This window comes from Streptomyces liliiviolaceus (assembly GCF_018070025.1).
In the GTDB taxonomy this organism is placed as follows: Bacteria; Actinomycetota; Actinomycetes; order Streptomycetales; family Streptomycetaceae; genus Streptomyces; species Streptomyces liliiviolaceus.
In genome coordinates this window covers 2184691-2240593 of sequence record NZ_JAGPYQ010000002.1, presented here as the reverse complement: position 1 = coordinate 2240593, position 55903 = coordinate 2184691, and the positions used below count along the sequence as shown (strand labels likewise).

Annotated in this window: 53 protein-coding genes (2 of these 53 running past the window's edge); 29 read left to right on the top strand and 24 right to left on the bottom strand. The window is 71.5% G+C overall.

Translation table 11 applies throughout. The features are described 5' to 3' along the window. Positions 1–619 carry the 5' portion of a hypothetical protein gene (locus tag J8N05_RS45080; RefSeq protein ID WP_247706957.1) on the bottom strand. The gene continues 32 nt to the left of window position 1, outside the view, so only the first 619 of its 651 coding nucleotides appear in the window; the start codon lies at positions 617–619; the stop codon falls past the left edge of the window. A gap of 207 nt (positions 620–826) precedes the next feature. Here J8N05_RS45080 and J8N05_RS45075 point away from each other — a divergent pair, with 207 nt between their 5' ends. Together J8N05_RS45075 and J8N05_RS45070 are read left to right on the top strand one after the other, a co-directional pair. Beyond that, the gene (locus J8N05_RS45075; protein WP_210893656.1) at positions 827–2974 is read left to right on the top strand and encodes a PI-PLC domain-containing protein; all 2148 of its coding nucleotides are present in this window, start codon (positions 827–829) and stop codon (positions 2972–2974) included. Positions 2975–3226: 252 nt separating this feature from the next. Beyond that, positions 3227–4435 carry an acyl-CoA dehydrogenase family protein gene (locus J8N05_RS45070; RefSeq protein ID WP_210893655.1) on the top strand — a complete coding sequence of 403 codons (1209 nt, stop codon included), beginning with the start codon at positions 3227–3229 and terminating at the stop codon, positions 4433–4435. A gap of 12 nt (positions 4436–4447) precedes the next feature. Here J8N05_RS45070 and J8N05_RS45065 read toward each other — a convergent pair whose 3' ends face one another. Beyond that, on the bottom strand, positions 4448–5545 hold the full coding sequence (locus tag J8N05_RS45065) for a baeRF3 domain-containing protein (protein ID WP_210893653.1): 1098 nt from the start codon (positions 5543–5545) through the stop codon (positions 4448–4450). Positions 5546–5671: 126 nt separating this feature from the next. On the opposite strand from J8N05_RS45065, the gene J8N05_RS45060 reads away from it, so the two are divergent. Both J8N05_RS45060 and J8N05_RS45055 read left to right on the top strand, forming a co-directional pair. Then, entirely contained in the window at positions 5672–7141 is a 1470-nt protein-coding gene (locus J8N05_RS45060; protein WP_210893651.1) for a basic amino acid/polyamine antiporter, read from the top strand. Between the two features lie 37 nt (positions 7142–7178). Beyond that, positions 7179–8441: an arginine deiminase gene (locus J8N05_RS45055; protein WP_210893649.1), complete on the top strand. Its 1263-nt coding sequence runs from the start codon at positions 7179–7181 to the stop codon at positions 8439–8441. 35 nt (positions 8442–8476) lie between these two features. On the opposite strand, the gene J8N05_RS45050 is transcribed toward J8N05_RS45055, so the two are convergent. Next, complete coding sequence (locus tag J8N05_RS45050; RefSeq protein ID WP_210893647.1) at positions 8477–10093, bottom strand: alpha/beta hydrolase; 1617 nt, start codon at positions 10091–10093, stop codon at positions 8477–8479. Between the two features lie 324 nt (positions 10094–10417). Between J8N05_RS45050 and J8N05_RS45045 the strand changes: the two genes are divergently transcribed. Together J8N05_RS45045 and J8N05_RS45040 are read left to right on the top strand one after the other, a co-directional pair. Continuing rightward, positions 10418–11134 carry a chaplin gene (locus J8N05_RS45045; protein WP_210893645.1) on the top strand — a complete coding sequence of 239 codons (717 nt, stop codon included), beginning with the start codon at positions 10418–10420 and terminating at the stop codon, positions 11132–11134. Between the two features lie 269 nt (positions 11135–11403). Further along, a complete protein-coding gene (locus tag J8N05_RS45040) occupies positions 11404–12303 on the top strand; it encodes a GNAT family N-acetyltransferase (protein ID WP_210893643.1) in 900 nt (299 codons plus the stop codon). Here J8N05_RS45040 and J8N05_RS45035 read toward each other — a convergent pair. Together J8N05_RS45035 and J8N05_RS45030 are read right to left on the bottom strand one after the other, a co-directional pair. Then, entirely contained in the window at positions 12300–13427 is a 1128-nt protein-coding gene (locus J8N05_RS45035; RefSeq protein ID WP_247706956.1) for an acyltransferase family protein, read from the bottom strand. The genes J8N05_RS45040 and J8N05_RS45035 overlap by 4 nt on opposite strands. Positions 13428–13488: 61 nt before the next feature. After that, on the bottom strand, positions 13489–14721 hold the full coding sequence (locus J8N05_RS45030; RefSeq protein ID WP_210893641.1) for an MFS transporter: 1233 nt from the start codon (positions 14719–14721) through the stop codon (positions 13489–13491). 159 nt (positions 14722–14880) lie between these two features. Here J8N05_RS45030 and J8N05_RS45025 point away from each other — a divergent pair, with 159 nt between their 5' ends. Next, positions 14881–15660 carry a GNAT family N-acetyltransferase gene (locus J8N05_RS45025; protein ID WP_210893639.1) on the top strand — a complete coding sequence of 260 codons (780 nt, stop codon included), beginning with the start codon at positions 14881–14883 and terminating at the stop codon, positions 15658–15660. A gap of 85 nt (positions 15661–15745) precedes the next feature. Here J8N05_RS45025 and J8N05_RS45020 read toward each other — a convergent pair whose 3' ends face one another. The 3 genes from J8N05_RS45020 to J8N05_RS45010 form a co-directional block, all read right to left on the bottom strand. Next, complete coding sequence (locus J8N05_RS45020; RefSeq protein WP_210893637.1) at positions 15746–16012, bottom strand: GlsB/YeaQ/YmgE family stress response membrane protein; 267 nt, start codon at positions 16010–16012, stop codon at positions 15746–15748. A 169-nt stretch (positions 16013–16181) separates the two neighbouring features. Continuing rightward, a complete protein-coding gene (locus tag J8N05_RS45015; RefSeq protein WP_210893635.1) occupies positions 16182–16739 on the bottom strand; it encodes a GNAT family N-acetyltransferase in 558 nt (185 codons plus the stop codon). A 47-nt stretch (positions 16740–16786) separates the two neighbouring features. Beyond that, positions 16787–18028 (bottom strand): aminoglycoside phosphotransferase family protein, encoded by a 1242-nt coding sequence (locus tag J8N05_RS45010; protein WP_247706955.1) that lies wholly within the window; start codon positions 18026–18028, stop codon positions 16787–16789. Between the two features lie 185 nt (positions 18029–18213). Between J8N05_RS45010 and J8N05_RS45005 the strand changes: the two genes are divergently transcribed. Further along, positions 18214–18984: an ArsR/SmtB family transcription factor gene (locus tag J8N05_RS45005; RefSeq protein WP_210894368.1), complete on the top strand. Its 771-nt coding sequence runs from the start codon at positions 18214–18216 to the stop codon at positions 18982–18984. A gap of 125 nt (positions 18985–19109) precedes the next feature. On the opposite strand, the gene J8N05_RS45000 is transcribed toward J8N05_RS45005, so the two are convergent. Next, the gene (locus tag J8N05_RS45000) at positions 19110–19550 is read right to left on the bottom strand and encodes an SPW repeat protein (RefSeq protein WP_210893633.1); all 441 of its coding nucleotides are present in this window, start codon (positions 19548–19550) and stop codon (positions 19110–19112) included. A 271-nt stretch (positions 19551–19821) separates the two neighbouring features. On the opposite strand from J8N05_RS45000, the gene J8N05_RS44995 reads away from it, so the two are divergent. The 5 genes from J8N05_RS44995 (at position 19822) to J8N05_RS44975 (ending at position 25313) form a co-directional block, all read left to right on the top strand. Then, on the top strand, positions 19822–21129 hold the full coding sequence (locus J8N05_RS44995; protein WP_210894366.1) for an NAD(P)/FAD-dependent oxidoreductase: 1308 nt from the start codon (positions 19822–19824) through the stop codon (positions 21127–21129). 146 nt (positions 21130–21275) lie between these two features. Continuing rightward, entirely contained in the window at positions 21276–21938 is a 663-nt protein-coding gene (locus J8N05_RS44990; protein WP_247707025.1) for a DUF1365 domain-containing protein, read from the top strand. Next, the gene (locus tag J8N05_RS44985) at positions 21935–23203 is read left to right on the top strand and encodes an SAM-dependent methyltransferase (RefSeq protein ID WP_210893629.1); all 1269 of its coding nucleotides are present in this window, start codon (positions 21935–21937) and stop codon (positions 23201–23203) included. Before J8N05_RS44990 ends, J8N05_RS44985 begins: the two co-directional genes overlap by 4 nt. After that, the gene (locus J8N05_RS44980) at positions 23200–24510 is read left to right on the top strand and encodes an SAM-dependent methyltransferase (RefSeq protein WP_210893627.1); all 1311 of its coding nucleotides are present in this window, start codon (positions 23200–23202) and stop codon (positions 24508–24510) included. Before J8N05_RS44985 ends, J8N05_RS44980 begins: the two co-directional genes overlap by 4 nt. After that, positions 24507–25313 (top strand): DUF1295 domain-containing protein, encoded by an 807-nt coding sequence (locus J8N05_RS44975; RefSeq protein ID WP_210893625.1) that lies wholly within the window; start codon positions 24507–24509, stop codon positions 25311–25313. The genes J8N05_RS44980 and J8N05_RS44975 overlap by 4 nt, the downstream gene beginning before the upstream one ends. Positions 25314–25394: 81 nt before the next feature. Here J8N05_RS44975 and J8N05_RS44970 read toward each other — a convergent pair whose 3' ends face one another. From J8N05_RS44970 to J8N05_RS44960, 3 genes are all read right to left on the bottom strand, one after another. After that, positions 25395–26147: an anti-sigma factor gene (locus J8N05_RS44970; protein ID WP_210893623.1), complete on the bottom strand. Its 753-nt coding sequence runs from the start codon at positions 26145–26147 to the stop codon at positions 25395–25397. After that, entirely contained in the window at positions 26144–26728 is a 585-nt protein-coding gene (locus tag J8N05_RS44965) for a sigma-70 family RNA polymerase sigma factor (RefSeq protein WP_210893622.1), read from the bottom strand. The genes J8N05_RS44970 and J8N05_RS44965 overlap by 4 nt, the downstream gene beginning before the upstream one ends. A 507-nt stretch (positions 26729–27235) precedes the next feature. Further along, positions 27236–27841: a sigma-70 family RNA polymerase sigma factor gene (locus J8N05_RS44960; RefSeq protein ID WP_384279379.1), complete on the bottom strand. Its 606-nt coding sequence runs from the start codon at positions 27839–27841 to the stop codon at positions 27236–27238. A gap of 124 nt (positions 27842–27965) precedes the next feature. On the opposite strand from J8N05_RS44960, the gene J8N05_RS44955 reads away from it, so the two are divergent. After that, positions 27966–29069 (top strand): MerR family transcriptional regulator, encoded by a 1104-nt coding sequence (locus J8N05_RS44955; protein WP_210893620.1) that lies wholly within the window; start codon positions 27966–27968, stop codon positions 29067–29069. Positions 29070–29109: 40 nt separating this feature from the next. On the opposite strand, the gene J8N05_RS44950 is transcribed toward J8N05_RS44955, so the two are convergent. Then, positions 29110–30483 (bottom strand): cryptochrome/photolyase family protein, encoded by a 1374-nt coding sequence (locus tag J8N05_RS44950; protein ID WP_210893618.1) that lies wholly within the window; start codon positions 30481–30483, stop codon positions 29110–29112. 193 nt (positions 30484–30676) lie between these two features. Then, positions 30677–32209, bottom strand: coding sequence for an SDR family oxidoreductase (locus J8N05_RS44945; RefSeq protein ID WP_210893616.1), 1533 nt, complete (start codon positions 32207–32209; stop codon positions 30677–30679). A 188-nt stretch (positions 32210–32397) separates the two neighbouring features. Here J8N05_RS44945 and J8N05_RS44940 point away from each other — a divergent pair, with 188 nt between their 5' ends. Then, positions 32398–32565 (top strand): hypothetical protein, encoded by a 168-nt coding sequence (locus J8N05_RS44940; protein WP_199854848.1) that lies wholly within the window; start codon positions 32398–32400, stop codon positions 32563–32565. Positions 32566–32590: 25 nt separating this feature from the next. Here J8N05_RS44940 and J8N05_RS44935 read toward each other — a convergent pair whose 3' ends face one another. Continuing rightward, the gene (locus tag J8N05_RS44935) at positions 32591–33511 is read right to left on the bottom strand and encodes a LysR family transcriptional regulator (RefSeq protein ID WP_210893615.1); all 921 of its coding nucleotides are present in this window, start codon (positions 33509–33511) and stop codon (positions 32591–32593) included. 137 nt (positions 33512–33648) lie between these two features. On the opposite strand from J8N05_RS44935, the gene J8N05_RS48255 reads away from it, so the two are divergent. The 6 genes from J8N05_RS48255 to J8N05_RS44910 all read left to right on the top strand — a co-directional run bounded on the left by J8N05_RS48255 (position 33649) and on the right by J8N05_RS44910 (position 39073). Beyond that, positions 33649–33732: a putative leader peptide gene (locus J8N05_RS48255; RefSeq protein WP_359948811.1), complete on the top strand. Its 84-nt coding sequence runs from the start codon at positions 33649–33651 to the stop codon at positions 33730–33732. A 210-nt stretch (positions 33733–33942) separates the two neighbouring features. Then, positions 33943–35079 carry a dimethylsulfone monooxygenase SfnG gene (gene sfnG / locus J8N05_RS44930; RefSeq protein ID WP_210893613.1) on the top strand — a complete coding sequence of 379 codons (1137 nt, stop codon included), beginning with the start codon at positions 33943–33945 and terminating at the stop codon, positions 35077–35079. Positions 35080–35147: 68 nt separating this feature from the next. Next, positions 35148–35702 carry an NADPH-dependent FMN reductase gene (gene ssuE, locus J8N05_RS44925; protein ID WP_210893612.1) on the top strand — a complete coding sequence of 185 codons (555 nt, stop codon included), beginning with the start codon at positions 35148–35150 and terminating at the stop codon, positions 35700–35702. Positions 35703–35704: 2 nt separating this feature from the next. Continuing rightward, positions 35705–36982 (top strand): SfnB family sulfur acquisition oxidoreductase, encoded by a 1278-nt coding sequence (locus tag J8N05_RS44920; protein ID WP_210893610.1) that lies wholly within the window; start codon positions 35705–35707, stop codon positions 36980–36982. Between the two features lie 85 nt (positions 36983–37067). Continuing rightward, positions 37068–38213: an LLM class flavin-dependent oxidoreductase gene (locus tag J8N05_RS44915; protein ID WP_210893608.1), complete on the top strand. Its 1146-nt coding sequence runs from the start codon at positions 37068–37070 to the stop codon at positions 38211–38213. 158 nt (positions 38214–38371) lie between these two features. After that, a complete protein-coding gene (locus tag J8N05_RS44910) occupies positions 38372–39073 on the top strand; it encodes a nucleotidyltransferase domain-containing protein (protein ID WP_247706954.1) in 702 nt (233 codons plus the stop codon). A gap of 42 nt (positions 39074–39115) precedes the next feature. Here J8N05_RS44910 and urtE read toward each other — a convergent pair whose 3' ends face one another. From urtE to J8N05_RS44880, 6 genes are all read right to left on the bottom strand, one after another. Then, entirely contained in the window at positions 39116–39811 is a 696-nt protein-coding gene (gene urtE / locus J8N05_RS44905; RefSeq protein ID WP_210893603.1) for an urea ABC transporter ATP-binding subunit UrtE, read from the bottom strand. After that, positions 39808–40590 carry an urea ABC transporter ATP-binding protein UrtD gene (gene urtD / locus J8N05_RS44900; RefSeq protein ID WP_210893601.1) on the bottom strand — a complete coding sequence of 261 codons (783 nt, stop codon included), beginning with the start codon at positions 40588–40590 and terminating at the stop codon, positions 39808–39810. Before urtD ends, urtE begins: the two co-directional genes overlap by 4 nt. Further along, on the bottom strand, positions 40587–41783 hold the full coding sequence (gene urtC, locus J8N05_RS44895; RefSeq protein WP_247706953.1) for an urea ABC transporter permease subunit UrtC: 1197 nt from the start codon (positions 41781–41783) through the stop codon (positions 40587–40589). Before urtC ends, urtD begins: the two co-directional genes overlap by 4 nt. Further along, positions 41780–42676, bottom strand: coding sequence for an urea ABC transporter permease subunit UrtB (gene urtB / locus J8N05_RS44890; protein WP_210893593.1), 897 nt, complete (start codon positions 42674–42676; stop codon positions 41780–41782). The genes urtC and urtB overlap by 4 nt, the downstream gene beginning before the upstream one ends. Positions 42677–42737: 61 nt before the next feature. Next, positions 42738–43964 (bottom strand): urea ABC transporter substrate-binding protein, encoded by a 1227-nt coding sequence (gene urtA, locus J8N05_RS44885; protein ID WP_383940782.1) that lies wholly within the window; start codon positions 43962–43964, stop codon positions 42738–42740. A gap of 335 nt (positions 43965–44299) precedes the next feature. Next, positions 44300–45442 carry a substrate-binding domain-containing protein gene (locus tag J8N05_RS44880; protein ID WP_210893592.1) on the bottom strand — a complete coding sequence of 381 codons (1143 nt, stop codon included), beginning with the start codon at positions 45440–45442 and terminating at the stop codon, positions 44300–44302. Between the two features lie 164 nt (positions 45443–45606). Between J8N05_RS44880 and J8N05_RS44875 the strand changes: the two genes are divergently transcribed. From J8N05_RS44875 to J8N05_RS44860, 4 genes are all read left to right on the top strand, one after another. Continuing rightward, positions 45607–46059, top strand: coding sequence for a MarR family winged helix-turn-helix transcriptional regulator (locus J8N05_RS44875; protein WP_210893590.1), 453 nt, complete (start codon positions 45607–45609; stop codon positions 46057–46059). Positions 46060–46217: 158 nt separating this feature from the next. Continuing rightward, a complete protein-coding gene (locus J8N05_RS44870; RefSeq protein ID WP_210893588.1) occupies positions 46218–47540 on the top strand; it encodes an aldehyde dehydrogenase family protein in 1323 nt (440 codons plus the stop codon). A 228-nt stretch (positions 47541–47768) separates the two neighbouring features. After that, positions 47769–48656: a glycoside hydrolase family 19 protein gene (locus tag J8N05_RS44865; protein ID WP_210893586.1), complete on the top strand. Its 888-nt coding sequence runs from the start codon at positions 47769–47771 to the stop codon at positions 48654–48656. Positions 48657–49097: 441 nt separating this feature from the next. After that, a complete protein-coding gene (locus tag J8N05_RS44860) occupies positions 49098–49490 on the top strand; it encodes a DUF3662 domain-containing protein (protein ID WP_210893584.1) in 393 nt (130 codons plus the stop codon). A 46-nt stretch (positions 49491–49536) separates the two neighbouring features. Here J8N05_RS44860 and J8N05_RS44855 read toward each other — a convergent pair whose 3' ends face one another. After that, positions 49537–50028 carry a DUF5709 domain-containing protein gene (locus J8N05_RS44855; RefSeq protein ID WP_210893582.1) on the bottom strand — a complete coding sequence of 164 codons (492 nt, stop codon included), beginning with the start codon at positions 50026–50028 and terminating at the stop codon, positions 49537–49539. Positions 50029–50213: 185 nt separating this feature from the next. Between J8N05_RS44855 and J8N05_RS44850 the strand changes: the two genes are divergently transcribed. Further along, positions 50214–51578, top strand: a complete 1365-nt coding sequence (locus J8N05_RS44850; protein ID WP_210893581.1) for an RICIN domain-containing protein — start codon at positions 50214–50216, stop codon at positions 51576–51578. A 96-nt stretch (positions 51579–51674) separates the two neighbouring features. On the opposite strand, the gene J8N05_RS44845 is transcribed toward J8N05_RS44850, so the two are convergent. After that, entirely contained in the window at positions 51675–52385 is a 711-nt protein-coding gene (locus J8N05_RS44845) for a dienelactone hydrolase family protein (protein ID WP_210893580.1), read from the bottom strand. Positions 52386–52564: 179 nt separating this feature from the next. Here J8N05_RS44845 and J8N05_RS44840 point away from each other — a divergent pair, with 179 nt between their 5' ends. The 3 genes from J8N05_RS44840 (at position 52565) to J8N05_RS44830 (ending at position 55715) form a co-directional block, all read left to right on the top strand. Continuing rightward, positions 52565–52975 carry a VOC family protein gene (locus tag J8N05_RS44840; protein ID WP_210893579.1) on the top strand — a complete coding sequence of 137 codons (411 nt, stop codon included), beginning with the start codon at positions 52565–52567 and terminating at the stop codon, positions 52973–52975. A gap of 49 nt (positions 52976–53024) precedes the next feature. Then, a complete protein-coding gene (locus J8N05_RS44835) occupies positions 53025–54134 on the top strand; it encodes an adenosine deaminase (protein ID WP_210893578.1) in 1110 nt (369 codons plus the stop codon). Positions 54135–54488: 354 nt separating this feature from the next. Next, positions 54489–55715 carry a cytochrome P450 gene (locus J8N05_RS44830; RefSeq protein WP_210893577.1) on the top strand — a complete coding sequence of 409 codons (1227 nt, stop codon included), beginning with the start codon at positions 54489–54491 and terminating at the stop codon, positions 55713–55715. A 169-nt stretch (positions 55716–55884) separates the two neighbouring features. Here J8N05_RS44830 and J8N05_RS44825 read toward each other — a convergent pair whose 3' ends face one another. Further along, a protein-coding gene (locus tag J8N05_RS44825) for a cytochrome P450 (RefSeq protein WP_210893576.1) crosses the window boundary here: on the bottom strand, positions 55885–55903 show its 3' end. The gene runs 1247 nt beyond the window's last position; 19 of the gene's 1266 nt are visible here — the last part of the coding sequence; its start codon lies beyond the right edge, outside the window; it ends in the stop codon at positions 55885–55887.

The following is a 55903-nucleotide window of genomic DNA, read 5'->3' as shown; positions in this document are numbered from 1 at the left end:
TCAGGGGTGGATCGGCCGGTTTGCGGCTGACGGCGAGCGGCTGGGCGCGTTCGCCGGGGGCGAGGTTCTCCGCGCCGACGTACCTTGTTTCCACCGTCTTGCCGGAGGAGTCGAGGAAATCGACCCGCGCGGCGTACGAGGCCTCGCTGTCGGTCTTGTTGGTGATGTTCACCATGACGACGAGCAGGCCGCCGGTCCCGGACCGGGGTTTGCCGGTCATGGAGACGTCGGACATCGCGTTTCCCTGGCCGTCGACGTCCTTGAGCGCCTTCTCCGCGGCCTTGTCGGCCCGTTCCGTCTCGGCCGACACGGACGCCTCGAAGGAGGAGGCCGCGGCCGAGGCGGAGGACGCCGCCGCGGAGGCCGCGGCGCGCGCGGACTCGACGACCGACTCCTTCATCGAGGGAGCCGTTCCCGAGAAGGACGCGGTGTCGGGAGGCGAGGGGCGTTCGCTGAAGGAGGGGGTGGAGGTGTCCGAGCCGCTGTCGGTGCTGCACGAGGTGACGGCGCCCACGACCGCGGCCAGGACCGCCACCGCGACGACGGTCGAACGCGTACGGCCCGGTCGGCGGGGCCCGCGGGGTCCGAGGGGCCGCTCCGGGGACGGTGGTGTGTTCATCGAGTGCTGTCCTCGCTGTCGCCGTGTCGCTGTCGCTGTTGTTGTCGATGAGCCGGGGAAATCGGGCGTCGGTCGAAATGCACTTTATGTCGGAAAATCCGCTCAGGCATGCCGTGTGGGTCCGCAGGCCGCGGGGCCGTCCGAAAACGCCTCACCCGTTCCGCCCCACGGCTCGCCACCGCGTGACCCTTGGCGCAGCATGAGGGCATGGTCGGGTCGACCCGGATACGAGCGCTGCGCTGCGGGGCCTGGATCTGCGCGGTCCTGTGCGTCGCGGTCGTCGCGCTGACGGCCACCGCGCGCAGCACCGTACTGAGCGCGGGCTTCCACCGTTCGGTGCTGGCCGACGAACACGCGTACGACCGGCTCTACAACCAGGTGCTGGTCGACCCGCGGATCACGCCCGTCACCCGCGACCTGCTGGGACGGCTGCCGGTGCCCGAGGCCGTGCTGACCTCCAACCTCAAGACGGTTCTCCCGCCCGAGACCCTGCGCGCGCTGACGGACGAACAGATCGGGCACCTCGTCGACTACCTGCGCGGAAACAGGGACGACCTGCGGCTCTCCGTCGACCTGCGGCCGGTCATCGCCAACGTCACCGGCCTGACCAGGGCGTACTTCGGCGACATGGTCTCCTCGCTCCAGGAGCAGCGGGAACCGGACTTTCCGGCCTTCCTCGCCGACCTGAAGGACGCGGTGGGTCAGGTCGGTGCCGGAGAGCCCCCGGAAGGCCTGCCGTCGCTGGCCCTGACGAAGACCCAGGCGGCCACCGCCGCCGACGCCCTGCTGCGGGCCGCCCCCGAGGACGTACGCGGCACGCTGCGCCCGGAGGTCACGGTCGCCCTGCAGAACGGCGACGTGGCCACCGCCCTCGCCGCCGTCGGACCGGCGGCCTTCTCGGAGCGCACCCGCGCCGCCGCCGCCCGGCTGCGCACGGCCGCGGACGGCGGGACCTGGGACATCGCCGCCGACCTCGAACTCGACGAGGTACGTCGGGTCCGCGCGGCCACCCACCTCACCCTCGACGTCGTCGAACCCCTGGCCGCCGCCCTCGGCATCGCGGCCCTCGCCGCACTCTGGTTCACCGGCCCCGACTCCCGGCCCCGGCGGCTGAGGCACCTCGGCTGGGCGCTCGCGGCCGGCGGACTGTGCACGGCGCTCGTCGCGCTCGTGATCCTGTGGACCGTGGGCCGCGATCCGGTGGAGATCTCCGCGGCCTGGCCGGAGTCGGCGGTCCGGCTGCTCGACGACCTGCAGACCACCGCGGTCGACCGCTTCCTCGCGGGAATGCTGACCGCGGCCCTCGTGCCGGTGGTGGCCGGCGCCCTCCTGGTCGGCCTGGCCTGGGCGGGGGAGCGGCGCAAGATGCCCGCACGCGCGTGGCGGCCGGGGCTGTGGCCCGCGGCCGGCGCGACGGCCCTCGCCCTCGCGGGCGTCGCACTCGTGCCGATCGCCTTCTCCGACGACGCCCCACGCAGCTGCCAGGGCAGCCCGCGGCTGTGCGACCGGCGGTACGACGAGGTCGCCCACCTCACCTCGCACAACGCCATGTCCACCACCGCCGACAGGTTCATCGGCCCCCTCCAGGACCCCCTCATCGCCGATCAGCTCGACGCGGGCGTACGGGCCCTGCAACTCGACACCTACCGCTGGGAACGGCCCGAGGAAGTGACCGACCGGCTCGACGAGTCGGACTTCCCGCCCGAGCTGCGCCGCCAGATCACCGCCGCCGTCCAGGGGCTCAACCCGCCGAGGCCTGGCCTGTGGCTCTGTCACTCCGTCTGCCGTGCGGGCGCGATCGAACTCGTGCCGACGCTGCGGCAGATCGGCGACTGGCTGCGAGCCCACCCGGGCGACGTCCTCACACTGATCGTCCAGGACGCCGTCAGCGGCGAGGACACGGAGGGCGCGTTCCGCGAAGCGGGTCTGGGGGACCTGGTGTTCACCCCGGACGAGGATCCGGACCGGCCCTGGCCGACACTCGGCGAGATGATCGACAGCGGGCGCCGGCTCGTGGTCTTCGCCGAGCGGGCCGACGGGCCGGCGCCCTGGTACCGCAACTTCTACCGGTACGCCATGGAGACGCCGTTCGCCTTCCGTTCCCCCGGCGAACTGAGCTGTGTCCCGCACCGGGGTGGCACGGGCAAGCGGCTGTTCCTGCTCAACCACTTCATCACCGCCGACGGCGGCAGCCGTCTCGACGCGGGCGCCATCAACACCCGCCAGGCCGTGCTGGACCGCGCGCACCGGTGCGAACGGGTGAGGGGTGGGCCGGTCAACTTCGTCGCCGTCGACTACCTGACCGTCGGGGACGCGAAGGCCGCGGTGGACCGGCTCAACGCGGAGCGCGACTGACCCGGTCCCGCTCCGGCCCCGGCCCCGGCCCCGGCCACAAGACCGTTTCGGACAGGTCGGGCAGGCGTTCTTGCGGCCTGGGCGAGGCCTGCGGTATTTGATTCTGCTGTAGGTGATTCCCGCACGACCCTGCCGTAGCCCCGTAGCCCCGTAGCCCCGTAGCCCCGTAGCCCCGCAGCCCCGCAGCCCCGCAGCCCCGCAGCCCCGCAGAGTCCGGCGGCGTTCCGCGCCGTCGCGAGCGAGGAGGACGTGATGGCCCCACCGGTGCACGTCGTCGAGATGACCTCCGCCGAGCGCGAGCAGGCGTACGAGACCTGCCGCCAACTGGCCGAGGAGTTCGGCAAGGCCGGGCCGCGGCACGACGCGGAGAACACGTTCCCGTACGAACTGGCCGAGCGCGTACGCGCGCTGCGGCTCCCCGGCCTCAACGTGCCCAAGCGGTACGGCGGTTGGGGCGCCGACATCGCCACCACCGCCCGGTGCGTCGAACTGCTGGCGTACGGAGATCCGGCGATCGCCCTGGCCTTCAACATGCACTGGGGCGTGATCGGCTTCTTCCGCGGCATGTGGAGCGAGGAACACCAGGAGCGCTTCTTCCCGGGCGTGGCCCGCGACGGACACCTCTTCGACGGCGCGTACAGCGAGACCCGCGCCGGTGTGATCGGCCTGGCCGACACCCGAGCCGTGCCGGTCGATGGCGGCTTCCGTGTCAGCGGGCGCAAGAGCTGGGGCACCCTGGCGCCGGTGGCCGACTTCCACACACTCAACGCGACGATCACCGAGCCCGACGGCGAACTGCCGGCCGACCACGCGGTCCGCGCGACACGCGAGGTGCTGCTGGTCTGCCCGGCCTCGGCCGAGGGTGTGCGCGTCGACAAGACCTGGGACGCCCTGGGCATGCGCGCGACGGGCACCGAGACCGTGGTGTTCGAGGACGTGTTCGTACCGGCCGCCGACCTGGTGTCGCCGGAGTTCCGGCCGGGTCTGTTCGCGAACCTGGAATGGCAGACGCTGACCTTCGCGTCGGTGTACCTCGGGCTCGCACGCCGGGCGTACGACGAGACGCGCGCGATCCTGCGGACGAAACGGCTCGGCGCGGTGCCCGAGGCCGCCGACGTCAGGGTCGGCGACCAGCAACTGGTGCAGGTCGGTGTCGGGGAGATGCGCGTCCTCATCGAGGCCGCGGCCAACACGATCGAGGTCGCCGCCGCGCGCCTCAACGAGCGGCGCGACCTGCCCGACGACCCGGCGCTGAGGCTCGGCGCGCTGGAGATCCCGAAGGTCGTGGCGACCGAGAACGCGATCCAAGTCGTCGACATCGGCATGCGCCTGGTCGGCGGCGGCGCCTACCGCCGCGGTCACCCGCTGGAGAGGCTGTACCGCGACGCGCGCAGCGGACCGTTCCACCCGCTGACCACCGACCAGCTCCTGCAGCACCTCGGAAGCGCGGAACTGGGCTGAGCGCAGCGGCCCTCAGTACCGGAGCACACCCGCGATGCCCCGCGCCTCGGCCAGCGTCCCGTCCGGAACGAAGCGGACCTGCGCGCCGGTGTCCAGGCACTGCTCGACGATCTCGTCCACGATGTCGTGCCGGGCGTCGAGATCGTCGCCGTCGGCCGGCACGAGATGGTCGCCGCCGTCGTCGCGTACCGTCACCCGGTAGTTCTCCTCGACGGCCAGCAGACCCACGCGGCCGGCGGTCGCGTGCTGCCAGAGCTCGTCGACGCCCGCCGCGAACGCCCGGCGGCCCTTGGCGTTCTCCAGTTCGGCCGTCACGTTCTCGACGTTCCTCCGGTCCTCGGCCGTGACCAGCGGACGGACCGCCTGCCACACCGCCTCGGCCCCGGCGTGCCCGAGACCGCCGTGCGGCACGTGAACGGCGTCCTTGGTGACGTTGCCGACCTCGCCGAGGAGTGAGAGCGCGGCCTGTTCACCGGCCACGTACACGGGCCGCGGGTCGGAGCGCAGGACGGCGGCGAGGACGGTGTCCGCGTCCCGCAGGAAGTGACGTGTCTCCTCGTCGCGGAAGGTGCTGGGCACCTCGCCGACCCGTTCCTCGCGCTCGACGTCCTGCGGTTCCAGGCTCCGCGCCATCGGGAAGCCCGCCGTCGCCGCCTCGGTGACGCGTTCCGCGCCGCCGCTCCACAGCGAGATCCGGTCGGCGGAGACCGTCAGCACCCAGAACGGGCTCTCGGCGGCCTGCGCGGCGACGAGATTGCGGGTCAGGAACGTGTCCGACAGGACGACGCGCTCAGGAACGGTCCGGGCCAGCGACCACACCTGGTGCTCCCCGGGGGCCGCGAAGATCGCGAGGCCGTCCTCGGAGTGGCTCAGATCGACCTCCGCCAGCGCCTGTTCGAGCTGCTCGACGACGTCCGTCCGCCGCTCACGGGTGACCGCGGGATCGGCCTCCAGTTGCTTCTTCGCCTCGGCCAGCACATTGCGCAACCGGACGGGGTCCTGCGCGTTGTCGGGCTCCCTGCGGTGGGTCGGCGTCAGCACCGACACCGCCGGGTAGGGCCGCGGCCGGCGCAGCTCGGTGAGGGTGGCGGGGCTCAGAAGATGCTCCATAGATGCACCATATGACTGAATCGGCGGCGAGTCATGCGGAGGAATCAGGTCGGGCAAAGGGGGCAATTCGCTGTTAATGTCACCGGGCAGTCGCGTCGTGTCTCCCTGCCACGCCCGAGGACCTCCATGAGCCAGGCCGAGACCGGAAAAGGGACCGGAACCGGGGCCGGAAACGGGACCGGAAACGGAACCGAGCCCCGGACATCCGCAGCCAAACTGACCCTGCCCACGCTGACCACGATGGTCGTCGGCTCCATGGTCGGTGCGGGCGTCTTCTCGCTGCCCCGCCGCTTCGGCCAGGAGACCGGCGTGGCCGGCGCGCTCATCGCCTGGGCGGTGGCCGGCGCCGGCATGCTCATGCTGGCCTTCGTCTTCCAGCGGCTCGCGCTGCGCAGACCCGACCTCGACGCCGGTGTCTACGCCTACGCGAAGGCGGGCTTCGGCGAGTACCTCGGCTTCTTCGCCGCCTTCGGCTACTGGGCGAGCGCCTGCGTCGGCAACGTGACGTACTGGGTCCTCATCATGTCGACGATCGGGGCGATCGCCCCGGCGCTCGGCGACGGCGACACGGTCCTCGCCATGCTGCTCTCCTCCGCCGGCCTGTGGGCGTTCTTCCTGCTCATCAGCCGCGGGGTCAAGGAGGCCGCGGCCATCAACCGGATCGTCACGGTCGCCAAGGTCGTGCCCATCCTGGTCTTCGTCCTCATCGCGCTGTTCTGCCTCAAGCCCAGTGTCTTCGCCGAGAACTTCACCGGCGCCGACTACGCCGGATCACTGTTCCAGCAGGTCAAGGGCACCATGCTGGCCACGGTCTTCGTGTTCCTCGGGGTCGAGGGCGCCAGCGTCTACTCCCGGCACGCCAGACGCCGCGAGGACGTCGGACGCGCGACCGTCCTGGGCTTCCTCAGCGTCTTCGCGATCTTCGCCTCGGTCACCGTCGTGTCGTACGGCATCCTGCCGATGAGCGAGATCGCCGAGCTGCGGCAGCCGTCCATGGCGGGCGTCCTGGAGGAGGCGGTCGGCACCTGGGGCAAGGTGTTCGTCAGCGTCGGCCTGATCGTCTCCGTCCTCGGCGCCTACCTCGCCTGGACCCTGATGGCCGCCGAAGTGCTCTTCGTCGCCGCGAAGGACGAGGACATGCCCCGCTTCCTGGGGCGCTCCACGGCGGCCGACGTGCCCGTGCCCGCCCTGCTGATCACCACCGTGCTGACCCAGATCGTGCTCGTCGTCACGCTCTTCTCGGACGACGCGTTCAACTTCGCGCTCGATCTGACCAGCGCCCTGACCCTCATCCCGTTCCTGCTGGCCGCCGCGTTCGCCGTCATGGTCGCGCGGTCCGGCGGCGCGGGCCGGTGGGACCTCCCGGTCGCCGCCCTGGCCACCGTCTACACCGCGTTCCTCATCTACGCGGCCGGCCTCAAGTACCTCCTCGTGTCCCTCATCGTCTACGCCCCCGCCACGATCCTGTTCGTCATGGCCCGCCGTGAACAGGGCCGCCGGCTCTTCTCGCCCCGCGAACTCGTCATCCTCGCGGTCTCGGTGGCCGGGGCCGTCGTGGGCGTCGTCGCGCTCGCGCGCGGCTGGATCAGCCTCTGACCCCGCAGACCCGGACCCACTCCGCGAAAGGCAGCCCGTGACCCCACAGGACACCCCGACCCGGCCCGCGTACGGCGTCCACTCCGAGGTCGGCAGACTGCGCAAGGTACTGGTCTGCGCACCCGGCCTCGCCCACCGCAGACTCACCCCCACCAACTCCGACGACCTGCTCTTCGACGACGTCATGTGGGTGGAGAACGCCCAGCGCGACCACGCCGACTTCGTCGACAAGATGCGCGAACGGGACGTCGACGTCGTCGAACTGCACGACCTGCTCGCACAGACCGTCGCCGACCCGCAGGCACGCGACTGGCTGCTCGACCGGAAGATCACCGCGAACGAGGTCGGCCTCGGACTCCTCGACGACACCCGCGCCTTCCTGGAGTCACTGGAGCCCCGCGGACTCGCCGAGTACCTGATCGGCGGCCTGTCCACCGTCGACCTGCCCGACGAGTTCCGCGACGGCTACGTGGCGCTGGCCCGCGAATCGACCGGCGCACGCGAGTACTTGATGCCGCCGCTGCCGAACACCCTCTACACCCGGGACACGACCTGCTGGCTCTACGGCGGGCTCACCTTCAACCCGCTGTACTGGCCCGCCCGGCACGACGAGACGCTCCTCATGAAGGCGATCTACACCTTCCACCCGGACTACCGGGGCTCCACGGTGTGGTGGGGGGATCCCGAACTCGACTGGGGGCAGGCCACGTTCGAGGGCGGCGACATCATGCCCGTCGGCAACGGCGTGGTCCTCATGGGCATGAGCGAGCGCACCTCCCGCCAGGCCATCACCCAGGTCGCGGCCGCCCTGTTCGCCCAGGGGGCCGCCGAGCACGTGATCGTCGCGGGCATGCCCAGACTGCGGTCCGCGATGCACCTCGACACCGTGTTCACCTTCGCCGACCGCGACCTCGTGACCCTGTACCCGACCATCATGGACAAGGTCCACACCTTCTCCCTGCGGCCCGCCGACAAGGCACCCGGCGTCGAACTGACCGACGAGGGCTCCCGCCCCTTCGTGGACGTCGTGGCCAAGGCCCTCGGACTTCCCGCACTGCGGGTCGTCGAGACGGGCGGCGACGTCTACGCCTCGGAGCGCCAGCAGTGGGACAGCGGCAACAACGCCGTCGCGCTTGAGCCCGGCGTGGTGTTCACGTACGACCGCAACACCCAGACCAACGCCCTGCTGCGCGAGGCGGGCGTCGAGGTCATCACCATCGTCGGCGCCGAGCTGGGGCGGGGGAGGGGCGGCGGGCACTGCATGACGTGCCCGATCGTCCGCGACCCGGTCGACTTCTGAACCGGCCGCCCGCGTGTGTCGTACGTGTACGTGGCTCACTCCTCCGAGCCGCACGAGCTGCCGTCGGCCGGCAGTCGCCCGTACAGCAGGAAGTCGTCGATCTTCCGGTGCACGCACTTCGACGAGGAGTAACCGGTGTGGCCCTCGCCCTTGTTGTCGAGGACGACGGCCGACGGGCCGAGCCGGTCCGCGGTCTCGGTGGTCCAGCGGTACGGCGTGGCGGGGTCGCCGCGGGTCCCGACGAGGAGCATCTTCGGGGTGTCGACGTCCCGTACCTCGTCGCGGATGTACGAGGTGCCCTTGGGGCGTCCGTAGCACATCAGGGCCTGGGCCAGCCGGTACCGGCCGAAGACCGGAGACGCCTGCTCGTACGCGGCACGCAGCCTGCCGAGATTCCCGACTACCTGGTCGGCGGTGGGCCGGTCGGGGTCGTCGGCGCAGTTGACGGCCATGAGCGCGGCCGGGAGGTTGTCGAGCGGGATCTCGCCCTCGTCGACGAGACCGCCGTCCTCACGGGGGAGACCCGGACGGGAGAGGTCCTTGTGGGGGAGTTCGTTGCGCGGGAGCGCACTGCCGCCCACGTAGAACCCCATGATGCCCCGTGTGTCCCCGTCCTGGACCAGCGAAGTGAGCGCGTGCGACAGGGCCGGCCACAGCTCCTTGCTGTAGAGGGCCTGGCCTATCGCGCCCACCAGGTCCTGGCCGGAGAACGGTATGCCGAAGTCCGACGGCACCGGGTCCGCGTCGAGTGAGCCGATCAGCCGCAGCACCTCCTCCCGGGCCGAGCGCGGGTCCTGGCCGAACGCGCAGTCGACGTCCTCGGTGCACCAGTCGAGGAAGTCCTCCAGGGCGGTCTGCTGGCCCTGGGCGCCGGTGACGCCCTGCTCGCTGAGCGGTTCGGTGAGGGTGTCCACGCCGTCGAGGACCATACGGCCGGTCCTGTCGGGGAACTGGGCCGCGTACACCGCGCCCAGCCGCGTCCCGTACGAGAACCCGAGGTAGTTGAGCTTCTTGTCGCCGAGGGCCGCCCGCATCACGTCGAGGTCGCGCGAGGCGTCGACCGTGCCGATGTGCCGAAGCACCGGCCCGGAGTGCTCGACGCAGTCCGCGGCGAGCTCGCGCAGCACTTCGAGTGCGGCCCTCGGATCGTCGCTCTCGTCCGCTTCCGCCTCGGCCCCGGTCTCCGCGTCGGGGTCGGGGGCCTGCGTTCCGTCGTCCATGCCCTCGCCGCAGCTGACCGGCGAGCTCCTGCCGACGCCGCGCGGATCGAAGGTCACCACGTCGTAGCCGTTCGTGAGCCCCATGAAGTCCTTGCCGCCGTCGGCGAGTTCGCCGACTCCCGGACCGCCGGGGCCGCCGAAGTTCAGCAGCACCGAGCCTCTGGACTTGCCGGTCGCCCGGAATCTGGCCATGGCCAGGTCGAGCGTCCCGCCTGTGGGGTTCGCGTAGTCGACGGGGACGGTCACCTTCCCGCACTGCAGGCCGTCGGGCAGTCCGTCGCCCGGGCAGGCCGACCACTTGATGGTCTGGTCGTGGAAGCGGGACAGGTCGGGTCGGTCGGCGGCGGCCGCGGCCACCGACGGCAGCCCTGCTCCCAGCAGGGCCAGCGTCATGGCACAGGTGAAGGCACGGCGTTGGCGCGTTGACAGCATCAGGCCTCCCGGGACGCCCCGGCCCACGGCCGGGATCTTCCCCTCGATCACGATAAGGGGGCACCCGCGGCCACGCCTCTCGGCGAGCGGGGCGCCGGACCAGGCCTTATCCTGCGCCCCCGCTCGGCCAGCGCCTGCTCGGCCAACGTCCGCTCGGTCGCCGCCCGCCCGGCCAACGCCCGCTCAGTGGCCGCCCGCTCGGCCGCGTTCGGTCGTCCGCTCGAAGGGGGGCGTTTGCCGGATCAGCCATAACCTGAGTGGTTTGCCCGCGTTTAAACGGTGCGGGCGCCTGCTCGCGATCATGTCCTGGAAGGCAGGGAACCTATGAAACGGGTTGCCCGAAGTGGTTTGATCATCGTGGCCGCCGCCTCCGGCGCCGTGGGCGTGACCATGCCGGCGTACGCGGACTCCGCGGCCGACGGCGGCACGGCCCACTCGCCCGGGGTGATCTCCGGCAACACCATCCAGCTCCCGGTCGACGTGCCGGTGAACGCGTGCGGGAACACCGTGAACGTGGTCGGGCTCCTCAACCCCGCGGCCGGCAACAGCTGCGCCAGCGAGGGCGGCGGCAAGGGAAGCGGCCACGACGGCTCCGCGGGCGCGGTCGCCGAGGGCGCCGAGAAGGACTCCCCGGGCCTGATCTCCGGCAACGGCGTGCACCTCCCGGTCCAGCTCCCCGTGAACGTCACCGGCAACTCGGTGAGCGTGGTCGGCATCGGCAACCCCGCCGTCGGCAACGAATCCACGAACACCTCGGGCGAGGGGCCGCAGGTCCCTCAGACGCCGTCCGGTCCGAAGCCTGCCCAGCCGTCGGAGCCGCCCGTGGACCCGGCCGACCCCGCCGACCCCGCGGACCCGGTGGAGGCCGAGGGGCCGCAGATCCTGCCGCAGGCGGTCCCCAGGGCCGCCCTGGCGCAGACCGGTACGGACCTGATGGGTCCGACGGCCGCCGCGAGCGCCGCGCTGCTGCTGGGCGGAGTCGCGCTGCACCGCCGTTTCCGGCCCGCCGCACAGCGGTCGGGGCGCCGGGACGGGCACTGACCCGAAGTCACCGGCACGTACGGGTCCGGGCACGAGCCCGGACCCGTACGGTGCCCTAGGGCCTGTCGTCAAATTCCCGCCTGCCGGGCGACGCCTGGCACGCACTCTCGCCGCACCGGGCGAAAGCCCGAGTACGTCCAGTACGCGGACTTCCGCCCGGCACACCGAGAGCACGCACCAGACGCCGCCCGGCCCGCCCTCCGGGCGGACGCCGGGAATTTGACGACAGGCCCTTGTCGTGTGTGCCCGGTCATGAACGGAGCGGCTCGATGACCTCACCCTCTTCGATCTCCCCCTCTTCGCACCCCGAAGGCCTTGTCGTCACCCGGGCCGCCCTCGACGACTGGCCGGTGATCAAGGCCTGGGCGAGGGCGGAGGGCTGGGACCCGGGCGAGTCGGACGGGCCGTGCTTCTTCGCCCAGGACCCGGAGGGCTTCTTCCTCGGCCGGATCGACGGCGAACCGGTCTCGGCGATCTCCGTCGTCAACCACGGCGCCGACTACGCCTTCCTGGGCTGCTACCTCGTCTGCCCGGACCTGCGCGGCCGCGGCCACGGGATCACCACCTGGAGGACGGCCCTCGCGCACGCGGGCGGGCGGACCGTCGGCCTGGACGGCGTGGTCGCGCAGCAGGGCAACTACCGGAAGTCGGGGTTCGAACTCGCCCACAAGACCTTCCGGTTCGGCGGAGTCCCGACCGCGGGCGCGGCCGGCGCGACCGCCGCCACGGCCGCCGCTTCCGGCGTGCGCGACGCGGAGGCGGCCGACCTCGACGCGGTCGTCGCGTACGACAGCGGCTGTCACCCCGCCGACCGGCCGCGCTTCGTGGCGAGTTGGCTCGGTGCCCCCGGGCACCGCGCCCTGGTCCGGGTGGTCGACGGGCGGCTCACCGGCTACGGCGTGCTCCGGCCCGCCGCCGACTCCCTGCGCATGGGCCCGCTGTTCGCGGACACCCCGGACGACGCCCGCGCGCTCTTCACCGCGCTGATCGCCGGATCCGGCGGCCGACGCATCAGCGCCGACATCCCCGAGACGCACACGTCGGCCGTCGCCCTCGCCGAGGAGCACGGCCTCACCCCGTCGTTCGAGACGGCCCGGATGTACACGGGTCCGGTCCGGCCTTACGCCACGGACCGCGTGTACGTGGTCACGACGCTGGAACTGGGTTAGGCATCCTTGGGGGTTCCGGGGGTCCTGGGGGTTCGTCCCGGCGGGACCTCGTCGCGGCGCCGGAACATCCACTCCATGCGTGGCTCGACGGCGAACCGGAACACCCGGCGGACCGGGGCGGAGCACAGTGCGGTGATGAGGCCCACGGCGGCCGCGGTGACGGCCAGTTCACCGAGCGCGGTGTGCAGCCAGGGGTGGTCGTACCAGTCCCAGAAGCGGGACGCCTTGATGACGAAACCGTGCAGCAGATAGCCGTACATCGTGCCCGCGCCCAGCGCCGTGCACCACAGGTGCCGTCCGGGGACCCAGGACAGGAAGCAGGCGGTCAGGACCAGGGCGAGGCAGAACAGCGCCGGAGTGGTGAACAGGCCCACCCAGTTCGGTACGCCCTGGCCCGTGACGCTGCCCCGGTGGTAGAGCCAGCCGGCGCCGAACCAGGGCGCCACCAGATACGCGGTGACCAGCGCCGCGGCCCCCACCGGCAGCGCGAACAGCCGTACGCGCCAGGTCCGCAGCCGTTCGAAATGCTCGGCGCGCAACGTCAGACCGAGCACGAAGAACGGCAGGAACCCCAGGACCCGCTGGATGGAGATGTCCCCGCCCAGATCCGGCGAGACGGCGGCCAGCACGGCCAACGCCATCGCGACCAGGACCGGATGACGGAGCATCAGCCAGAGAGGAGTGGTGATCCGCCAGATGAAGAGCGCGAGCAGGAACCACATCACGTACCAGGGGTCCAGCAGACTCAGCGGATAGCCGGGGTCGTCCTGCGCCCACCGGTAGAACAGCGTGTACGCGGTCTCGAAGACCAGATACGGCACGACGACACTCGTCAGGAGCCGCCGAACCCGGCCCGGCGCCATGTCGAAACTCCGCGAGAAATAGCCGGAGACGAGGGCGAACGCGGGCATGTGGAAGGCGTAGACGGTCAGATACGCGGCGGTCGCGAACCGGCTTCCGTGGGTCAGGGGCTCCCAGGCGTGGCCACAGGCCACCAGCACGATGGTGAGGTACTTCGCGTTGTCGAAGTACGGATCCCTGCGGGCGGACGCCGCCTTGGCCGGGGCCGCGCCGAGGCCGTCCCGTGGCGCGGTCGGCGCGGGGGCTGACAGATCGTGCGGCACCACATCTCCTGGCCTCGGTGGCGGTGAGCCGATCTCTCCCGCCTGCCCCCTCACGTACGGCTCAGTCGTCTCCCGCGTTCGCACGTACGCCGAAGGGGCGTTCGGACGGAAAGGCGCGGCGGCGGCCCGCGGCGACGGTCGCGAGGGCCACGGTGACCAGCAGGAGCGTCGTCCAGGGCAGGGCCGTGGAGCCGGAACTCTCCAGGACCAGCCCGCCGGTGAGGGAACCGGCCGCGATGCCCGCGTTGTAGACGGTGGTCTGGAGCGAGGTGGCCACATCGGCGTTCGCGGTCCCGGAGGCGTCGACCAGGGCGGTCTGGATCAGCGTCGGAGCCCCGCCGAACGCCACACCCCACAGGGCGACCGCCGCCGGCACGACGGCGGCATGCGCGGCCCAGGCACCCAGCGCGAGCATCGCCGCCGCGAACAGGGCGAGCGCTCCCAGCAGGGTCCGCCGCAGGTGCCGGTCGACCAGGACGCCGGTGAGCCAGATCCCGGCGACGGTCGCGGCACCGAACACCAGCAGCACGAGCGCCGTCCGGCCGAAACCGGCGTCCTCCGCGAAGGGCGCGATGTACGTGTACATCACCTGATGGCCGACGAGCAGCGCCAGCGTGACGGACAGCACCGTGCAGATCCCGGGGAGCGCGGCGACGCGTACCAGCGGCACGCGCTGTCCGGGCGGCTCGCCCGGGAAGCCCGGCACCCGGCGCCGTATCCACACCACGAGCAGCACGGCCGACACCGCGGGCGCGGCGAACGCGGCACGCCAGCCGAGCGCGCCGGCCAGCGCCGTACCCGCGGGAAGGCCCAGCGAGAGGGCGAGCGTGATGCCCGCCAGGACGATCGCGATGGCCCGGCCGCGCCGCTCCGCGGGCACCATCCGGGCCGCGTACCCGACGAGCATGGCCCACAGCGTCCCGCCCATGACCCCGGCGGTCAGCCGCGCGGCGAACGTCAGCCCGTACGACGAGGACAGGGCGGTGACGGTGTTGGCCGCCGCGAAGCCGAGGAGCGCGCCGATGAGCACGGGGCGCCGGGGCAGCCCCCGCAGCGCGGCCGTGAGCGGGATCGCGGCGAGGAACGACGCGAGGGCGTACCCGGTGACCAGGAAGCCCACCCGTGCCTCGGAGACGCCGAGATCCGGAGCCATCCGGGGCAGCAGACCCGCCGGAAGCAGTTCCGTCAGGACGGCGGTGAAGGCTGCCGTGGACAGCGCGAGCAGCCCGGAGAGCGGCAGCGGTGGCGCGGCGGAGGGCGTCCCGGTGCCACCGGAGACAGAGGCGGTCGTCATCGGGCCAGGCTGGAACACTCACATCAGTGTGAAGGCAAGGCATGAGCCCGCTCCGGGAGCCGATCCAGGCCCTGGGCGCGGCGGCCGACGCGAACTGCGGAGGTCGCGCGGCCCCGAAACTCCGTTGCCCGGCCCGTCCGCGGATGCTGGAGTGGCGGGATGGATCACACAGCGGTACTGGCACTGTTCGACCGGGACATGCGTGAGAACGCGCGCCCCTTCGGCACCGACTCCGTCGTGGAGCGCGTCGGCGGGGTGGTCCGGCACGTGGGATCGGAGCAGGGCTGGAACGGAGTGCTCTGGTCGGACCTCACGGAGGCCGACGCGGACGCGGCGATCGCCGAGCAGCGACGCTACTTCGCACGGCTCGGCCGCGAGTTCGAGTGGAAGCTGTACGGGCACGACGGGCCGCGGGATCTGGGGCAACGCCTGCTGGCCGCCGGGTTCACCCCCGAACCGGCGGAGACCCTGATGGTCATCGAGGCCGGGGAACTGGAGCTCGACGCCGAGCCACCGCCGGGTGTCGAGCTGCGGCCCGTCACCGACGCCGCCGGGGTCGACCTCATGGTCGACGTCCACGAGCAGGCCTTCGGCACGCCCGGCACCGCGCTGCGCCACCAGTTGCTCGACCTGCTCGACGAGGCTCCGAACACCGTCGTCGCGGTCGTGGCCCTCGCGGATGACCTTCCGGTCAGCTCGGCCCGGATGGAACTCGTCCCGGGCACGCGGTTCGCGGGGCTGTGGGGCGGCGGCACCGTCGAGGCCTGGCGGGGCCGGGGCATCTACCGTGCGCTGATCGCCCACCGCGCCCGGATCGCCGTCGACCGCGGCTACCCCTACCTCCAGGTCGACGCCTCCGACCAGAGCCGCCCCATTCTCCAGCGGCTGGGTTTCGCCCCGCTCACCACGACCGTCCCGTACGTCCACGCGGCGCCGTGACTCCCCGGCGGGAGCCGTGACGCCGCGCTGGGGGTCCGAACGGCGTGCGGTGTGCCGCCGCCGTCCGCTCCCGTGTCTGCTTGCGTCAGCGACGGCCCGCCTTCGAGCGGTCCAGCGCCGCGACACCGAGCGCCGCGAGCCCGATCTGGATCAGCCACTCGATCCAGTCCACCCCGTCGGTGTCGCCCACGTCGAACGCGTTCGCGAGCGCCGAGCCGATGAGTGCGGCCACGATGCCCACCGCGATCGTCCACAGAATGCCGATCCGCTGACGGCCCGGAACCACGAGCCGGCCCAGCACACCGATGACAATGCCGATCACGATGGCACTGATGATGCCCGAGATCTCCATCTCAGCCCCTCTTCGTCGGACTCCTTACGAATAGGACTTCCCCCTGGAGCCGAGTGCAGTCCGAGCCGTTTCCCAACTCACCGGCCAGCCAGCCGAGAAGCAGACGAGAAGCAGACGGGAAGCGGGACCTCCGCATCTCCCGAGTGCGCGGGCTGCCGGTCGCAGACGCTCAGGGAGTACCGGTGAGACTCCAGGTCCGCAGCGCGATCTCACGTCCTCGTGACATCCGCAGGAGGGGCTCGTCGTCGGTGAGGACGAATCCGGCGCGCAGGGCGACGGCCGCACTCGCCGCGTTGGCCTCCTCGATGCACAGCACCACGCGGCGGGCTCCCGTACGGCCCAGGGCGTAGGCGGAGAGCAGCCGGACGGCCCGGGAGGCCAGGCCCCGGCCGCGGTGGGCGGCGCCGACCCCGTACGCGATCTCGGCGTCCCGTTCGTCGGCCTTGCTGGGGAACAGCAGCACCTCGCCCCGTGGCAGGCCACCGTCCGTGGTGATCGCGAGCTGCACCTTGCGTCCCTGCGCCCGGGCCTCCTGCGCCTCGGCGAGATATATCTGTGCCGCGGTGGGGTCGAACGGCGAGGCCACAGGTGTCCAGCGGGCGATCTCGGGGTCGTCGTACAGCGCGATCAGCGCGTCCAGGTCGTCCTCGGACCATTCGCGCAGGTGAACTCCCTCCCCTTCGAGACGGAGCTGTGAGGGGGCGTCGAGTGTCAGCGGACTGTCCATGGGGTGATCCTGCCCCGCGCACGGGTGGGTGGCCAAGGGCGCGTGGCTCAGGCCCACCCCGCCAGGGTGCGCCCCGGTCCCGCGAGACAGGGGTCGGGGGCGGCCGCACGGCGTACCGCCTCGCGGATCGCGGACGCGGGATCGCCCTGGTGGTAGGCCCTTTCCGACGGTTCGACGCCGTCCAGGAACTCCTGGTAGCGCAGGGCGGACGCGAGAGGCGCGAGCGGTTCGGCGAGGGCCAGGGCGCGGGCCGGATCACTGTCCGGAACTCGCTCCCGCCACGCGCCGGCCCAGACGCGCGCGGTGTTCGCGCGCACCGGACCGGGCAGGAAGGAGCACAGGCGCAGAGCGTCGAGGACCGGGTTGCCCCAGTGTGCGTCGGCGAAGTCGACCACGACCGGCGGCCCGCCCCCGGCACGCCAGTTGCCGGGGTGGAAGTCGCCGTGCACGACCGTGTCCGGCAGACCGCACTCCGCCAGCAGCCGCCAGCGATCGGCCAACTTCCTTGCCGCATCGACTTCTTGCGCGGTCAGCTCGGCGGACACCGGTCCGTCGAGGAGCCGGCCCACACGTTCGGCGAGGACGGACACCCGGCGGTCCGGTAGGGAGGAGGGTCGTTCCCGAGGCCTGCGGGCGAGGGCCGCCTGCGCGGCGACGAACCGGCGTACCCCCGAGGCGGCCGTCCGTGTCGACGCCTGCCAGCAGTCCTCGCCGGGGACGTGCTCCATCAGTAAGCGCCCCTCGGCGGAGCCCACGACGGCGGGCACGAGACCCGGGTCGGCGCGGGCGAACGCGCCGATCACCTCGGCCTCGTCCGCGGCGAAGGCCGGGGTGGCCTTGAGCCAGACCGTCCCGCGGTCGGTCGGCAGCCGGAAGAGCCCGGCGAGGTTCCAGGTGCGCGTCTGCTCCACAGGCCCGGTCACCGGCCGGCCCGCCGCGGCCAGGGTGCGCGTCGACCAGTCGAGGAGCCCCCGCAGCCCGTCGATGTCGGCCCATGGCGCCCGCAGTGCCTCCTGGCCCACCAGCAGCCCCGGGTCGGCGGGGAGCCGGAGCAGCACATGCGGTCGCTCCAACGCCTCGACGTGGTAGGTCACATGGCCGTCGCGCCCGCCCTCCCCACCGTCCACGGACAGGAGGCGCAGTACCAGCACCCTTACGTTCAGGGCCTGTCGCAGTCGCAGGACGACCGGTTCGACCTGGGCCCACCACGGTCCGTCGACGGCGAAGGGGCCGACGACTCCGAGAAAGTCCTCACCGGACGTCACCCACGCGCTGAAAGTTCGGCTCACCGCGACAGTGTGAGCGAGCGGAGCCGGGCGTGGCCAGCGAATTTGTCCCCGGACGCCCTCCGCCCCCGTACCCCGCCCGGCCTGCCCCGATTGACATGCAGGCAATTGCCTGCATAACTTTGAGTGTGAGATCGGATGAGGGAACAGAGGCGGAGAGCGGGCCGGGCCCGAACAACGGCCCGGAGGTGGACCAGGTCTTCAAGGCGCTGGCCGACGGGACACGCAGACGGCTGCTCGACAGGCTGCACGAGCACGGCGGGCAGACGCTGGGGGAGCTCTGCGAGCACATCGACATGACCCGCCAGTCGGTGACCCAGCACCTGTCCGTACTGGAGGCGGCCAACCTGGTCGCCACCGTCCGCCGGGGACGGGAAAAGCTGCACTACCTCAACCCCGTACCGCTCCACGAGATCCAGGAGCGGTGGATCGACAAGTTCGAGCGTCCGCGCCTTCGCGCGCTGAGCGCACTCAAGCGACGAGCCGAGGAAGACATGAGCGACAAGCCGACATTCGTGTACGTCACCTACATCGCCAGTACGCCGGAGAAGGTCTGGGACGCGCTCACGGACGCCGATCTGACCGCCGCCTACTGGGGTCACAGCAACGTCTCCGAGGACTGGCGCCCCGGCTCGCGGTGGGAGCACCGGCGCACGGACGGAACCGGCGTCGCCGACGTGGTCGGCACCGTCGTGGAGAGCGAGCGGCCCACCCGCCTGGTGGCCACCTGGGCCTCGCCCGAGGAGGAGGGGCAGCAGGACAAGCACTCAAGGGTCACCTACGACATCAAGCCGCACGGCGACATCGTCCGGCTCACCGTCACCCACGAGGACCTGGCCGACGAGACCGCGGTCCAGCAGGTCTCCCTCGGCTGGCCGGCCGTCCTGGCCAACCTGAAGTCGCTCCTGGAAACCGGAAAGCCGCTGCCGCAGGAGCCGTGGCTGGTCCCAGAGGACTGATCGCGGGCACTGATCGCGGGCGCTGGTCGGGGGCGCGGTGAAGGTCGTGCGTCGGCCGGTCCGCGGCGCCTGGCACGCGGACCGGCCGACCGTCCTCGTCCGTTCCTATCTCGCCGTCCCGTCCTCTAGGTCTGCGGTGTGCTCTTCGCCGCGGCGGTCGCGCACAGGAACCCCATGACCACCGCCAGGACGCCGATCACGATGTTGTTGAGCACCACACCCGCGTCGGGACTGCTGCCCACGATCCAGGGCGCCACGATCATCCACACACCCATGGCGCACATGGCCCAGCTCAGGCCGTACATCCGTGCCGGGTTGACGGTGAATCCCAGAGCCAGCAGGCCGATGGCGATCCCCATGATGAGGTTGTGCGTCATCATGGCGGGCTGGCTCGCCGTGTAGTGGAGGATCCACGGCGAGGCGGCGCAGTACAGACCGAGCAGGAACACCGGTCCGTCCACGAGCGCCACATCGCGACCACCGAGCATGCGGGCATAGCGATCCCGCATCTCGGGCACATCGGGGTGACGGGTGATGTCACCTCTGGTGTTCGAGACGTTGGCCATGACTCGACTCCTTTGTCTCTGCCGTCTCCGCTGTCTCCGCGGGCCCGGCCGCGACCGGGTGATCCGCGACGGACGCCGCTTGAATCCAGTTTGCGCTTATTTTTCCCTTATGTGTAGACATCTGCGGATATATCTGCGGGCGGTCCGGCCCGTGGGCATATCCGCAGGCCACCAGGCCAATCCAGGTCCGCCGCAGCTTCGGAATACCCATGACGACTCCGTGTGGAGACGGCTGGGAGGAAGCACGATGGCAGCAGCGTCACGGGACGCCATGGCGGGGGACGGGGAGGACATACCGGGGCGGACCATCCGTACGGCCGTCGTCGGCTCGGGCGTCGCCGGGCTCACCGCCGCGTACATCCTCGGACGTACGCACCGGGTGTCCCTGTACGAGGCGGACGAGCGGCTCGGCGGACACGCCCACACCCATGAGCTGACCTCGTCGGACGGCCGGGTGCACCGGGTCGACTCCGGCTTCATCGTGCACAACCGCCGCACCTATCCGAACCTGCTCCGGCTCTTCACCGAACTCGGCGTCGCCACGCAGGAGTCGGAGATGAGCATGTCCGTACGCTGCGACGGCTGCGGCCTCGAATACGCGGGCGCGCTCGGCCCCGCGGGACTCTTCGCCCAGCCCCGGAACGCCCTGCGCGGCCGGTACCTGCGCATGCTCGCCGAGGTGCCGCGCTTCCACCGGGCCGCGCGGCGACTGCTGGCCCGGGCGGACGCGGGCACCGGGGGAGAGGACGACACCCTCACCCTGGGCGAGTTCCTGGCCCGGCAGCGATTCTCCGCCTACTTCGTCGCCCACTTCATGACCCCCATGGTGTCGGCGGTGTGGTCCTGCGACGCCGAGACGGCCCAGCGGTATCCGGCCGCCTATCTGTTCCGGTTCCTGGCGAACCACGGACTGCTGTCGATCGGCGGCTCGCCGGCCTGGCGCACCGTGACCGGCGGCTCGCGCGCATACGTCGACCGGGTCGCCAAACACATCGACGCGGTGCACACCTCGACCCCGGTCCGCGCGATCCGCCGACACCACGACCGTGTCGAGATCACCGCGGAGGACGGCACCACCGACACGTACGACTCGGTGGTGCTGGCCGCCCACCCCGACCAGGCGCTGCGTCTGCTGGCCGACCCCACCGACGAGGAGCGGGAGGTGCTCGGCGCGTTCCGCTACTCCCGCAACACCACCCTCCTGCACACCGACACCTCACCGCTGCCGCGCGCCCCTGGAGCGCGCGCCTCGTGGAACTACCTGATGCCGTCGTGCGCCGCGGGCGCCGACCGGGTCAGGGTCAGCTACGACATGAGCCGGCTCCAGCGCCTCGACGCACCGGAGACGTACGTCGTCACCCTGGGCGGTCTCGACCGCGTCGACCCGGACCAGGTCCTCGCCCGCATGGTGTACGAACACCCCGTCTACACCCCCGAGTCGGTGGCCGCCCAGCGGCGGCTGCCCGCGCTGAACACCGCCGTCACCGCGTACGCCGGCGCCTACCACGGCTGGGGTTTCCACGAGGACGGCTGCCGCTCCGGCGTGACGGCCGCCGAGGCGCTGGGGGTGACCTGGTGACCCGCACACCTGCCCCGCACCCCGGCGCCGACACCCCGACCCCGCGACCCGGCACCGGCGCGTCCGGCCCCCGCCCGGGAACCGCCACGCCCGCCCTCTACCCGTGCACGGTCACCCACGTCCGTACGGCCCCGACCCGGTACTCCATGCGCCACCGCACCTACCTGTGGCTCATCGACCCCGACCGGCCGCCCGAACTGCCTTGGTACCTGCGCCCGCTGGCCAGGTTCGACGCCCGCGACCACTTCGGCGGCGGCGCGCCGACGATCCGCGCGGGCCTGGACCGCTTCCTCGCCTCGCGCGGCGTCGACCTCGCGGGCGGGCCCGTGGTGATGCTCGCCCACGCCCGCGTACTGGGCCATGTCTTCAACCCGCTCAGCCTCTACTGGTGCCACGACCCCCAGGGCGAGCTGCGCTGCGTCGTCGCCGAGGTCCACAACACCTACGGGGAGCGGCACAGCTATCTGCTGACCCCCGACGAGGCCGGTGTGGCGCGCACCGACAAGGAGTTCTACGTCTCGCCGTTCTTCCCCGTCGACGGCGCCTACCGCATGCGCCTGCCCGCCCCGCACGACCGGCTCGACCTGAGCGTGCGGCTGGAGCGCGAGGGCGGCCGGCCGTTCACCGCGACCGTCCACGGCACCCGCCGCCCCGCCACCCGGGGCGCGCTGGTGCGCGAGGCCCTGCGCCACCCGTGGTCCACCGCGGTCGTCTCGGCCGCCATCCGCTTCCACGGCATACGTCTTTTCCTGCGGGGACTGCCCGTCCAGCCCCGCCCCCGTCATCGATCCCAGGAGAGTGCCGAATGAGGACAGCAGAGCCCGGCTCCATCGCCGGACGGCGCATGGACGTGGACCCCGAGCTCTGGCCGGACGTGGTCGACCGGCCGGGCGCCTCGCGCGCCCGGACCGCTGTCACCCGGGCCCTGGTGCGCCGAGCGCTCGAACGCCTGCCGCTGCGCGTGCGGTTCCCCGACGGGACGCAGCTCGGCGCGGGCGGACCGCTCGTCGAGATCCACGACCCGGAGGCGTTCCACCGCCGTATCGGCACCCAGGGCCTGATCGGCTTCGGCGAGTCCTACATGGCGGGGGAGTGGGACGCGCCCGACCTGGTCGCCGCACTCACCGTCCTCGCCGGCAGCCTCGCGGAGCTGATCCCCGCGCCGCTCCAGCGACTGCGCGGACTGTGGGCCCCCAAGCAGCCGGGCGCCCAGCGCAACACACCCGGCGGCGCCCGCGACAACATCAGCCGCCACTACGACCTGTCCAACGACCTGTTCGCGCTCTTCCTGGACGACACCCTCAGCTATTCGGCGGCCCTCTTCCGGGGCTTCCCCGCGACCTGGCCGCTCCTGGCCACCGCACAGCACCGGAAGATCGACCGGCTCCTGGACCTCGCCGAGGTCGGCGAGGGCACCCGGCTCCTTGAGATCGGCACCGGCTGGGGCGAACTGGCCCTGCGCGCCGCCGCCCGCGGCGCCCACGTCACCTCCCTCACCCTCTCCAGCGAGCAGCGCGACCTGGCCCGTGAGCGCATCCGCGAGGCCGGGCACGCCGACCGGGTCTCCGTCGAGCTGTGTGACTACCGCGAGGCCACGGGGACGTACGACGCGGTGGTGAGCGTCGAGATGATCGAGGCGGTCGGCGTCGAGTTCTGGCCCGTCTACTTCCGTACGATCGACGCCCGCCTGGCCCCCGGCGGACGCGCCGCACTCCAGGCCATCACCATGCCGCACGAGCGGATGATGGCCGCCCGGCACACCTTCACCTGGATCCAGAAGTACATCTTCCCCGGCGGCCAGGTGCCCTCCGTCGAGGCGGTCGAGGAGACCGTCCGCGACCACACGCGGCTGGACGTCACCCGGCGCGACGCCCACGGCGCGCACTACGCCGAGACCCTCCGCCTGTGGCGTGAACGCTTCACCGAACGCGCCGACGAGGTCGACGCGCTCGGCTTCGACGAGACCTTCCGCCGGATGTGGACCTTCTACCTGTCCTACTCGGAAGCCGGGTTCCGCTCCGGCTACCTCGACGTCCAGCACTTCCTGTTCACGAAGGAGAACCCGTCCCGATGAGTACCGCCCGCCCCGCCCGACCCGGGGCCGCCCACCGGCTCGCCGCGCTGGCCGAGGACGCGCTCGGCGGCCGTCTCCCGGTCCGGCTGCGCGCCTGGGACGGCAGCGAGACCGGCCCCGCCGGCGCCCCCGTCGTCGTCGTACGCTCCCGGCGCGCCCTGCGCCGGCTGCTGTGGCAGCCCGGCGAACTGGGCCTGGCCCAGGCCTACGTCACCGGCGAACTCGACGTCGAGGGCGACCTCGGCCAGGGGCTGCGGACCATGTGGGGAGCCGTCCGCGAACGGGGCGTGCACGCGCCCCGGTTCACCCCGGCCGACCGCGTCAGGGCGGCCGGGACCGCCCTGCGGCTGGGAGCCGTCGGCCCGCGCCCCGCCACCCCCGCCTCCCAGGCACGCCTGCGGGGCGGACTGCACAGCAAGGCCCGCGACCGCGCCGCCATCAGCCACCACTACGACCTGTCGAACGACTTCTACCGGCTGCTCCTCGACGAGACCATGGCGTACTCGTGCGGCTACTGGGCCGGCGACGATCCCGAGTTCACCGACGCCGACGCCCAGCGGGCCAAGCTGGAACTGATCTGCCGCAAGCTCGATCTCGTCCCGGGCGCCCGGCTGCTCGACATCGGCTGCGGCTGGGGCTCCCTCACCCTGTACGCCGCCGAACAGCACAAGGCGCAGGTCACCGCCGTCACCCTGGCCCGCGAACAGGCCGCGTACATCCGGGAGCAGGTCCGCGAGCGCGGTCTGGAGGACCAGGTCGACGTGGTGTGCCAGGACTACCGCGACATCACGGGCGGCGACTACGACGCGGTCGCCACGGTCGAGATGGGCGAGCACGTGGGGGACGCCGAGTACCCGGCGTTCGCCGCCGCCCTGCACCGCATGGTGCGACCGCGCGGCCGAGTCCTCGTCCAGCAGATGTCGCGGGGCAGCAACGCCCCGGGCGGCGGCGAGTTCATCGAGGCGTACATCGCGCCCGACATGCACATGCGGCCCATGGGGCAGACGGTCGGCCTGCTGGAGGACGCCGGACTCGAAGTACGGTCCGTGGAGGCGATGCGCGAGCACTACGTCCGCACCATCGAGGGCTGGCACCGCACCCTTGAGGACAACTGGGACGCGTTCGTGCGCCTCGTCGGCGAGGAGACCGCCCGGGTGTGGCGGCTGTACATGGTCGGCTCCGCCCTCGCGTTCGAGGAGGGACGCATGGGCGTCGACCAGATCCTCAGCACCCGTCCCGCGCCGGGCGGGGACAGCGGAATGCCGCCCTCGCAGCGCTCCTGGTACGCGGCCCTGGACGCACGATGAACGGGTTCCCCTGGGCGGCCTTCGCCCAGAACCTCGCCTTCGCGGCCGGCGCCGCGCTGACCGTCATGCTCGTCACGTTCGCCGTCGCCGTCCGCAAGGGCATGCACCGCGTGGTGGACGTGGCCTGGGGGCTCGGCTTCACCGCCGTCGCCCTCGTGTCGTACCTCGCGTCCGCCGGTGAGGGGGACGACGGGCGACGCCTCCTGGTCACCGTACTGACCGCGGTGTGGGGGCTGCGCCTCGCCGCGCACATCGCCTGGCGCGGCCGGGGCCACGGCGAGGATCCGCGCTACGACGCGATGCTCGCCAAGGCCCCCGGCAACCGCGACCTCTACGCGCTGCGCATGGTCTACCTGCTGCAGGGCGCCCTGGTATGGCTGGTGTCCCTGCCGGTCCAGGCCGCGCAGTACGTGTCCGGCTCCCTGAGCGGATTCGTGTGGGCCGGGGTCGCGCTGTGGGCGCTCGGGATGTTCTTCGAGACGGTCGGCGACTTCCAGCTCGCCCGCTTCAAGGCCGATCCCGCGAACCGGGGAAAGATCATGGACCGCGGTCTGTGGAGCTGGACCCGGCACCCCAACTACTTCGGTGACTTCTGCGTGTGGTGGGGCCTGTTTCTGCTGGCCTGCGACTCGGGCGTGGCCGCCGCGGTGGGCGTCGTGTCCCCTCTCGTCATGAGCTTCCTGCTCATGAACGGCAGCGGGAAGCCCATGCTGGAGCGGCACATGTCCGAACGTCCTGGATTCGCCGAGTACCGGGCGAGGACCAGCGGCTTCTTCCCGCGCCCCCCGAAGAAGCTCGGCTGATGTCCTCCTGAGGATCTGCCCACGACTGACTGTGCCGTTCCCTCCCCCGCCGGGGAAGGAACGGCACAGTCGGTTCGGGGGTCAGGCGGGGAACTTCATGAGGGCGACGGGATCCGAGGTCGGTTCGGCCGAGCCGCCGGCCGGTTCGACGGTGATGCCCATGCCGGACGCGTTGTCCACGTCCCCCTCCAGGAGGACCGCCTCGGCCGTCCGGTGCGAGTCCATCAACCCGGCGGACCGCATGGTGCCGTCGTCGTTGAACCACAGCTGATAGACCTTGCCGCTCGGCGGGGCCGCCATGCCCGAGGCGATGAAGACCGCCTCGTCACGGCTCTTGGAGACCACGACCGTGCCGCGGGCCCCGTCCGCCAGTTCGGCGCTGCTCGTCCTGGCGTCGGAGGCGGCCAGCACCGACGCGATCGCGTCCGTACGTTGCTCCGACTGCCGTGCCTGCTCGTTCGCGTCCTGCGCCCGGTCGTACTGCCACACGGTCGTGCCGCCGAACGCGGCCACCCCGGCCGCACAGGCGGCGAGCGCCCACCGGGAGAGCCGGCGGGCCCGGACGCCACCGCCCGGGGGCCGCGTCAGCGGCACCACGCGCGGGCTGTCCTGGCGGACCGTCGTGATCCGCCGCATGACCTTGCTCTTGAGAGCGGCGGGCGAGGCGGCGGAGACCGCCAGACCGAGCCTGGCCGCGGTCTCGCTCAGTTCGAGGGCCTCCTGCGTGCAGGCCTCGCAGTCCGCGGCGTGCCGTTCGAACTCGCTCCGCTCGTCGTCGGAGAGCGCGTGCAGGGCGTACGCGCCCGTCAGTGTGTGCAGGTCGACCGTGCTCATGCGGTCACCCCCAGGCAGTCACGCAGGCGGATCAGGCCGTCGCGCAGCCGGGTCTTGACCGTGCCGAGCGGCAGGGCCAGCGACTCGGCCACCTCGCGGTAGGTCATACCGCGGTAGTACGCGAGCGTCACCGACTGACGCTGCAGTTCCGTCAGTGTGCGCAGACAGCGTCGGACCTGTTCGCGTTCCAGCCGGGCTTCCACCTGTTCCGTCACCTCGTCGTACTCGGGGGCGTGGTCGAGCAGGGCCGCCCTGTGCTCACGTGCGGCGGAAGCCTCGACCGAGCGGACCCGGTCGACGGCACGCTGATGGGCGAGCGTGAGCACCCAGTTGATGACCGAACCGCGTTCGCGCCGGTAGCGGGCGGCGGACCGCCACACCTCGACGAGTACTTCCTGGGCCACTTCCTCCGACTGGGCCTGATCGCGCAGCACGCCGCGCACGACGCCGATGACGGGACCCGCCACGACGTCGTAGAGCCCGGCGAAGGCCTGCTGGTCACCGAGGGCGACACTGCCCATCAGCTCCTGCAGATCCGGCTCCGCCGAGGGGTTCTTGCCGATGTGCACGGCTTCTTTCACGAGGGGGTCCTCCGGGAGGCGAGCTTCGTACGGCTGGAATCCGTTGCCGGGGCACCGGCGGATTGGTCGGGGGTGGATCTCTCTGTCCGTCCGTCCGCCGGGACGCGTCGGCCGAAGCCCGAGCCCGGGGCGCCGTCGATGGTCTGGGACGGAGCCCCGGACTGCTGGGCCGCACCGGCGGGCCGAACGCCGGAGCGGCCTCCCCTCCCGGAACAGCCGACTGCCCCGGGAGGAGGGTCCGAAGGAGCGGCGGCACGGCTGTCCGCGCCCGCGGTCCGGGATCCCGGACCGCGCCACCCCTTGTCGTCCGCTCTTCCGGAGATACGAGGAAGACGGATGCACTCGCGCGACATCGATACGTTCCGAAGCGAAAGAGGCATGGATCGAAACGAAAACGCCACGAAGTGAAGCGAAGTTGGTCCAGTTTGTGATGGCGCGAAAAAGTGTGCATCGTTTTTGCATCGAACGGGATCACGAGAGTCGTGTACCCGTTCGACGGCGGTCATGTCAGCCGCTCGCTTCGCGGCGCAGTCCGTGCTTCAGCTGATGCAGCCCACGGCGGGCATGGCTCTTGACGGTCCCCAGCGGCAGACCGGTGCGCCGGGCGATCTGGGTCTGGGTGAGGTCCTCGTAGAAGGCGAGGCGCAGGACCCGCTGCTGGGAGGTGGGCAACTTGGCCATCTCCCGTCCCACCAGCACCCGGTCGAGCACCGCCTCGGGCCGCTCCGCCACCGGATCGGCGAGCACCAGGACGGCCCCCGCCGAAGCGACCAGCTCGGCGCGGCGCGTCCGGGCCGCGAGGGCGTCGGCGATCTTGCGCTTGGTGATGCCGACGATCCAGCCGGCGATCGCGCCCCGCTCGGGCCGGTAGCCGTGGCGGCCGCGCCACATGCCCAGGAACACCTGCTGCGTGACGTCCTCGGCCTCCCTCTCGTCACCCAGCGCCCGCCGGGCGAGCGTGTGCACCAGGGGCGACCACCGGTCATGGGCGGCGGCGAGACAGGACTCGTCGCCGCGCACCAGCCCCCGGGCCACCTCCTCGTCGCTGAGCGGTTCCTCCAGCAGCACCCGCCGGGGCGCGGACAGCTGTGCGGGCATCGATTGTCCGGTCATGGCTCACGGCTCCTCGCCTCGGACGTCGGCGTCCCGGCCGCGCGGGGCGGCCCGGTGCGGTCATCCTGGGAGCGATCGGGCGAAGCCTTCAAACCGCGTCGATTCTGCGTCGTATAGTCGGTCCATGGATGAGCCGACGGGGGATCCGGGTCCCCCTGAGCCCGATACGAAGGAGACCGCGGCGGGCGGTACGGGGATGACGACCGGGGGCCTCGCACGCCGCCTCGGGGTGTCGCCGACCACGCTGCGCTCCTGGGACCGCCGCTACGGACTGGGTCCCGCGGTCCGCGCCGACGGACGGCACCGCCGCTGGACACCCCAGGACGTGGCGGTGTTGGAGGCGATGTGCCGGCTCACCTCGGCGGGGGTCCCGCCCGCAGAGGCGGCACGCGCCGCCCGGGAGGCAGCCGCCGGGACGGTGACCCACGAGCGCCGGGCGGCCCCGGAAGTGCAGAACCCGCCGCGCCCGCCCGCGCCCCAGGTCGCGTCCTCGGCGGCGCTCCCGGCCGACGACCGGCCGTCCGGGAGCGGCCGTCGCGGGCAGGCGGCGGCCACCCTGCCCCTCGGCGACGTGCGCCAGGAGTGCCGCGGACTGGCCAGGTCGGCCGTACGCCTCGACGCCCCCGCCGTGGACAGCCAGCTGACCTCGGCCGTCCAGCGGTACGGTCTCGCCGTCGCCTGGGAGGAGGTGATGGTGCCGACCCTGCACGCCGTCGGCCGCAAATGGGCGTCGTCCGGCGACCGCTACGTCGAGGTCGAACACATGCTGTCCTGGCACATCTCCACCGTGCTCCGCCGGGTCACACCGGTCTCGCGCACGGGCGTACCGGACAGCGCGCCGGGGCCCGTGGTCCTGGCCTGCGTACCCGGTGAGCAGCACACCCTGCCCCTGGAGGCGCTCAACGCCGGGCTCACGGAACACGGCATGCCCACCAGGATGTTCGGCGCCGCGGTGCCGGCGGAAGCACTCACCGCGGCGGTCCGCCGCCTCGGGCCCGCGGCCGTCGTCCTGTGGGCCCAGGCCCGATCCACGGCGAGCCTTCCCCTGGCCCGGCACGTCGCCGCCACGCAGTGGGGCGTGCGAGGCGCGCGCAGGCATCCGATGGTCGTGCTCGGCGGCCCCGGCTGGGCCGGCCGCTCGGCCCAGGGCATGCTGCGCCCGCCGAGCCTGAACGAGGCACTGTCCGTCCTCAAGGCCCGCTACGAGAGCGGCGTGCCGGTGGGCTGACACATCGGTGGGCCGACGCGCAGGTGGGCCGGCGGCCGTCTCAGTCGCGCCCGCGGGCGTGCTTGAAGCGCGCCAGCGCCTCGGAGAGGTCGACGATGGGCTCCGGGTAGTCGTAGGCGGCCCGTTCGGGCCCCTTGAGCTTCCACGGCTCGTGCACGGCGGACCCGGCGAGTCCTTCGAGTTCGGGCACCCAGCGTCGTACGTACGCGCCCTCGGGGTCGTACCGCTTGCCCTGGACGACGGGGTTGAGGACCCGGTTGGGGCGGCTGTCGGTGCCCGTCCCCGCCACCCACTGCCAGTTGAGCTGGTTGTTGGCGATGTCGCCGTCGACGAGAAGGCCGAGGAAGTGGTCGGCGCCCACCCGCCAGTCGACGTACAGCGTCTTGGCGAGGAAACTCGCGGTCAGCAGGCGTCCGCGGTTGTGCATCCAGCCCTCGTGCCGCAGCTGCCGCATGGCCGCGTCGACGACGGGATAGCCGGTCCGCCCCTCCTTCCAGTCCTCGATCTCCTGGGCGGCCGAGTCGGGTGAGCGCCACAGGTCGTTGCGGGTGCGGAGGTCCTTGGTGGAGGAGGCGGGCCGCGCGGCGAGCACCTGGTGGTGGAAGTCCCGCCACGCGAGCTGCCGTACGAACGCGTCGGCGCCCGGACCGCCCGCCTTACGGGCCCGGTGGGCGACCTCCACGGCGGACAGCGTGCCGAAGTGGAGGTGCGGGGACAGGCGCGAGGTGGCGTCCCCGGCGAGATCGTCGTGGCCGTCCACGTACGAGTGAATCCCGCTGCGGAGCCAGGCCGTGAGCCGTTTCCTGCCCTCCCGCTCGCCGCCCGTGGCGAGCCCCTCGGACAGGCCGGACAGCTCCCCGCGCGTGGGCAGCCGCTCCGAACCGACGTCCTCCGGTACGCGCACCGCGCGCGGCGCGCCGAGCACCTGACGCTGGTGGTACCGCTCCCAGTGCCGGAAGTACGGGGTGAACACGGCGAAGTGGTCCGAGGACGCCGGTGTGACCGCGCCCGGGGCCAGCGCGGTGACCACCTCGTCGTGGACGTGCAGCCGGCGCCCGTCGCTCTCCAGCGCGGCCCGCAGCCGTTCCTCGCGCCGGTGGGCGTGGGCGGAGACCCCGGCCGCCATGTGCACCTCGTCGGCGTCGGTCTCGGTGACCACCTTGCAGACCTCGTCGACGAGATCGCCCGAGCGGTACACGAGCCGGCCGCCGCGCTCGCGCAGACCCGCGTCCAGGTCCCGCAGACAGTCGGCGAGGAACGCCAGCCGGTTGGGGGCGGCGAAACCGGCCCTGTCGACGGCCCGGTCGCGCACGAAGAGCGGCACCACCGTGCGCGAGCCGTCGAGCGCCGCGCGCAGCGGCGGATGGTCGTGCAGCCGAAGGTCGGAGGTGAACAGGACGACCGAGACGTTCATGACGGGACTCCGGAGCTCCGGGACGGGACGGGCAGAGAGGGGGACGGGCACAGAGGGGCGGGCACGGCCGTGGTTGCCTGCGGCCATCAAGTACTTCCGCGCCGGGGCGCCGGACGGATGCGGCAGTCGGCGGGAGGCCGCGGGCAGCGACCCCGCCTCGACCGGCGGTCCCGTGTCGACCGGCGGCCCCGTGTCAGCCGGCGGGTGCGCGCGACGGCGACGCCGCGCGGGGACCCGCCTTCTCGGCGGTGCGCGCGATGTTGCGGGCCATGCCGCCGAAGACGACGGCGTGGAACGGCGACACGCTCCACCAGTAGGCGTGGCCCAGCAGCCCGTGCGGATGGAAGAGGGCGCGCTGGCGGTAGCGGACGCGGCCGTCGTCGTCGGTCTCCGCGTACATCTCCAGCCAGGCCAGGCCCGGCAGCCGCATCTCGGCGCGCAGGCGCAGCAGCCGGCCCGGTTCGATCTCCTCGACGCGCCAGAAGTCGAGCGAGTCGCCGACCCGCAGCCGTGCCGCGTCGCGCCGCCCCCGGCGCAGGCCCACCCCGCCCACCAGCCGGTCGAGGAGCCCGCGCGCCGCCCAGGCGAGGGGGAAGGAGTACCAGCCGTTGTCGCCGCCGATGCCCTCGATCACCCGCCACAGCGCCTCGGGCGAGGCGTCGACGACGCGTTCGCGCCGGTCCGTGTACAGGCTGCCACCCGCCCAGTCGGGGTCCGTCGGCAGGGGGTCGCTGGGGGCGCCGGGCAGCGAGGCGGACGACCAGCGGGTGGTGACCCGGGCGTCCTGGATGCGCTGCAGGGCCAGGCGCACCGACTCGTCGAAGGGGATCGGCCGGCCCGGCGGGTCGGGCACGTACCGGGCGATGTCGTGCTCGTGGCAGACCACCTCGTGGCGCAGCGACTCGGTCAGCGGGCGCGCGATGGACCGCGGCACGGGCGTGACCAGGCCGACCCAGTGGCTGGAGAGCCTCGGCGTCAGCACGGGCACGGGCACGATGAGCCGCCTGGGGAGTCCGGCCAGGGCCGCGTACCGCACCATCATCTGCCGGTACGTGAGGATCTCCGGGCCGCCGATGTCGAAGGCCCTGCTGACGTCGTCCGGCATCCGCGCGCTGCCCACGAGCGTGCGCAGGACGTCCCGCACCGCGATCGGCTGGATCCGGGTGTGGACCCAGTTGGGCGTGACCATCACCGGAAGCCGCTCGGTGAGATACCGCAGCATCTCGAAGGAGGCCGAGCCCGAACCGATGATGACGGCCGCCCGCAGCACGGTCGTCGGGACACCGGAGTCCAGGAGGACGCGGCCGACCTCGGCGCGGGAGCGCAGATGCGGCGAGAGTTCACTGTCCGGCACCCCGACGGGGGTGAGCCCGCCCAGATAGACGATCCGGCGCACGCCCGCCGCGCGGGCCTGCTCGCCGAAGATCCGTGCCGCCCTGCGGTCGGTCTCCTCGAAGCCCTTGCCGGTGCCCAGCGCGTGCACCAGGTAGTACGCGACATCGATGTCCCGCATCGCGGCGGTCACCGAGTCCGCGTCCGTGACGTCACCGCGCACCACCTCGACGTCACCGGCCCACGGATGGTCCCGTAGCGCGCCGGGGGAGCGGGCCACACAGCGCACCCGGTGCCCCTCGGCGAGGAGCTCCGGGACCAGACGGCCCCCGATGTACCCCGTCGCGCCCGTCACCAGGCAGCGCAGCCCGGCTCCGGCGTCGTCACCGCTCATGGTGTTCCGGCCCTTCTCTTCGGCTCCGTGCGACTGTGCGCAGCTCTGTTCGATCTCCTCCTCGTCACCCCTTCCCCGTGACGGCCCTCCGCGGATGCGCCGTGTGGGCCACTTGGGTTACATGTGCGGCGAGATCGGGGGCAGACGGGTTTGCACAGAGGCGTCGGTTCTTACGGAAGGCGGCCGTCATGGGTGCGAAGGTGCTGGAGCAGTTTCCCGCGGGAGCCCCGCGTGGTTCGTGGCCCGCGGAGGAGTACGCGGCGCGCCGCCGTGCCGAGGGCGAGCCCGCGGCCGTGGTGATGGATCTGGAGTCGGACGCGTTCCTCGTGGTGGTCCCGGCGCACGACGGGGACTGAGCGCCCGGCGCCGTTCCCGGGGCGGTCAGGTGGCCCGGGTCATCGTTCCGCCGAGCGCCGCCGCCCGGCGCACGAACACCTCGTGCAGATCGTGCGCGGCCCGCGGCACCGAGTCCGCCCTGCGCCGCTGGAGCATCAGCAGCACCCGCGTCGAGTCGCCGGCCAGCGGGCGGCAGGTGATCGCTCCCTGTCGGGTCAGCGGATCGTCGATCACGCTGAAGTCGGGCAGCACGGTGGCACCCAGCCCCTCCGCGACCATCAGCTTGCCCATCTCCGCGCCGTCCGTGGAGTAGGAGAAGGACGGCTCGCGGTCGCCCAGGAGCCGGTGCACGAACCGGTTCATCACATAGCCGGAGCGCATCGCGATGAGCGGCTGTGCGAGCAGGTCCGACACGCTCACCACGGACAGGGAAGCCAGCGGGCTGTCGGGCCGGACGCACACCACCGGCCGCCCCCACAGCAGTTCCGTGTACTCGAAGTCGGCGGCCACGTCGTCGCCCTCCAGGTGGTTCACCAGACCCAGGTCGAAGCCGCCCTCCAGCAGGGTCCGGTGGATGTCGGACTGCTGGGCGCCGACCACCTCCACCTGCGTTCCCGGATGCGAGGCCCTGAACTCGCTCACGGCCGGGAAGAGGAGCGGGACCGTCGCCGCGTTCACCGTGCCGACGCGCACCATGCGGCTGATGCGGTGCTGCTCGCCCGCCGCGCCCCGCAGCCGGTCCACCGCCTCCAGCACCGTGATGATGTGGGGCAGCAGCTCCCGCCCCTCCGCGCTCATCTTCGCCCCGGAGCGTTTCCGTTCCAGGAGGTCGACCCCCAGTTCCCGCTCAAGATTGCGGACGGTCTCGCTCAGCGCGGGCTGCGAGAGGTGGAGTTCCTCGGCGGCCCGGCGCAGAGAGCCGAGCCGGGTGACCGCCGTGATGTATTCCAGCTGCTCTATTCGCACCCGGTCAGAATGCGGGGCCCGTACCGCCCCGTTCAAGGGTTGCCCTGTCACGCCTTCGTGAAATTCGCCGGTCCGGGATACGAGACCGATCGGGTATTCCTTGACGGTCCGGACCGCGGGCTGCCACGATCGAGCACATGATGATGCGACTGGACCTCACGCGGCGACGCCATGTCGACCTCGCGCGTGTCTCCAGTGCCGCCTGTTGCTCCGTGGCCTGATCCACCGGATCCGCGGCCCGATTCGCCGGGCCCGCCGCGCCCCACCACGTTCCTCCCACGGCCCCGACCGCGACCGAGTACGGCCGATCGCCGTCGGCCTCCGTGTTACGCATTCCGCCGCCCGAATTCGACGATTCACCGAGCGCCGCCGACACCGCTGAATCGACCCCTGAATTCGGCCTGCCCGAATTCCCGCAACAGGAGTTCCCCATGCCTGCCGAGAACCTTTCCGCAGACCCCGTCCGTTTCGCCTACTGGGTCCCCAACGTCAGTGGCGGCCTGGTCACCAGCACCATCGAACAGCGCACCGACTGGGGCTACGACTACAACCGCGAACTCGCCGTCCTCGCCGAGAACAACGGCTTCGACTACGCCCTCAGCCAGGTCCGCTACATGGCCAGTTACGGCGCCGAGTTCCAGCACGAGTCGACCAGCTTCAGCCTCGCCCTGCTGCTCGCCACCCAGCGCCTGAAGGTGATCGCCGCGGTCCACCCGGGCCTGTGGCACCCGGGCGTCCTCGCCAAGCTCGGCGCCACCGCCGACCACCTGTCGAACGGCCGCTTCGCCGTGAACGTCGTGTCCGGCTGGTTCAAGGGCGAGTTCACCGCCCTCGGCGAACCCTGGCTTGAGCACGACGAGCGCTACCGCCGCTCCGAGGAGTTCATCGAGGCCCTGCGCCGGATCTGGACCGAGGACCACACCGAACTCGCCGGGGACTTCTACCGGTTGCGCGACTTCTCCCTCAAGCCCAAGCCCCTCAACACCCCCGAGCGCCCGCACCCGGAGATCTTCCAGGGCGGCAACTCCAGCGCCGCGCGCGCCATGGCGGGCCGGGTCTCCGACTGGTACTTCTCCAACGGCAAGGACTTCGACGGAGTCGTCGAACAGCTCGCGGACGTACGGGCCTCGGCGGCCCAGGTCGGCCGTACACCACCGAAGTTCGGCCTCAACGGCTTCCTCATCGCCCGCGACACCGAGGCCGAGGCCCGCGAGACCCTCCGCGAGATCGTCGCGCACGCCGACCGCGAGGCCGTCGAGGGCTTCGGCGCCGCGGTCAAGCAGGCCGGACAGTCCACCGGCGACGGCAAGGGCATGTGGCAGGACTCCTCCTTCGAGGACCTGGTCCAGTACAACGACGGCTTCCGTACGGGGCTCATCGGCACCCCGGAGCAGATCGCCGAGCGGATCGTCGCCTACAAGCGCCTCGGCGTCGACCTCCTCCTCCTGGGCTTCCTCCACTACCACGAGGAGGTCGAGTACTTCGGCCGCCGCGTCCTGCCCCTCGTCCGCGAACTGGAGGCCCAACTCCCGGATACGCGGGCCGCGTCCGCGCCCGCCCACGTCTGAGCCGGTCCGCCTCCGCCGCCCCTCCGAAGGGCAGCCGCCCGCACCCGCCCCGTCCCGAAAGAGGACCCATGGCCACCGTCCTGTCCGTCTCCGGCAGCCCCTCCGCCTCCTCCCGCACCAACCGCCTGCTGCGCCACCTCGACAACCGGCTGACCGCACAGGGCCACGAGGTGATCCCGCTCGACGTCCGTACGATCCCCGCCGAGGCGCTGCTCGGCGCCGACTTCCGGCATCCGGCGATCGTCGAGGCCACCGCCCTCGTCGCACGGGCCGACGGCGTCGTCATCGGCACGCCCGTCTACAAGGCCGCCTACTCCGGGGTGCTCAAGGCACTGCTCGACCTCCTCCCGCAGTACGCCCTCACCGGCAAGACCGTGCTGCCCCTGGCCACCGGTGGGACGACGGCACATGTGCTGGCCATCGACTACGCGCTGCGCCCGGTGCTCAGCTCCATGGGTGCCCAACACATAGTTCAGGGCTGGTTCACCCTCGACAAGGACATCGTGGTCGGCGAGGACGGCGGCCTCACCGTGGCACCCGCGGCCACCGAGGCACTGACCCTGGTCCTCGACCAGTTCTCCGAGGCGCTGGGCCGCCGGCCCGTCCTGGCCGCGGCGAGCTGACCATGTCAGCGGACACCACCACCGAGACCCCTCCCGAACGGGGCACCACCGAGACGGCTCCGGAACGGGGCGCCACCGAGACCGCTCCCGGACGGGGCGCCGCCGAGGTCATCGCCGACGACGCCGAAGCCCTGGCCGTGGCCGCCGCCCTCGCCGACGAGTTCCGGTCCGGGGCCTCCGACCGGGACGCCGGACGCAGGCTCCCGCGCGAGGAGCTGGACCGCCTCTCCGGCTCCGGCCTGCTCGCCGTCACCGTGCCCGCCGAGCACGGCGGCGCCGACGTGACCCAGCAGACGCTCGCCGAGATCTTCCGCCTCCTCGCCTCCGCCGACGCCAGCCTCGCCCAGATCCCGCAGAGCCACTTCGTCTACGTCAACGTGATCCGCCGCCAGGGGACCGCGCAGCAGCGCGCGTTCTTCTTCGGCGAGGTGCTGGCCGGGCGCCGCCTCGGCAACGCCCAGTCGGAGGCCGGCACGAAGCACGTCCAGGACATCCGCACCCGGCTGGCACGGCGGCCGGACGGCTCGTACGTCCTCACCGGCGTCAAGCAGTACTCCACGGGCGCCCTCTTCGCCGACTGGATCCCCGTCCTCGCCCGCACCGAGGACGATGCCCTGCACGTCGCCTACGTGCCCAGGGACGCCGAGGGCCTGACGGTCGTCGACGACTGGGACGGCATGGGCCAGCGCACCACCGCCAGCGGTACGGTCCGCCTCGACGCCGTGCAGGTCCCCGCCGACCGGGTCCTCCCGCACCATCTCACTTTCCAGGGGCCGCAACTGCACGGAGCCGTCGCCCAGTTGCTGCACGCCGCCATCGACGCCGGGATCGCCGCGGGCGCGCTCTCGGAGGCCGTGGACTTCGTCCGCACCAAGAGCCGCCCGTGGTTCGAGAGCGGCTTCGAGACCGCGGCCGAGGACCCGCTGCTCATCCAGCGGTTCGGGGAACTGGCCGTCCAGGTGCGGGCCACCGAGGCGCTGCTCGGCGTGGCGGCCCGCGAGATCGACACGGCCCGCGCCGGCCTCACCGAGGAGTCGGCCGCCGAGGCGTCCGTCGCGGTCGCCGCCGCCAAGGCGCACGCGGCGGCCACCGCCGTCGAGGTGTCGAGCGCGCTCTTCGAGGTGTCCGGCACCCGGTCCGCCCTCGACTCCCTCAATCTGCACCGGCACTGGCGCGACGCACGCACCCACACCCTGCACGATCCGGCCCGCTGGAAGATCCAGCACATCGGCCGGTACGTACTGAACGGCACCCTGCCGCCACGCCACGGACTCCTCTGAGCCGAAAGCGCCAGCCGAAAGGCGCCCAGCCGAAACCGCAGAGCCGCCCCGCACACCGCCCCGCGCCCGATCGGAGAACGCACCCGTGTCCCTCACCTTCCACTGGTTCCTGCCCACCAACGGCGACAGCCGCCATGTCGTCGGCGGCGGCCACGGCACCCCGGCCACGGTGTCCGGCCGGGACCGGCCGCCGACGGTCGCGTATCTGAGCCAGATCGCCCGCGCGGCCGAGGACCTCGGCTTCGTCGGCGCGCTCACGCCCACCGGCGCATGGTGCGAGGACGCCTGGCTGACCACCGCGATGGTCAGCCAGCACACCGAGCGGCTGAAGTTCCTGGTCGCCTTCCGGCCCGGGTTCGTCTCGCCGACGCTCGCCGCGCAGATGGCGTCCACCTTCCAGCGCCAGTCCGGCGGACGCCTCCTCCTCAACGTCGTCACCGGCGGCGAGAGCCACGAGCAGCGCGCGTACGGCGACTTCCTCGACAAGGACGCCCGCTACCGCCGTACCGGAGAGTTCCTGGAGATCGTCCGCGGTCTGTGGGAGGGCAGGACCGTCGATCTGGACGGCGAGTTCCTCAAGGTCGAGGACGCCACACTGGCCCGTGTGCCCGACCCGGTCCCCGAGGTGTACTTCGGCGGCTCCTCGCCCGTCGCCGGTGAGGTCGCCGCCAAGCACGTGGACGTCTACCTCACCTGGGGCGAGCCGCCCGCGCAGGTCGCCGAGAAGATCGCGTGGGTGCGCGCGCTGGCCGAGAAGGAGGGCCGCACCGTCCGGTTCGGCATCCGGCTGCACGTCATCACCCGGGACACATCCGAGCAGGCGTGGGCGGAGGCGGAACGGCTGCTCGCCGGGTTCGACCCGGAGACCGTGAAGTCCGTACAGGCCGGACTGGCCCGCAGCGAGTCCGAGGGCCAGCAGCGCATGCTCGCCCTGCACGGCGGCGGCAGCCGGGACGGCCTGGAGATCCACCCCAACCTCTGGGCGGGCATCGGCCTCGTGCGCGGCGGCGCGGGCACCGCCCTGGTCGGCAGCCACGACGAGGTCGCCGAACGCATCGGCGAGTACCACCGCCTGGGCATCGACGAGTTCGTGCTCTCCGGCTACCCGCACCTGGAGGAGGCGTACTGGTTCGGCGAGGGCGTCCTGCCCCGGCTCGCCGCACAGGGCCTGTGGCAGCATCCGTTCGCCGCCCGGCCGGCTCCCTCGGCACAGGTCCCGTTCGCGAGCTGAGCACCGGTACCGTCCCGGTCATCCGTCCCCGGCGCCCCCGCCCGGCCCCCGTACTCCCGGGAAAATCGCTGTACGCGACCGTCCCCCGGGTGATGACCTTGTGCGAGCCGCCCGGCTCGCACAAGGCAGCGGGGCCGCGGGGGAGAAGGGGGACGGCTGTGGACACCCAGAACATCCTGTTGTCCGGCATCGTCGGTTCGACCGCGTACGGACTGGCCCGCGAGGGCTCCGACGTGGACCGGCTCGGCATGTTCGCCGCCCCCACCGAGGACTTCCACGGCCTGCACGGGCCGAAGGAGACCCACGTCACGACCAAGCCCGACAACACCCTCCACGAAGCGGCCAAGTGGTGCAGGCTCGCCCTGGGCGGCAACCCGACCGTGACCGAACTGGTGTGGCTGCCCGACGAGTTGTACGAGGTCCGCACCCCGCTCGGCGACGAACTGATCGGCATCCGCACGACCCTGCTCAGCGCGAAACGGGTCCGCGACGCCTATCTCGGCTACGCCACCCAGCAGTTCAAGCGGCTCTACGACCGCGGGGCCGCCTCAGCCTCCGCCAGCGCGGAGACCCGCAGGCGCACCGCCAAGCACGCCCGGCATCTGCGCCGCCTGTGCCACCAGGGCTTCGAGCTGTACGCCGGCGGCGCCCTCACCATCCGCGTCGAGGACCCGGACGACTACCACCGCTTCGGCGAGCAGGTGGCGGCGGACGCGATGGTCGCGCTGCCCCTGCTCCAGCGGTACGAGGCGGCCTTCGACAAGACCCGCAGCGCACTGCCGGACCAGCCCGACGAGGCCCCCGCCGAGGCGTGGCTGCGCCGGGTCCGGGCCGCGTACTACACGCGGTCCGGACCGTGAGCGGCTGCGTTCAGACACTCAGGAACTCAGGAACTCAGGAACTCAGACGCTCAGCGCCTCCCGCACCGACCGCTCGGCCTCCTGACCTCCCTCGCCCGACGACGTGACCCGCCCCGCCTCCAGGACGTAGTACCGCTGGGCCGCCCGCATCGCGAAGCCGACGTGCTGCTCGACGAGGAGCACGGAGAGCCCGCCGCGCGCGGCCAGGGCGAGGACCGTCTCCTCGATCTCCGCCACGACCGAGGGCTGGATGCCTTCTGTCGGCTCGTCGAGCAGCAGGATCCGAGGGTCCGTCACCAGGGCACGCGCTATGGCGAGTTGCTGCCGTTGTCCGCCCGAGAGCAGTCCCGCCCGCCGCGTCGACAGGCTGCGCAGCACCGGGAACAGGTCCAGCGCCTCCGAGACCGCGGCCTTGCCCCGTCCGCGGCCGTCGGCGACGAGCTGGAGGTTCTCCGCCGTCGTGAGATGGGGGAAGGCCTGCTGTCCCTGCGGCACGTACGCCATACCGCGTGCCACCCGCTCGTGCGGTCTGCGGCGGGTGATGTCCTCGCCGTCGAGCCTGATCGCCCCGCTCGACGGGGTGAGCAGTCCGACGGCCGCCCGCAGCAGGGTGCTCTTGCCCGCGCCGTTGTGCCCGAGCACCGCCGCGACGCCGTCGTCCGGCACGTCCACGGAGACTCCGTGCAGGACGAGGCTCCGGTGGTAGCCGACCCGGATGTCGTCGATCTCCAGCTTCATACGCCTCCCACCTCCGGTACGGTCGCGCTCGCCACGGCACCGCCGGCCGCGTGACCGAGGTACACCTCCTGCACCCTGGGGTCGGCCTGGACCTCGGCCACGGTCCCCTCGCTGAGCACCCGTCCCGCGTGCAGCACGCTGACGCTGCGCGCGAAGGACCGCATGAAGTCCATGTCGTGCTCGATGACGACCACGGTCCGCTCCTCGCTGATGTGCTCCAACAGCTCGCCCGTGGCCTCCCGTTCGTCGTGGCTCATCCCGGCGACCGGCTCGTCGAGCAGCAGCAGCCGCACGTCCTGCACGAGCAGCATGCCGATCTCCAGCCACTGCTTCTGGCCGTGCGCGAGCGTGCCGGCGAGGCTGTCGGCCTGGTCGGTGAGCCCGACCGTCTCCAGCGCGCGGGCGACGGGCTCCGGCACGCCCTTGCGGCGCCGCAGCATCGTCAACATGCCGCGCCCGGCGCCGGCCGCGATGTCCAGGTTCTGCAGGACCGTCAGCTCCTCGAAGACGGTGGCGGTCTGGAAGGTCCGGCCGATGCCCGACCGGGCGATCCGGTGCACGCTCCGGCCGAGCAGTTCCGCGCCCCCGAAGAGGACCGAGCCCTGTGCCTTCACGAGTCCGGTGACGGCGTCGACGAGCGTGGTCTTGCCCGCGCCGTTCGGCCCGATCAGAAAGCGGAGGTCGCCCGGCGTCACGTCGAGATCCACCCCGTCGACCGCGGTGAACCCGTCGAAGGACACCCGCAGTCCGCGTATCTCCAGCCCCGAGAGCTCACTCATACCGCTCCTCCCAGCGGAAGGGCGGACGACTTCTCCCTGCCGGCGCCCCCATCCGTCTCCGCGTTCGTGTCCGGGTCCGCATCGCCGTCTCCCTCGGCGTCCCCGCTCGTGTGCGAGGCTCTGCGCCGCCGTACGATCTGGGCCAGGGAGACGAGACCGCCCGGCAGGAACGCCAGGGCCACGATGAACAACAGCCCCTGGAAGTACGTCCAGGCCGCCGGGAACTCCTCCGACAGGGCCGTCTTCGCCCACGCCACCCCGATCGCGCCCAGCACCGCCCCGGCGAGGCTCGCCCGGCCGCCGACCGCGGCGCCGATGACGAACTCGATCGACGGCACGATGCCGATCATCGCGGGGGAGATGATGCCGACCGCGGGCACGAACAGTGCCCCCGCGAGCCCGGCGGTGCCGGCCGCGACGACGTACGCGACGAGCTTCACGTTCGCCGGGTCGTACCCGAGGAAGCGCACCCGCTCCTCCGAGTCCCGCACGGCGACGAGGAGTTCGCCGTAGCGGCTGTGGATCAGCTGCCGGACCAGGGCGATCAGGAGCAGCAGGACGGCGGCGATGACGAAGTACACCATCCGCTGGTTGACCGGGTCGTCGAGGTCGTAGCCGAAGAAGCCCTGGATGTCGGTGAGTCCGTTGGTGCCGCCGGTCGTCGCCTGCTGGCCGATCAGCCAGATCGCGAAGGCCGCCGCGAGCGCCTGGCTCAGGATCGCGAAGTACGCGCCCTTGACCCGGCGGCGGAAGATGAACGAACCGAGGATCGCGGCGACGGCCATGGGCAGCAGCACGGTGGCCGCGAGGGCGAACAGCGGGTTCCCGAACGGCCGCCACCACCAGGGGAGTTCGGTGGCGGTGCCGTACAGCTGCATGAAGTCGGGGAGGTTGCCGGGGCCCGCGTCCGCGATCTTCAGATGCATCGCCATGGCGTAGCCGCCGAGCCCGAAGAACACGCCCTGGCCGAGCGTGAGCAGGCCGCCGCGGCCCCAGGCCAGACAGATGCCGACGGCGACCATCGCGGTGCACAGGTACTTGGCGAGCAGCCCGAGCCGGAAGTCGGAGAGCGCCAGCGGCGCGAGCGCGAACAGGGCGACGGCCGCGGCGGCGAACCCGGCCCACGCGCGGGCCGGGCGGCCGGTGGACACCGACGGGCCCTTGAGCGCCGGGGCGCCTTTGAACAGGGTCATACGAGACTCCTCGTACGCAGGGTGTACAGCCCCTGGGGCCGCCACTGGAGGAAGGCGACGATGGCCACGAGGACGAGCACCTTCGCCACGCTGACGGTGGTGGAGTACTCCAGGACGGACTGCATGACTCCGAGGGCGAACGCGACGATCACCGTGCCCTTGAGCTGTCCGATGCCGCCGACCACGATCACCAGGAACGCGTCGATGATGATGTTGGTGCCCATCGTGGGTCCGATCGGGCCGACCAGCGTCAGCGCGACACCCGCGACCCCGGCGAGCCCGGAGCCGAGGAAGAACGCGGTCCGGTCCACCCGCGAGGTGGAGATGCCCGACACCTCGGCCAGGTCCCTGTTCTGCACGACCCCGCGGATCCGGCGGCCGAGCGAGGTCAGCCGCAGTGTGAGCGACAGCGCGACGACGGCCGCCACCGCGAGGGCGAGGATGAACAGCCGGCTGTTGGCGAAGGTCAGCGGGTCGTCGCCGCCGAGGACGGTGATGTTCCCGGTGAGCCAGTCGGGCGCGCGGGTCTGCACGTTGGGCGCGCCGAAGATGTCGCGGGCGAGCTGCTGGAGCATCAGCGACACACCCCAGGTGACGAGCAGCGTGTCGAGCGGGCGCAGATACAGACGCCGGATGAGCACCCACTCCAGCAGCGCGCCGAGCGCGCCCGCCACCAGGAAGGCGACGGGCAGCGCCACGAGGAGGGACAGGCCGGCGCCGGAGATGGACTTCTGGAGGACGTACGTGGTGTAGGCGCCGGCCATGATGAACTCGCCGTGGGCCATGTTGATGACGTTCATCTGGCCGAAGGTGAGCGAGAGTCCGAGCGCGATGAGCAGCAGGACGGCACCGATGCTGATGCCGGTGAAGGTCTGACCGAGGATCACGGTCATACGGCGGCTCCGAGGAGGCAGGACGCGGGGGCCTCGCGGGAAGGCCCCCACGCGCGGTCGGTCAGGAGAGGCCGGAGGCCCAGTCGTAGCCCTTGAGGAACGGGTCGGGCTCGATCGGCTTGCCGGAGTCCCACACCTGCTCGATGAGCCCGTCGGTGCCGATCTTCCCGATCCGGGCGGTCTTGTGGATGTGCTGGCTCGCGCCGTCCACGGTGACCGTGCCCTCGGGGGCGTCGAAGGTGATGCCGTCCGAGGCCGCCTTGACCTTCTCCGGATCGAAGGACTTCGCCTTCTCGACCATGGCCTTCCACAGATGGACCGAGGTGTACGCGGCCTCCATCGGGTCACTGGTCGGCTTGTCCTGGCCGTACTTGGCCTTGTACGCCTTCACGAACGCGGTGTTCGCCGCGCCGGACGTCGTCTGGTAGTAGTTCCAGGCCGTCAACTGGCCCGCCAGGTACTGCGGTCCGATCGACTTCACCTCCTCCTCGGCGATCGACACCGAGACGACCGGCATGCTCCTGGCGGTGAGACCCGCCGACTTGTACTCCTTGAAGAAGGCCACGTTCGAGTCGCCGTTGAGGGTGTTGAAGACCGCGTCGGCCTTGGACGCCTTCACCTTGTTGGCGATCGTGCTGAACTCCGTGGAGCCCAGCGGCGCGTAGTCCTCGCCGAGCACCTTCATGCCGTTGGCCTTCGCGTACGCCTTGATGATCTTGTTGGCGGTGCGCGGGAAGACATAGTCGCTGCCGACGAGATAAATGCTCTTCTCGCCCCGGCTCTTGAGATAGTCGAGCGCCGGAACGATCTGCTGATTGGTGGTCGCCCCCGTGTAGAAGATGTACGGGGACTCCTCAAGGCCCTCGTACTGCACGGGATAGAACAGCAGGGACTTGTTCTTCTCGAAGACGGGTTTCACCGCTTTGCGGCTCGCGGAGGTCCAGCAGCCGAAGGTGGCCGCGACCCGGTCCTCCTTGATGAGCTTGGCCGCCTTCTCGGCGAAGGTCGGCCAGTCGGAGGCGCCGTCCTCGCTGACCGGTTCGATCTTCTTGCCGAGGACTCCGCCGGAGGCGTTGATCTCCTCGATCGCCAGCTTCAGGGAGTCGCGTACGGTCACCTCGCTGATCGCCATGGTGCCGGAGAGCGAGTTGAGCAGGCCGACCTTGACGGTGTCGCCGCTCGTGTCGGCCTTCGCGGCCCGGTCGGACGAGCCGCCCGCGGCGTCGGTCTTGGCGCCGCACGCGGTGAGCGCGACGGCGGCGGCGAATGCGGCGGCGCCCGCGATCACCCGGCGCCGGGACGAACGGGAAGCGCTGGTACCGGACGGACGAAAAGCGCTGGAACCGGACCGATGGAAAGCGCTGGAACCACTGGAACCGCTGGACAAATGGACCCCCTCGGGCTGGGAGGACAACCTCCTCCTGGCGTGCGGTCCACAGCCTCAAGTCAGCCTGTTTCCAAGCTGTTTCGCATTACTTTCCCGGCGGTATCTTCCGACTCTCATCCGCTTCTCGTCGCGAAACAAAAAATGCCCCGGACGGAATTAGTGAAATGAATTCACAGTTCGCCCAAGGCATTCTGATTACTTCCTGTGGGAAGTATCTTCGCGCAAGCGGGAACATGTCAAGAGCGGGAGGCGTCCGGATTCAGCTGGGCCACCACGTCGAAGTCCACGCCGTCCGCCCGCGCCAGGTAGATCCGCTGGCGCACATGGCCGCCGCGCAGCCTCAGCAGCCCGCGCGGGCCCTCGTAGGAGACGGTGTCCGCGGCGGCGCCGATCGCTGTGACGTCCAGGGTCCCGGCCCGGTCGATGAGCGCGGCGAGCAACAGCACGCCCTCGTAACACGATTCACCGAGACTGCCGAGCGCCGGTGCCTGAACGCCGTACCGCCCGGCGTACTGGCCGTGGAAGTCCAGCGTGTCCTGGTTGGCGAGGGAGGCGAAGAACCCGGCCGTGCTGTAGAGGCCGGCGGTGGCCGTCGGGCCGCTCGCCATCAGCATGTTCTCGTCCATCAGGGTGCTCAGGCGCAGACACCGCTCGTCGAGCCCGGACGCGGCGAACGCCCGGTTGAAGCGCACCGCGTCGCTGCCCACGAGCAGCATCAGCACCCCGGTCGCCTCCGACCGCTCGATGCGCCTCAGCACCGCGTCGAAGTCATGGGTGCCCAGCGGCAGATACGCCTCCGCGCAGACGGCGCCGCCCGACTCGCGCGCGTAGCGGTGCGAGGCCCTGGCCGTGCGGCGCGGCCACACATAGTCGTTGCCCACGACGAACCAGCGGCGCACCCCGTGCTCGCGGGCCAACAGGCCCATGGCCGGTCGGAGTTGGGCGTCCGGCGTCTCGCTCGTGAGGAACACGCCCGCCGTGTGCTCCCCGCCCTCGTACAGCGCCGTATACACATAGGGCACCCGGTGGGCGATCCGCGGCGCGATCGCCTGGCGTACGGAGGAGATGTGCCAGCCGGTGACGCCCTGCACGATGCCGAGACCGACCAGCGCCTCCACGTTCTCGGCGACGCGCCGCGGTTCGGCGCCGCCGTCCACCGGCAGCAGCCGCAGCTCCTTGCCGAGCACTCCGCCCGAGCGGTTGACCTGCTCCGCGGCGAGCCGCGCGCACAACTCGCAGGTGGGTCCGAAGATTCCGGCCGCGCCCTGCAGGGGGAAGACCAGCGCCACGCTGACGACCGAGTCGTCGGCCGTGAACCAGTCGGGCGGAGGGAGGCCGAGCGGGGAGGGGGCGGGCGGAAGCGGGTCGGGCCGGACCATGGGGGCATGATTGCGGGAACGTCCGGTGAACTCCAGTCCGTCTCGGGGTACGGTCGGCCCCGCACCCGCCGCACGGGGGAGATCCCCGGGGAAAGCACGACTTGTACGATGCGAGGGCCCCTCGCGGGGCCCCTGGAGCGTCGATCTCGGGAGTGAGGAGCAGGATGCCGACCCCGTCTCCGCGCCGGTCCGAGGACCTCGCGCACCTCCTGACGCGGGCCGAACGGCTGGCGGCGCGCCTCCTCCAGAGCGCCCTGGAGGAACACGGCTGCACCCTCGACGCCTGGCGCGTGCTCTCCCTGCTCTCCGACGGCGAGGGGCACCCCATGACGGCGGTCGCCGAAGAGGCCTTCCTGCCGCCGGCGACCCTCACCAAACTGGTCGACCACCTCGTCGACCAGAACCTGGTCCACCGGCGGATCGACCCGCTCGACCGGCGGCGCATCCTGGCCCACCTCACCCCGCGCGGTGCGACGTACTGGCGGCGCGTCGACCGCGACGTGCGCACCCGGTGGCCCGCCCTGAGCGGTGGCGACGGCGACGAGGAACTGCTGCGCGGCCTGCTGCTCCGGCTGGTGGACGAGCTCGACGGGGCGGCGGCGGAATCGTCCGTCTGAGCGGACCCCCTGTCCCCTCGGGGTGACCTCACGATCACGGGCGGTGTCTTCGGCCGGGGCGGAATGACGATGCCGTATAAATGGTTGGCATATACATCGAGCTTGCCGCTCGATGTACCGAGTGCGGGTCACGAACCCGCCCCGACCAGCGAGGCACCGTGAACCAGCCCACCCCCGAGCAGCCCGCCGACGTCGTGGCCCGGCTGCGCGCCACCTTCCGCTCCGGCCGCACCAAGCCCGTCGAGTGGCGCACCGGCCAGCTGAGCCGCCTGCGCGAGATGCTCACCACGTACGGTGCCGCACTCGCCGCCGCCCTCCACGCAGACCTGGGCAAGAGCTCCACCGAGGCCTTCCGCACGGAGATCGACTTCGTCGTGCGGGAGATCGACCACACCCTCGAACACCTCGAAGAGTGGCTGCGCCCCGAGCCCGCCCCGGTCCCCGCGCACCTCGGCGCCGACGCGACCGGCTGGACGCGCTACGACGCGCTCGGCGTCGTCCTGGTCATCGCCCCCTGGAACTACCCGGCGCAGCTCCTGCTGGCCCCGATGCTCGGCGCGCTCGCCGCGGGCAACGCGGTGGTCGTCAAGCCCAGCGAAATGGCCCCCGCCACCTCCGCCGAACTGGCCCGGCTGCTGCCCCGCTACCTCGACACCGACGCCGTCGCCGTCGTCGAGGGCGGCATCCCGGAGACCACGGCCCTGCTCGCCGAGCGCTTCGACCACATCTTCTACACCGGCAACGGCACGGTCGGTCGCATCGTGATGACCGCCGCCGCCCGGCACCTCACCCCGGTCACCCTCGAACTCGGCGGCAAGTCCCCGGCCTTCGTCGACCGCGGCGCCGACCTGACCGTCGTCGCCGAGCGCCTGGCACGCGGCAAGTTCCTCAACGCCGGACAGACCTGTGTCGCACCCGACTACGTCCTCACCGACCCCGAGACCGCCCGCGCCCTGGAGCCCGTACTGACCGAGGCCGTCGAGAAGCTGTACGGGGCCGACGCGTCCACCTCCGCCGAGTACGGCCGGATCATCAACGAGCGGCACTTCGACCGGCTCAGTGGGCTGCTCGACTCCGGCCGGATCGTCGTCGGCGGCGGCACCGACCGTGCGACGAAGTACATCGCGCCGACCGTCCTGGCCGACGTCGACCCCGACGCGCCCGTCATGCGCGAGGAGATCTTCGGCCCGGTCCTGCCGATCGTCACCGTCCCCGGTCTCGACGAGGCCATCGACTTCATCAACGACCGCGACAAGCCCCTCGCCCTGTACGCCTTCACCGAGTCGGACACCACCCGGGAGCGGCTCGCCGCCGAGACCTCGTCCGGCGGCCTGGGTCTCGGTCTGCCGCTCGCCCATCTCACCGTCTCCGACCTCCCCTTCGGCGGAGTGGGGGAGAGCGGCATGGGCAACTACCACGGCCGCTACTCGATCGAGACGTTCAGCCACCGCAAGGCGGTACTGGAGAAGCCGCTGAGCTGAGGCGGCGGACGGGCGCGAGCCTGTGACCTGAAGCGGCCCGGCGCCGGGGCGAGTTGACTGGTCTACACCCTTGACTGGTCCAGACCAAGGTGGTGGAGTGTGCCTCACCACCCCCCACCACGGCTGCCCCGTACGCCGCGGCCGGCCCCGCCGGCACACGCGTACAAGGTCCGCCCCGCGCTGCCCCCGTACGGGTCCGCGGCCGTGCTCCGTGAAGGAGTTGCCCCTGTGTCCAGGCGCCGTCTCTCCGCGTTCGTGGCCGCGATCGTCCTCGGAACCGCCGCACCGGTGCTGTTGCCGGCCTCGGGCGCGTCCGCCGCGGCCTGTTCGAGCTACCCGAGCTGGGTGGCCGGCAAGTCCTACGTGACCGGCAACATCGTCCGGTACACCGACGGCAAGGCCTACATAGCCGAGCACGACAACCCTGGCTACGACCCCACCATCAGCACCTGGTACTGGGAGCCGTACGCCTGCGACAACGGACCCACCAACCCCTCCGGGTTCGTCGTCAGCGAGGCACAGTTCAACCAGATGTTCCCGAACCGGAACTCCTTCTACAGCTACAGCGGGCTCAAGGCCGCGATGAGCGCCTACCCGGCCTTCGCGAACACCGGCAGCGACACGGTGAAGAAGCAGGAGGCCGCGGCCTTCCTCGCCAACGTGAACCACGAGACCGGCGGCCTGGTCCACATCGTCGAGCAGAACACCGCCAACTACCCGCACTACTGCGACTGGGGCCAGCCCTACGGCTGCCCGGCCGGCCAGGCCGCGTACTACGGCCGCGGCCCCATCCAGCTCAGCTGGAACTTCAACTACAAGGCCGCGGGCGACGCGCTCGGCATCGACCTCCTGAACAACCCCTGGCTCGTGCAGAACGACTCGGCGGTCGCCTGGAAGACCGGCCTCTGGTACTGGAACACGCAGTCCGGTCCCGGCTCCATGACCGGCCACAACGCGATGGTCAACGGCGCGGGCTTCGGCCAGACCATCCGCTCCATCAACGGTTCGCTGGAGTGCGACGGCAAGAACCCGGCCCAGGTCCAGAGCCGCGTCGACAGCTACCAGCGGTTCGTCGGGATCCTCGGCACGACGGCGGGCAACAACCTGTACTGCTGACCCACCACTCGCTGTACCGCTGACACACCACTTGAGCGCTGTGGGGCGGCCGGTTCACCACCGGCCGCCCCACAGCGCTTCCGCGTGTGCTGCGTCAGCCGAGGACGCTCCACGACGTGCCGCCGTTCACCGCCGTGAGGACGGCGAGCACCACGATGTCCGCGATGCCGAGCCACAGTCCGAGCGGCGCGGCGGAGATTCGCCCTGTCGCTCAGGGGTACCCCACGGCTTCCGTCTGTTCCGCGAAGAACGGGAAGGTCGCCAGGTCTTCTCCCGTACCTGGAGCGGGACGGAGCCACGGGACCCGCTTGAGGCGGTCGGACGCGTCTTTTTCCACCGGCCGGGCACCCGGAGGAGGAGAGGGAGCGCCCCGCGCGGCACACCACGGGACGGCACGCCGCGAGACGGAATGCCACGACACCATCGAGGAGAAGTTGAAGCGTGAGCACACTCACTGGTCTGGAACGAGCCATGGAACGCCTCGGGGGGTCCCTGCTCGCGCATTTTCGCCACAAGGAGCCGGTCGAGCTGATCGAGGCCCTGCACAAGGAGTGCGACGACCACATCGTGGTGTGCAGCGAGAGCCGGACCGTCGTGCCCAACGCCTACGAGGTCGAGCTGGCCGAGTTCGCCCACGAGGAGCTGGAGCGCAACGGCGGGCGGATAGACCAGGTGCTCACCGACAGCCTGCTGCGGTACGGGGAGAAGCAGGGCTATGAATGGGCCGGCCCGCTGACCGTGCACGTCACCCGGTCACCGGACCTGCCCAACGGCCGGTACCGGGTGGCGAGCGCGGTCATGAAGCATGTACGGGCCGGTGCCTTCCAGCACTGACCGACCGCCGGGACCGACCGACCGCCGGGACCGACCAGCCGCGGGATCAGTCCCGCCGCAGTGGTGTCGGCGGCAGCTCCTCCTCCTCGGGGATGAGATGGACCGCGGCCTCCTCGGCACCGGCGGCTCCGCCGTCGATGCCGATGTCCGAGGCGACGGCCTCCTTCGTCCTGTCCTCGTGCGCGCCCTCGTCGGGCGCCACCAGCCGCCCCGCGCGCTCGTCGCCGGCCCCGGGGTCGGTCGCCTCGCCTTCTCCGTAGGGCAGGTCCCCGACGGCGTCGCCGACCGGGGTCTCCTCGTCGGGGACCTCCTGGCGCAGCCGTTCGTCGAGGCTCTCGCCCTCGTGCTGCTCGGCCGCCGTGACACCGCTCTTGGTGACCCCCAGCGGCTTCTCGGGCGGTGAATAGCCCTCGTCGAGCACATCGTCGTACGTACGTTCGTCCACCGCGTCCTGGAGATCCAGCGGCGCCGCGTCCGCCTGCTCCTCGTTGGTCCCCGTGGGCTGGTGGACGTCGTCGGCCATGTGGTCGTCGCTCATGTTCGGCCTCCCGGTGCGGTGATCGTCTCTTTCCCCGTAGGGGTAACGCGGTGCCCGGCACAGGCCCCGCGAAACACCGCGCTATTGACCGGTACATACCAACCCGATTGAGTGTCCCGCGCAGACCCCCCACTTTCCCGGCCGCCGACCAGGCGCCGCCGCGCTGCCGAAGGGACCTCACCGCCATGCGGAGATTCCGCCCCCTGCTCGCCCTCACCGCCGCCGCAGCGGCACTGACCACCGCCCTGGCCGTTCCCTCCCACGCCGCGGAGGTACCGACGGCGGGCGTGTTCTACGTACAGAGCGCGGTCACCGGCCTGAACGCCGCCGACAGCGGGGGAGCGGTCGTCCAGCGCAACCCCAAGGGCAACGAGGACCGCCAGCAGTGGACGCTCCGGGCCACCGGCACCTCGTACGTCCTGGAGAACACCGACACGGCCGGCAGCTGCCTGGGCCGGTCCGGGGGACAGGCGAGGACCGTCGCCTGCACGAGTGCCGACGCCTCGTGGGAGATCACGTCGACGGGCACCGACCGCTACCGGCTCAAGGTGCCCGGCGCCGACCAGTACCTGACCGTCGGCGCCAAGGCCTCCGGCGCCAACTACCCCGCGCAGCTCGTCGTCGGCGCGGCGGGCGACCCGGCCGCCTGGTACCTGACCCCGGTGACGTCCCCGACCTCCCCGATGCCCTCCGCGGGCCAGCGCACCCTGGACCAGGTCACGTTCCTCACCTCCCACAACGCCTACGCGAACGGCGTCGACGGCGGGTTCGCCCCGCCCTTCGTCAACCTCGTCCCGAACCAGAGCCGGGGCATCAACCAGCAACTCACCGACGGCGTACGCGGGTTCATGCTGGACATCCACCAGACCCCGGACGGCGCGATCCTCTGCCACAACAGCTGCACCCTCGTCAGCCGGCCCGTGGCCCTGAACGTGGACCTCCAGCGCATGGTCGACTTCCTGCGGCAGAACCCGAGCGAAATCGTCACGGTGTTCCTGGAGGACTACGTCGACCCGGGGGTTCTGCGCAGTGAACTGGCCAAGGTGAACGGCCTGTCCGACGTCCTCTACCGCCCGGACCGGGCCGGCGTACGCGCGAACGGCTGGCCGAAGGTGGCGGACCTGATCGCCGCCAACGACCGGCTGCTCCTCTTCACCGACCACAGCCGCTCCGCCGACGAGTCCGCCGGGCTCACCCGGGACAGCTTCGGCGTCATGTACCAGCGCGAGTGGACCGTGGAGAACTACTGGTCCATGGGCTCTGGCCTCGGCAGCTCCGACTGGTCCTGCTACAGCCGCTGGTACGACGCGAACACCAACGTCCCCCTCACGGCGACGGCGTCGCCCTTCCGCCCGCTCTTCGTGATGAACCATTTCCGGGACGCGGCGATCGCCTCGACCGCCACCACCGACAACACCAAACTCACCGACCGGGCGCAGCGGTTCTGCCAGCCCGCCGCCCGCAAGAAGCCCAACTTCCTCGCGGTGGACCGGTACGACCTCGGCTCACCGGCCTCGGCGGTGGCGACGCTGAACACGTACACGTACTGACTGACTATGAACACGTACTGAACGCGAACACGTAGTGATTCGCACGTGCCGACGTGCGCCGCTGCCCCCGGCGGAACCGGGGGCAGCGGCATACGGTCAGCCCAGCTGCGCGTGCAGGAACTCGACCGTGCTGCGCCAGGCCTGCGCGGACGACTCGGGGTCGTGGACCTCCGGGCGGCCGTCGTTGAAGAAGGCGTGGTCGGCCGGGTAGACGCGGAAGTCCGGGGTGATGCCGGACTGCTCGCGGATCGTCTCGCCGAGCGTGGTGAGGGAGTCCACGGGGATGGCGGAGTCGCGCTCGCCGTAGTGCCCGAGGATCTGGGCCTTGAGGCCGGAGAAGTCCGGGGCCTCGCCCTGGATGACGCCGTAGAACGGTACGGCGGCGCGGACGCGGGGGTCGGTGGCCGCCTGGTAGAGGACGAAACCGCCGCCCATGCAGAAGCCGACCGAGCCGACGGTGTCGGAGGTGACCTCCGGCATGGCCAGCAGATGGTCGACGGCGCCGGACAGCAGCTCGACCCCGCGCGGCACGGGCAGCTCCTGCATCATCCGGTACGCCTCGGAGCTCTCATGGGCGACATTGCCGCCGTAGAGGTCCGGGGCCAGAGCCACGAAGCCCTCCTTCGCCAGCCGCTCGGTGACGTCGGCGATGTGGTCGGTCAGGCCCCACCACTCCTGGATGACGATGACACCGGGCCCTCGTCCGGCCGGTGGCAGTGCCAGGTAACCGTGCGCGGTGGTGCCGCCGCTCGGGAAGGTGACGTTCTGATGGGCGGGTGCCCCGGTCGACCTGGGCGTCTCGGACATGGTGTGTCACTCCTGTCTCTTGATCCTTCCCCCAGCATGCAGGAGGCGGATGCCGCGCGGGCAGGCGACCCCCCGGCGATGGCGTATCCTCGCGTGTTACGTATAACCCCTGCTGTTCCCCCTTGCAGCCGGCCGCACTGCCGGCTCCTTGCCGCAGCGACACCCCGGAGAGGTCCCTGATGCGACGCGTTGCCCTGGTCACCCTCGTCGTCGACGACTACGACGAGGCGATCCGCTTCTACACCGAAGCCCTCGGATTCCGGCTCGCCGAGGACACCCCGCGGCCCGACGGATCCCGCTGGGTCGTCGTGGAGCCGGACACCGCCGGCCACGGCACCGGGCTCCTGCTGGCCCGCGCCAAGGGCGAGACACAGCGCGAGCGGATCGGCGACCAGACCGGCGGCCGGGTCGGCTTCTTCCTGCACACCGACGACTTCGCCCGCGACCATGCCCGGATGACCGCCGCCGGCGTGACCTTCCTGGAGGAGCCGCGGCACGAGACGTACGGTTCGGTCGCCGTCTTCCAGGACCTGTACGGGAACCGGTGGGACCTCCTGCAGCCTGCCGCCCCCGACACGCCCGCCCAGTAGTCCATCCCGTCCCCTCCCGCCCCCAGAGAACCTGCCGAGGAAACACCGCATGACCGCGTCTCCCACCGACTCCCGTAACGACGTCCGTCCCGACGTCCGTCCCGACACGGACACCGTCCGCCGGCTCCCCAAGGCCGTCCTGCACGACCACCTCGACGGCGGTCTGCGCCCCGCGACGCTCGTCGAACTCGCCGCCGCGGTCGGCCACACCCTCCCCACCACCGACCCGGACGCGCTCGCCGCCTGGTACTACGAGGCGGCCAACTCGGGCGACCTCGTCTGCTACATCGCCACCTTCGAGCACACCCTCGCGGTCATGCAGACCCGCGAGGGCCTGCTGCGCACCGCCGAGGAGTACGTGCTCGACCTCGCCGCGGACGGCGTCGTCTACGGCGAGGTCCGCTACGCCCCCGAGCTGATGCTCGACGGCGGGCTCACCCTGCCCGAGGTCGTCGAGACCGTGCAGGAGGGCCTGGCCGCCGGCATGGCGAAGGCGGCGGACGCCGGTACGCCCGTCCGGGTCGGCACGCTGCTGTGCGGCATGCGGATGTTCGACCGCAGCCGCGAGATCGCGGACCTGGCCGTTGCGTTCCGGGACGCGGGTGTCGTCGGCTTCGACATCGCGGGCGCCGAGGACGGCTTCCCGCCCGCCGACCACCTCGACGCGTTCGCGCACCTGCGCGCCGAGAACGTCCCGTTCACCATCCACGCCGGTGAGGCGCACGGCCTGCCCAGCATCCACCAGGCCCTCCAGGTCTGCGGCGCCCAGCGCATCGGCCACGGCGTCCGGATCACCGACGACATCGTGGACGGCAAGCTCGGCCGCGTCGCCGAGTGGATACGCGACCGCCGGATCGCCCTGGAGATGTGCCCCACCTCCAACCTCCAGACCGGCGCGGCCACCTCGATCGCGGACCACCCGATCACCCGGCTGCGCGACCTGGGCTTCCGCGTCACCCTCAACACCGACAACCGGCTGGTCTCCGGCACGACCATGACCCGCGAGATGTCCCTGCTCGTCGAGGAGGCGGGCTGGACCCTCGGCGACCTCCGTACGGTCACGGTCAACGCCCTCAAGAGCGCGTTCATCCCGTTCGACGAGCGCAACGCGCTGATCCGGGACGTCGTCCTGCCGGGGTACGACCTCGCGACGCGCTGACCTTCCCGCGCCGACCGTCCTGCGCTGACGGTCTTGAGCCGACGGTCCCGCGCCGACAGGTCCCGGCTGACACGTGTCGAATGAGTCGTGGCCGAAATCGTTCTCCGGCTCCGGGAGCGGCGGTTCGCCGCAGGGTGAACCGCCGCTCTCCCGGCGACAGGACGACCACCGGACTCCGGCATTCCGGCTCAAAACTCTCGGATCATGGGAGGGGCTCCGTCGTAAATCATGAGGGGGAGGCGTGTGCGGCACGGAAAGGTCGGGCATTCAACTTCGGCCAGGACTGGACTGTTTGAGCCATCGAAAGATCATTAACCTGTTCTTCGACGGCACGCATCCAACACGAGGAGTTCCGTGTCCACTGCCCAGCAGGCGCCCGACATCCTCTCTCCCGAGTTCGCCGCGGATCCCTACCCCGCGTACGCGGCGATGCGAGAGAAAAATCCCCTGATCTGGCACGAGGCCACCCAGAGCTACATCATTTCCCGCTACGACGATGTCGAACGGGTTTTCAAGGACAAGAAGTCCGAGTTCACGACCGGCAACTACGACTGGCAGCTGGAGCCGGTCCACGGCAAGACGATCCTCCAGCTCAGCGGCCGTGAGCACGCGGTGCGGCGCGCACTCGTCGCCCCGGCGTTCCGCGGCAGCGACCTCCAGGAGAAGTTCCTGCCGGTCATCGAGCGCAACTCGCTCGCGCTCATAGACGCCTTCCGCGAGACCGGTTCGGCGGACATCGTCACCGACTACGCGACCCGGTTCCCGGTCAACGTCATCGCGGACATGCTGGGCCTGGACAAGGCCGACCACGCCCGCTTCCACGGCTGGTACACCGCCGTCATCGCCTTCCTCGGCAACCTCTCCGGTGACGCCGAGGTGACCGCCGCCGGTGAGCGCACCCGCCGGGAGTTCGCCGAATACATGATCCCGATCATCCGCGACCGGCGCGACAACCTGGGCGACGACCTGCTGTCGACGCTCTGTGCCGCCGAGGTCGACGGTGTCCGGATGAGCGACGAGGACATCAAGGCGTTCTGCAGCCTGCTGCTCGCCGCCGGCGGGGAGACCACGGACAAGGCGATCGCCAGCATTCTCGCCAACCTGCTGATGAATCCCGAGCAGTTGGCGGCCGTCTACGAGGACCGCAGCCTCATCCCCGCCGCCTTCGCGGAGACGCTGCGCTACACCCCTCCGGTCCACATGATCATGCGGCAGTCGGCCACCGACGTCGAGGTGTCCGGCGGCACCATCCCGCAGGGGGCCACGGTGACGTGCCTCATCGGAGCCGCCAACCGTGACGAGCGCCGCTACGGCGACCCCGACCGGTTCGACATATTCCGGGACGACCTCACCACGACCTCGGCGTTCTCGGCCGCGGCCGACCACCTCGCGTTCGCGCTGGGCCGGCACTTCTGCGTCGGCGCGCTGCTGGCCAAGGCGGAGGTCGAGATAGGGATGAACCAACTGCTCGACGCGATGCCGGACCTGCGCCTCGCCGAGGGCTTCGACCCCGTGGAACAGGGCGTCTTCACCCGGGGCCCCCAGTCACTGCCGGTCCGGTTCACCCCGGCCGGCGTCTGACCACCCACGTCCTCCGCGTGCCCGGATTCCGGGCACGCGGAAGGCTGGGCGCCCCGAAGGGGCGCGGGGCTGTGACATTGTGCGGCTCCGCCGCGTGGGCGCGCCCAGCCACAACGCACCCGCAGGCATGCAACACACCCGCAGATATCCAGCTGAACCCAGCGGAGCGCTAATGCACGGCCGGAGTG

Excerpts from the sequence above, each read along its gene's own strand:
- J8N05_RS44875 (WP_210893590.1), top strand. The coding sequence starts at position 45,607 with ATGCCGACCCCGTCTCCGCGCCGGTCCGAGGACCTCGCGCACCTCCTG.
- J8N05_RS44985 (WP_210893629.1), top strand. The coding sequence starts at position 21,935 with ATGAGGACAGCAGAGCCCGGCTCCATCGCCGGACGGCGCATGGACGTG.
- J8N05_RS45065 (WP_210893653.1), bottom strand. The coding sequence starts at position 5,545 with ATGGAGCATCTTCTGAGCCCCGCCACCCTCACCGAGCTGCGCCGGCCG.
- sfnG (WP_210893613.1), top strand. The coding sequence starts at position 33,943 with ATGCCTGCCGAGAACCTTTCCGCAGACCCCGTCCGTTTCGCCTACTGG.
- J8N05_RS44850 (WP_210893581.1), top strand. The coding sequence starts at position 50,214 with ATGCGGAGATTCCGCCCCCTGCTCGCCCTCACCGCCGCCGCAGCGGCA.
- J8N05_RS45025 (WP_210893639.1), top strand. The coding sequence starts at position 14,881 with ATGGATCACACAGCGGTACTGGCACTGTTCGACCGGGACATGCGTGAG.
- J8N05_RS44960 (WP_384279379.1), bottom strand. The coding sequence starts at position 27,841 with ATGACCGGACAATCGATGCCCGCACAGCTGTCCGCGCCCCGGCGGGTG.
- ssuE (WP_210893612.1), top strand. The coding sequence starts at position 35,148 with ATGGCCACCGTCCTGTCCGTCTCCGGCAGCCCCTCCGCCTCCTCCCGC.
- J8N05_RS44920 (WP_210893610.1), top strand. The coding sequence starts at position 35,705 with ATGTCAGCGGACACCACCACCGAGACCCCTCCCGAACGGGGCACCACC.
- J8N05_RS44855 (WP_210893582.1), bottom strand. The coding sequence starts at position 50,028 with ATGAGCGACGACCACATGGCCGACGACGTCCACCAGCCCACGGGGACC.
- urtE (WP_210893603.1), bottom strand. The coding sequence starts at position 39,811 with ATGAAGCTGGAGATCGACGACATCCGGGTCGGCTACCACCGGAGCCTC.
- J8N05_RS44940 (WP_199854848.1), top strand. The coding sequence starts at position 32,398 with ATGGGTGCGAAGGTGCTGGAGCAGTTTCCCGCGGGAGCCCCGCGTGGT.
- J8N05_RS44880 (WP_210893592.1), bottom strand. The coding sequence starts at position 45,442 with ATGGTCCGGCCCGACCCGCTTCCGCCCGCCCCCTCCCCGCTCGGCCTC.
- J8N05_RS45000 (WP_210893633.1), bottom strand. The coding sequence starts at position 19,550 with ATGGCCAACGTCTCGAACACCAGAGGTGACATCACCCGTCACCCCGAT.
- J8N05_RS45015 (WP_210893635.1), bottom strand. The coding sequence starts at position 16,739 with ATGGACAGTCCGCTGACACTCGACGCCCCCTCACAGCTCCGTCTCGAA.
- J8N05_RS44980 (WP_210893627.1), top strand. The coding sequence starts at position 23,200 with ATGAGTACCGCCCGCCCCGCCCGACCCGGGGCCGCCCACCGGCTCGCC.
- J8N05_RS45070 (WP_210893655.1), top strand. The coding sequence starts at position 3,227 with ATGGCCCCACCGGTGCACGTCGTCGAGATGACCTCCGCCGAGCGCGAG.
- J8N05_RS45075 (WP_210893656.1), top strand. The coding sequence starts at position 827 with ATGGTCGGGTCGACCCGGATACGAGCGCTGCGCTGCGGGGCCTGGATC.
- J8N05_RS45040 (WP_210893643.1), top strand. The coding sequence starts at position 11,404 with ATGACCTCACCCTCTTCGATCTCCCCCTCTTCGCACCCCGAAGGCCTT.
- J8N05_RS45020 (WP_210893637.1), bottom strand. The coding sequence starts at position 16,012 with ATGGAGATCTCGGGCATCATCAGTGCCATCGTGATCGGCATTGTCATC.
- J8N05_RS44840 (WP_210893579.1), top strand. The coding sequence starts at position 52,565 with ATGCGACGCGTTGCCCTGGTCACCCTCGTCGTCGACGACTACGACGAG.
- J8N05_RS44835 (WP_210893578.1), top strand. The coding sequence starts at position 53,025 with ATGACCGCGTCTCCCACCGACTCCCGTAACGACGTCCGTCCCGACGTC.
- J8N05_RS44970 (WP_210893623.1), bottom strand. The coding sequence starts at position 26,147 with ATGAGCACGGTCGACCTGCACACACTGACGGGCGCGTACGCCCTGCAC.
- J8N05_RS48255 (WP_359948811.1), top strand. The coding sequence starts at position 33,649 with ATGATGATGCGACTGGACCTCACGCGGCGACGCCATGTCGACCTCGCG.
- J8N05_RS44975 (WP_210893625.1), top strand. The coding sequence starts at position 24,507 with ATGAACGGGTTCCCCTGGGCGGCCTTCGCCCAGAACCTCGCCTTCGCG.
- J8N05_RS45060 (WP_210893651.1), top strand. The coding sequence starts at position 5,672 with ATGAGCCAGGCCGAGACCGGAAAAGGGACCGGAACCGGGGCCGGAAAC.
- J8N05_RS44945 (WP_210893616.1), bottom strand. The coding sequence starts at position 32,209 with ATGAGCGGTGACGACGCCGGAGCCGGGCTGCGCTGCCTGGTGACGGGC.
- J8N05_RS44955 (WP_210893620.1), top strand. The coding sequence starts at position 27,966 with ATGGATGAGCCGACGGGGGATCCGGGTCCCCCTGAGCCCGATACGAAG.
- J8N05_RS45030 (WP_210893641.1), bottom strand. The coding sequence starts at position 14,721 with ATGACGACCGCCTCTGTCTCCGGTGGCACCGGGACGCCCTCCGCCGCG.
- urtD (WP_210893601.1), bottom strand. The coding sequence starts at position 40,590 with ATGAGTGAGCTCTCGGGGCTGGAGATACGCGGACTGCGGGTGTCCTTC.
- J8N05_RS44950 (WP_210893618.1), bottom strand. The coding sequence starts at position 30,483 with ATGAACGTCTCGGTCGTCCTGTTCACCTCCGACCTTCGGCTGCACGAC.
- urtB (WP_210893593.1), bottom strand. The coding sequence starts at position 42,676 with ATGACCGTGATCCTCGGTCAGACCTTCACCGGCATCAGCATCGGTGCC.
- J8N05_RS45050 (WP_210893647.1), bottom strand. The coding sequence starts at position 10,093 with ATGCTGTCAACGCGCCAACGCCGTGCCTTCACCTGTGCCATGACGCTG.
- J8N05_RS44990 (WP_247707025.1), top strand. The coding sequence starts at position 21,276 with ATGCGCCACCGCACCTACCTGTGGCTCATCGACCCCGACCGGCCGCCC.
- urtC (WP_247706953.1), bottom strand. The coding sequence starts at position 41,783 with ATGACCCTGTTCAAAGGCGCCCCGGCGCTCAAGGGCCCGTCGGTGTCC.
- J8N05_RS45045 (WP_210893645.1), top strand. The coding sequence starts at position 10,418 with ATGAAACGGGTTGCCCGAAGTGGTTTGATCATCGTGGCCGCCGCCTCC.
- J8N05_RS44845 (WP_210893580.1), bottom strand. The coding sequence starts at position 52,385 with ATGTCCGAGACGCCCAGGTCGACCGGGGCACCCGCCCATCAGAACGTC.
- J8N05_RS44995 (WP_210894366.1), top strand. The coding sequence starts at position 19,822 with ATGGCGGGGGACGGGGAGGACATACCGGGGCGGACCATCCGTACGGCC.